Source organism: Streptomyces sp. NPDC028419 (assembly GCF_055565515.1).
This window is the reverse complement of record NZ_JBVHUE010000026.1, coordinates 1-57,671: the sequence shown is the minus strand read 5'-3', so window position 1 is coordinate 57,671 and position 57,671 is coordinate 1. Positions and strand designations below refer to the sequence as shown.

Sequence of the window (57,671 nt, the reverse complement as noted above, 5' to 3'; positions counted from 1 at the left end):
TTGCTCGCACCGTCCTGGTTGACCGCCGAGCCGCGCACCACGGCGAGCACCGGGTGCCCGTTGCGGCGCGCGTCGGAGAGCCGCTCCAGCAGCAGCACGCCCGCGCCCTCGCCCCAGCCCATGCCGTCGGCCGAGTCGGCGAACGCCTTCGAGCGGCCGTCCGCCGCCAGCCCGCGCTGGCGGGCGAACTCCACGAAGGCGACCGGGGTGGACATCACGGAGACGCCACCGGCCACGGCCAGGGAGCACTCCCGGCGGCGCAGCGAGTGCACCGCCTCGTGCAGGGCGACCAGGGAGGACGAGCAGGCCGTGTCCACGGTCACCGCGGGGCCTTCGAGGCCGAGGAAGTAGGACAGGCGCCCCGAGAGCACCGCGCCGGAACCGCCGGTGACCACGTAGCCGGCGACGTCCTCGGTCACCGCTCCGGCGCCCGGGCCGTAGTGGGAGGGCGTGCCGCCCACGAAGACGCCCGTCTGGCTGCCCTTGAGCGAGGTCGGGTCGATCCCGGCGCGCTCGATCAGCTCCCACGACGCTTCGAGGAACAACCGCTGCTGCGGGTCCATGGCGAGGGCCTCGCGGGGCGCGATCGCGAAGAAGTCCGCGTCGAACTCGGCCGCGTCGCGGACGAAGCTGCCTTCGTTCACGTACGTGGTGCCCGTCCGGCCCGATGCCCCGTCGGGGTCGTACAGCGCCTCGATGTCCCAGCCCCGGTCACGCGGGAGGGGGCCGGTGGCGTCGGCGCCCTGGGCGAGCAACTCCCAGAGCTGCTCGGGGGAGTTCGCGCCTCCGGGGAACCGGCAGCTCACCGAGACGATCGCGATGGGCTCCTGCTCGCGCCCCTCCTGCTCCTGCAGTCGCGCCCTCGTCTTCTGCAGGTCGGTGGTGACCCACTTGAGGTACTCCCGGAGCTTGTCCTCGTTCTCCGTCATGACTTACCGAACTCCTGGTTGATGAAGTCGAATAGTTCGTTGTCCGTGACCGCGTCGAGCTGGTTCTCCGCGGGCCGGCCTTGCGCTGTGTCGGGGAGTCCCGCCGTCGATCCGTCGAGCCTCGACAGGAGGACGTGCAGGCGGGAGGAGAGCGTGGACCGCAGGTCCTCGTCCTCCGAGGGGATGGAGAAGAGCGCCGCTTCGAGCTTGTCGAGCTCGGCGATCGCGGACCCGGGCGCGCCGGCCGCGGTTCCCGCGAGCTGGGCCCGCAGGTGGGCGGCGAGGGCCAGCGGCGTCGGGTGGTCGAAGACCAGCGCCGTGGGAAGCCGCAGCCCGGTGGCGTTCTGCAGCCTGTTGCGGAGTTCGACGGCGGTCAGCGAGTCGAATCCGAGCTCCTTGAACGCCCTGTCCTCGCCCACCGCGTCGGGTCCCTCGTAGCGCAGGACGGCGGCGGCGGCCGAGCGCACCAGGTCGAGCAGCGTGCGGTCGAGCTCGGGCCCGCTCATCGTCGCGAACCGGTCGGCGGGCGTGTGCGCCGTCCCGCCGTCGGGTCCGTCCAGCGCGCCGGTCGAGCCGGCCGCGTCGGACTGCTGGAGCGCCCGCTGGGCCTGCGGCAGGTCGTCGAGCAGCGGCCGCGGCCGGGCCGCGGTGAATCCGGGCGCGAAGCGCGACCAGTCCACGTCGGCCACCACGGCGCAGGTCTCGTCGTGGTCCAGGGCCTGTTGCAGCGCGGCGATCGCCAGGTCGGGGTCCATCGCGAGCACCCCGAGGCGGGCCATGTGCTCCTCCGCCCCGTTGTCGACCAACATTCCCGCTCCGCGCCACGCGCCCCACGCGACGGACGTCGCGGGCAGGCCGCGGGAGCGGCGCCGCTCGGCCAGTGCGTCGAGGTGGGCGTTGGCGGCGCCGTAGGCGCCCTGCCCGCCGGCGCCCCACACACCCGCGTTCGAGGAGAAGAGGACGAAGGCGTCCAGCTCCTCGCCTTCCAGCAGCTCGTCCAGGTTGTCGGCGCCGGTCACCTTGCCCGACGCGGCATCGGAGAGCGTCGCGAGGTCGGTCGCGTCGAGCGTCGCGCTCGGCGCCACGCCCGCGGTGTGCACCACCGACCGGACGGGGGACCCGTCGGCCCGCAGCCGCTCCAACAGCGCCGCCAGCGCGGCACGGTCCGCGACGTCGCACGCGGCGATCGTCACCCGGGCGCCCGCCTCCGTCAGCTCCCGCGAGAGCTCGTCGGCGCCCGTGGCCGCCGCGCCGTGACGACTGGTCAGGACGAGGTGTTCCGCTCCGCCCCGCGCCAGCCAGCGGGCGACCTGCCCGCCCAGCGCACCGGTTCCGCCGGTGATCAGGACCGTGCCACGCGGCTGCCACCCGCGCGCGGCCCGCACGTCACCGAGCGGTGCGTGCACGAGCCGCCGTGCGAAGAGGCCCGCCGTACGGAGTGCGAGCTGGTCCTCGGGACCCGCCGCGCCGCTCAGCACGCCGGCGAGTCGCGCCAGGACACGCGGGTCGGGGTTCTCGGGAAGGTCGATCAGGCCACCCCAACGCTGCGGGTGTTCCAGACCGACGACCCGGCCCAGCCCCCAGGTCTGGGCCTGCGCCGCGCTGATCGCGGCGCCGTCCGCACGTCCGGTGGACACCGCGTTCCGCGTCGCCAGCCACAGGGGCGCCGCCAGCTCGGTGTCGCCGAGGGCCTGCACGAGGTGCAGGGTGGCGGCCAGGCCCGACGGTACCGCCGGGTGCGCCGGGTGCGGGTCCTCGTCGAGTGCGAGCAGCGAGAGCACGCCGCTGATCCCGTCGGTCCCGCCGTGCCCGGCCAGGGTCTCCCGTACGCGCTCGGCCAGCCCGGACCGGTCGCCTTCCGCCTGGTCCCAGAGGAGCGGGACGACGGACGCGCCGCCGTCGGTCAGCGCCCGGGCGGCCGCCGCGGCCCACGGCGAATCGGCGTCCCGGGAGGGGACGACGAGCAGCCACGTGCCGGTCGCGGACGTCGCCGCCGCCGCCGGATTCTGCGGCACCTGCTTCCAGGTGACGCGGTAGCGCCAGCCGTCGAGCGTGGTGCGGGTACGACCCTGCCGGCGCCACGAGGAGAGCGCGGGGAGCAGGCTGCCGAGCGAGGACTGCTGGTCCTCGTCCTCGACCGCGAGGGTCGTGGACAACGACTGCAGGTCCCCGTTCTCGACCGCCTCCCAGAACTGGGCGTCCAGCCGGCCGGCCGCCGTGTCCGCCGGCGCGCCCGCACCGCCGGCCGCCTCCGCGGCCGGTGCCTCCAGCCAGTACCGGCGCCGCTGGAAGGCGTACGTCGGCAGGTCCACCCGGCGCGCCCCGGAACCGGCGAACGCCTGCTCCCAGTCGACGTCGGTGCCCTGGACCCAGACCTCCGCCAGGGACGTCAGGAACCGGTCCAGGCCGCCGTCGTCGCGCCGGAGCGTGCCGCAGACCACGGGAGGAGCCGTCGGGCCCTGCCCGGAGACCTCCAGCGTTTCCTGCACGCTGACGGTGAGGACGGGGTGGGAACTCACCTCGACGAAGGTGGTGTGCCCCTGCTCGGCCAGCGTCTCGATCGCGCTGCGGAACCGGACCGTCTCCCTCAGGTTCTGGTACCAGTACGCGGCGTCGAGGCCGGTGGTGTCCAGCCATTCCCCCTTCACGGTCGAGAAGAACGGCACCCGCGAGGCCTTCGGCCGTACGGCCGCCAGCACCTGGGCGAGTTCGTCCTCGATCCGCTCCACGTGGAAGGTGTGCGAGGCGTAGTCGACGGGGATCCGCCGGACCCTGACCCCGTCCGCCGCGCAGGAATCCGTCAACTCGTCCAGCGCGGACGGGTCACCGGCCACCACGACCGAGGTGGGGCCGTTGACGGTGGCGATCGAGAGCCGGCCTTCCCACCCGGCTATGCGCTCGGTCGCTTGCTCAACAGACAACTGCACCGATGCCATCCCTCCGTGCCCGGCCAAACTCCCGGCAATGGCTTGCGACCGCAATGCCACCACCCGAGCACCGTCCTGCAAGGACAGCCCGCCCGCGACGCAGGCGGCGGCGATCTCGCCCTGCGAGTGTCCCACCACGGCGGCCGGCTCCACGGCGAACGACTGCCACAGCGCGGCCAGTGAAACCATCACCGCCCACGAGACCGGCTGGACCACGTCCACCCGCTCAAGTGACGGCGCGCCAGGCGCCGCACGGACAACGGCCTCCAGGTCCCAGTCCACGAACTCGGCCAGAGCCCGGCCGCACTCGGCCATCCGCTCGGCAAAGACCGGAGCGGAATCCATCAGATCCACCGCCATGCCCGCCCACTGCGATCCCTGACCCGGGAACACGAACACCACCCGGCCACCGGACCCGGACGTCGCGCCCTCCACGAGGCCGGAAACCGACTCCCCGCGGGCGAGGGCCGCGAGGCCCGTGTCCAGTCCGTCCCCGCTGCCGACGACGACCGCGCGGTGCTCGAACACCGACCTGCTGGTGGCGAGCGACCAACCGACGTCCACCGGCGACAGCTCCGCGTCACCCCGTACGAACGATCCCAGCCGCGCCGCCTGACCCCGCAGCGCCTGCGCGCTCCGGCCCGACACGACCCACGGCACGGTCACCGGACGGGCGGGAGTCGCCGCCCCTTCGGCCTGATCGGCCTGCTCGGCCTGGTCCGCGGGCTGTTCGAGGATCACGTGCGCGTTGGTACCGCTCACGCCGAACGACGACACGCCCGCACGACGGGGACGGCCCTCGTCCCGCGCCCACTGCCGCGGCTTGCTCAGCAGCTCGACCGCGCCCGCCGACCAGTCCACCTTCGACGACGGCTCATCCGCGTAGAGGGTTTCCGGCAGTACGCCGTGGTGCATCGCCTGCACCATTTTGATCACGCCGGCCACACCCGCGGCGGCCTGTGCGTGGCCGATGTTGGACTTCAACGAGCCGAGCCACAGCGGGCGTTCGGCCGGACGGTCCTGTCCGTAGGTGGCCAGCAGCGCCTGCGCCTCGATCGGGTCGCCCAGCGTCGTACCCGTACCGTGCGCCTCCACCACGTCCACCTCCGCCGCTGAAACACCGGCGTTGGCGAGGGCCGCCCGGATCACCCGCTGCTGCGAGGGACCGTTCGGCGCGGTCAGACCGTTGCTCGCACCGTCCTGGTTCACCGCGGAACCACGCACCACGGCCAGGACGGGGTGCCCGTTGCGCCGGGCGTCCGACAGCCGCTCCAGCAGCAACATGCCCGCGCCCTCGGCCCAACCGGTGCCGTCCGCGCCGTCCGAGAAGGACTTGCAGCGGCCGTCCGGGGACAGCGCCCGCTGCCGGCTGAACTCGACGAACGTCATCGGCGTGGACATCAACGTCACGCCGCCCGCCAGGGCGAGCGTGCACTCACCGGCACGCAGCGCCTGGGCGGCCAGGTGCAGGGAGACCAGGGACGACGAGCACGCGGTGTCGACCGTGACGGCCGGGCCCTCCAGGCCGAAGGTGTACGAGAGGCGGCCGGAAGCCACGCTGCCCGCGCTGCCGTTGCCGAGGAAGCCCTCGAACCCTTCGGGCACGGTCCGCAGCCGCGAACCGTAGTCGTTGTACATCACGCCGGCGAAGACACCGGTCCGGCTGCCGCGCAGCGACTTCGGGTCGACGCCCGCGCGTTCGAACGCCTCCCACGCGATCTCCAGGAGCAGTCGCTGCTGGGGGTCGGTGGCCAGTGCCTCGCGCGGCGACATCCCGAAGAACTGCGGGTCGAACTCCGCTGCCGCGTGCAGGAAGCCGCCCTCACGGGTGTACGTCTTGCCCTGCCGCTCCGGGTCCGGGTCGTAGAGGTCCGCGTCCCATGCCCGGTCCGTCGGGAACTCCGAGATCGCGTCCACGCCGCCGTCGACCAGGGCCCACAGCGCCTCGGGAGAGTCGACACCGCCGGGGTAGCGGCAGCCCATGCCCACGATCACGATCGGGTCGTCGAGGTCGCTCGCCGAGGAAGGCACGAGGACGCCCGCCGACGCGGTCGAGAAGTGTCCCGCACCGAAGAGTTCGGTGTTCAGGTGGGTGACGAGAGCACCGGGTGAAGGGTGGTCGAAGACGAGCGTGGCGGGGAGCCGCAGCCCGGTCGCCGCATTGAGCCGGTTGCGCAGTTCCACTGCCGTCAAGGAGTCGAAGCCGAGCTCCTTGAAGGCCCGCCCGTCCTCGATCGCATCCGCCGAACCGTGCCCGAGAACGGTCGCGATCAGCCCGCGCACGAACTCCGACAGCGCCCGCGTCCTGTCCCCTTCGAGCAGCCCGGACAGCCGCTGGACCAGCTCCTTCCCGGCTCCGCCCTGCTCCGCCGCTCGCGCCCGGCGCACCGGCCCGCGGACCAGCCCGCGCAGTACGGCGGGCACGTCGGCGCCCAGCTCGCGCAGCGCCGCCTGGTCGAAGCGCACCGGCAGCAGGAGCGCCTCGTCCGCCGCGAGAGCGGCGTCGAAGAGCGCCAGACCGTCCTGCGAGTCCAACGCGACCAGGCCCGAACGCGCCACGCGCGCCAGATCCGCCCGGCCCATCTCGCCCGTCATCCCGCTGCTCTGCTGCCACAGCCCCCACGCCAGCGAGGTGGCCGGCAGGCCCTCGGCACGCCGTACGGTCGCGAGCGCGTCCAGGAACACGTTCGCCGCGGCGTATCCGCCCTGGCCCGCGCTGCCCAGCACGCCCGATGCCGAGGAGAACAGCACGAACGCCGACAGGTCGAGGTCACGCGTCAGCTCGTGCAGGTTCCACGCCGCGTCCACCTTCGGACGCAGGACCCGCTCCACGCTCTCGACGTCCAGGCCCGTGATCAGCCCGTCGTCCAGCACACCCGCGGCGTGCACGACCGCGGTCAGCGGGTGCTCGGCCGCGACGCCCGCCAGTACCCCGGCCAGCGCGTCCCGGTCGGCCACGTCGCACGCGGCCACCGACACCCGCGCGCCCAGCGCCTCCAGCTCCGCCACCGACTCCGCCGCACCGGGGGCGTCTCCCCCACTGCGACTCACCAGCAGCAGGTGCCGCACACCGTGCTCCACCACCAGGTGCCGGGCCACCACACCGCCGAGCGTCCCGGTGGCACCGGTCAGCAGCACCGTGCCGGCCGGGTCCCATTCCCGCGCCTCCCGCTGTGCGGGCGGGGTCGCCCGCAGCAGCTTCGGCACGCGCACGACACCGTCGCGCACGGCCAGCTGCGGCGCGTCGGAGGACAGCAGCCCGTCCGGCAGCCCGGTGGCTCCATCGGTGTCGACGAGCACGAACCGACCGGGGTTCTCCGTCTGCGCCGAGCGCAACAGCCCCCAGACCGGGGCCGCGCCCAGATCGGTCACCGTCTCCTCGGGGCCGGCCGCCACCGCACCGCGCGTCACCAGCACGAGGCGCGATCCGGCCTCCTCGAACCGCTCGTCCGCGAGCCAGGCCTGCGTCAGCGCCAGGGCGCGGTGCACGGCCTCGTGGGCGGCCCGGGCGGTCTCGTCGGTGCCGTCCGTCCCGCCGGTCCGTGAGACGAAGGGGACGAGTACGACGTCGGGGACGGCGGCACCGTTCTCGACGGCCGCGCTCAACTCCGCGAGATCGGCGTGGACCTCGGCCCCGGGAACTCCGAGTCCGGTCTCCGTACCCGGGGTCCCGATCACCGCCCACGGTCCGCGCCGGGCCGCCAAGGCAGCTTCGTGCGTGGTCACCTGCGGCGCCTGTGCCCAGTCGACCCGGAACAGCGCTTCGTCCGTCCCGCTACGGGCCGCGTTCGCGATCTGGTCGGGGTCCATGGGTCGCAGGACGAGGGACTCGACCGCCGCGACGGGCTGCCCGGAGCTGTCGGCGACCGTCACCGACACCGAGTCGTCGGCATCGGCGGGCGCGAGGCGCACCCGCAGGGCCGCCGCACCGCTCGTGTACAGGGACACACCGCGCCAGGCGAAGGGCAGCCTCGGCCGGTTGTCGGAGAAGATGCCGCTCAGCCGCAGACCGTGCAACGCCGCGTCCAGCAGCGCCGGGTGCAGCCCGAACTGGGCGGCGTCCTCCTGCGCGTCCTCGGGCAGCACCGCTTCGGCGAACACCTCGTCGCCGCGGCGCCAGGCCGCCCGTACGTTCTGGAACATCGGACCGTAGCCGTAGCCGTCGGCCTCGAAGTCGTCGTACATGCCGTCGGTGTCCAGCGCCACCGCGCCCTCCGGCGGCCAGACCGCCAGATCGGCCACGGGCTGCGCGGCACCGGTGGTCAGCGCACCCGTCGCATGGCACGTCCATTCCGTGTCGGTGTACGCATCGGCCGCTCGCGAGTACACGCTGAACAGACGCCGACCCTGCTCGTCCGACGCGGCGACGGTCATGCGCAGTTGGACGCCGCCCTTCTCGGGCAGCACCAGCGGGGCCTGGAGCGTGAGCTCCTCGACCACGTCGCAGCCGACCTCGTCACCCACGCGGACCGCGAGTTCCACGAAGCCCGTCCCCGGCAGCAGCACCGTGCCCGCGACCGCGTGGTCCGCCAACCACGGGTGCGTGCGCAGGGACAACCGCCCCGTGAACACCACGCCCGCGGAATCCGGCAGCTCCACCGCCGCGTCGAGCAGCGGATGTCCCGCCACCGCCAGGCCCAGACCCAGGCCCGACAGCCCGCCGTCCGCGGCGCCACCGGCGTCGAGCCAGTAGCGGCGCCGCTGGAACGCGTACGTCGGCAGCTCGACCCGCGCCGCACCCGTCCCCTCGAACACGCCGGCCCAGTCCACGTCCACGCCCTGCACCCACACCTCAGCCAGCGAGGTGTAGAAGCGGTCCAGGCCACCGTCATTGCGGCGCAGCGTGCCCGCCACCACGGCGGACTCCGCCTGGTCCTGGACGCTCATCGTCAGTACGGGGTGCGCGCTGACCTCGATGAAGGTGCCGTGACCCTGCGCGACCAAGTCCTCGATCGCGCCCTGGAAGCGGACCGTCTGGCGCAGATTGCGGTACCAATACCCGGCGTCGAGAGCCGTCGTGTCCAGCCAGTCACCCTCGACCGTGGAGAAGAACGGCACCCTCGCGGCCAGGGGCTGTACGTCCGCCAACACCTTGGCGAGCTCGTCCTCGATGCGCTCCACGTGAGAGGTGTGCGAGGCGTAATCCACCGCAACCCGGCGGGCCCGGACGCCTTCCGCTTCGCACTCGGCCTGGAGTTCGTCCAGTGCCTCGGGTTCACCGGCGACGACGACGGAGGTCGGACCGTTCAGGGCCGCGACCTCCAGCCGGCCAGCCCAACGCACCAGACGAGACTCGACCTCCGCCAGCGGCAACGCCACCGACATCATCCCGCCCAGACCAGCCAACGAACCAGCAATCGCCTGCGACCGCAGCGCCACCACACGAGCACCATCCCGCAAGGACAACCCACCAGCGACACAAGCCGCGGCGATCTCACCCTGCGAATGACCGACCACAGCAGACGGCTTCACACCGAAGGACTGCCACAGCTCCGCGAGGGAGACCATCACGGCCCAGGAGACGGGCTGGACCACATCCACCCGCTCAAGCGACGGCGCACCCTCAACCTGGCGAACCACATCGAGCAGATCCCAGCCCACGAACTCAGCCAGCGCTCGACCAGCCTCGGCCATCCGCTCCGCGAACACCGGCGAAGAACCCAGCAGATCCACCGCCATCCCGGCCCACTGCGAACCCTGCCCCGGGAACACGAACACCACCCGGCCCGCAGAACCCGAAACCACACCCTCCACCAGACCCGAAGCCGGCAGACCCTCACTCAACGCACCTACACCAGAAGCGAGTTCACCGAGGCCACCACCGATCACCACGGCACGGTTCTCGAACTCCGCCCGCCCCGCGGCCAACGACCAACCCACGTCCACCGGCGACAGACCCGCATCGCCGGACTCGACGAGCGACGCCAGGCGCGCCGCCTGACCGCGCAGCGCCTCGACGCCCCGGCCGGAGACCACCCACGGCACCGCCACCGGAGCCACCGGAGCCGCCACCGGCTCGGCGACCTCCACCGCAACCTCAGGGGCCTGCTCAAGGATCACGTGGGCGTTCGTACCGCTCACACCGAACGAGGACACACCCGCACGACGGACCTGGTCAGCCGCACCGGGCACCCACTCGCGCGCCTCGCTCAGCAACTCGACCGCACCCGCCGACCAATCCACCTTCGACGACGGCTCGCCGACGTGCAGCGACTCGGGGAGCAGGCCGTGGCGCATCGCCTGCACCATCTTGATCACGCCGCCCACGCCGGCCGCGGCCTGCGCGTGTCCGATGTTGGACTTCAACGAGCCGAGGTACAGGGGCCGTTCGGCCGGCCGGTCCTGGCCGTAGGTCGCGATCAGTGCCTGCGCCTCGATCGGGTCGCCCAGCGTCGTACCCGTACCGTGCGCCTCCACCGCGTCCACGTCCGCCGCGGAGACCCGGGCATCGGCCAGGGCCGCGCGGATCACGCGCTGCTGCGAGGGACCGTTCGGCGCGGTCAGACCGTTGCTCGCACCGTCCTGGTTCACCGCGGAACCACGCACGACGGCCAACACGGGGTGACCGTTGCGCTGTGCGTCCGACAGCCGCTCCAGCAGGAGCACACCGGCGCCCTCCGCCCAGCCCGTACCGTCCGCCCCGTCCGAGAAGGACTTGCAGCGGCCGTCCGGTGCGAGCCCGCGCTGGCGGCTGAACTCCACGAAGACCATCGAGGTGGCCAGCACGTTCACACCGCCCGCGAGGGCGAGCGTGCACTCACCGTTGCGCAGCGACTGCACCGCCAGGTGCAGCGCGACCAGCGACGACGAGCACGCCGTGTCCACCGTCACCGCGGGGCCTTCGAGGCCCAGCGTGTAGGCGACACGACCCGAGATCGCCGAGGTGGTGCTGCCGGTCAGGTAGTAGCCCTCGCTGCCTTCGCCGGACTGCTCCATGCCGAAGGCGTAGCCCTGTGCGGCGGCTCCGGTGAACACGCCCGCCCGGGATCCGCGCACGGCGGCCGGGTCGATGCCCGCCCGTTCGAAGGCCTCCCACGAGGTCTCCAGCAGCAGTCGCTGCTGCGGGTCCATGGCGAGGGCCTCGCGCGGCGAGATCCCGAAGAAGCCCGCGTCGAATTCGGCGGCGGTGTGCAGGAAGCCGCCGCTGCGGACGTACGACTTGCCCGGGCGATCGGGGTCGGCGTCGTACAGCGCGTCCAGGTCCCAGCCCCGGTCGGTCGGGAAGTCGGTGATGCCGTCGCCGCCCGCGGCCAGTAGGTCCCACAGCGCCTCGGGGGACGCGACGTCGCCCGGGAAGCGGCAGCTCATGCTGACGATGGCGATCGGGTCGTCCGCCCGCGGGGCGGACGCGTGCGGCAGGACCGCGGTGGCGTCGGCCCGGGCGCCGAGCAGTTCCTCGCGCAGGTGTCGCGCGAGCGCACCCGGCGTGGGGTGGTCGAAGACGAGCGTGGCGGGCAGCCTCAGCCCGGTCGCCGCGTTCAACCGGTTGCGCAGTTCCACCGAGGTCAGGGAGTCGAAGCCGAGCTCCTTGAAGGCGCGGCTCTCCTCCACCGCCGTGGCCGATCCGTGGCCGAGGACCACCGCGACGTGGCCGCGTACGAACTCCGAGAGTTCCACGAGCTGTTCGGCTTCGGGACGGCCGGCCAGCTGCCGGGCCAGCCCGGTGGGCGCGGCCGAGGTGCCGGTGGACGCCGTGGCCCGGGCGCGACGCTGTACGGGGCCGCGGACGAGGCCGCGCAGCAGCGCGGGTACGGGCGTGCCGGAGGTCCGCAGTGCCGCGGGGTCGAGCCCCACCGGCAGCAGGAGCGGCTCGTCGGTGGCGACGGCGGCGTCGAAGAGCGCCAGGCCCTCGTCGGACGAGAGCGCGGTCAGTCCGGAGCGTGCGATGCGGGTGCGGTCCGCCTCGCCCAGCTCTCCGGTCATCGTGCTGCTCTGCTCCCACAGGCCCCATGCCAGCGACGTGGCCGGCAGGCCCTCGGTGCGGCGGACCGCCGCGAGGGCGTCGAGGAAGACGTTCGCCGCCGCGTAGCTGCCCTGTCCGGCATTGCCGAGGACACCGGAGACGGAGGAGTAGAGGACGAAGGCCGACAGGTCCAGGTCACGCGTCAGCTCGTGGAGGTTCCACGCGGCGTCGACCTTCGGGCTCAGCACTCCGTCGATCCGCTCGGGGGTGAGCGCGTGGACCATTCCGTCGTCGAGCACGCCGGCCGTGTGGACGACCGTGGTCAGGGGGTGTTCGGCGGGGATGCCGGCGAGGAGCCCCTCCAGCGCGGATCGGTCGGCGACGTCGCAGGCCACCACGCGCGCCCGGGCGCCGAGCCCGGCGAGTTCCGCGACCAGTTCCGCCGCGCCGTCCGCGTCCGGCCCGCGGCGGCTGACGAGCAGCAGTTCCCGCACGTCGTGTCGCTCCACGAGGTGCCGGGCGACGAGCCTGCCGAGCGTTCCGGTCGCTCCGCTCACGAGGGCGGTGCCGTTGCCGGCGCCGGCCAGCGGGGCCGGTACGGTCAGCACGACCTTGCCGATGTGGCGGGCCTGGCTCACGTAGCGGAAGGCGTCAGGGGCCCGTCGGATGTCCCACGTGGCGACGGGCAGCGGTGTGATCACCCCTTGCTCGAAGAGGTCCAGGAGCTCCAGCAGGATCTCCTGGGTGCGGTCCAGGCCGGCCTCGTTGAGGTCGAACGCCTGGTAGGCGACGCCCGGGTGCGCCGCGGCGACCTCGGCGGGGTCGCGCTTGTCGGTCTTGCCCATCTCCAGGAACCGCCCGCCGCGCGGCAGCAGCCGCAGCGAGGCGTCAACGAACTCGCCGGCGAGCGCGTCGAGCACGACGTCCATGCCCCGGGCGCCGGTGGCGTCGAGGAACGCGCCCTCGAAGTCCAGCGTGCGGGAGGAGGCGATGTGCGCGTCGTCCAGCCCGGAGCCGCGCAGGGCGTGCCACTTGCCCTCGCTGGCCGTGCCGAAGACCTCGGCTCCCCAGTGCCGGGCGAGCTGTACGGCGGCCATGCCGACGCCGCCCGCGGCGTTGTGCACGAGCACGGATTCCCCGGGCCGCACTTCGGCGAGGTCGCGCAGGCCGTAGTAGGCGGTCAGGAAGACGACCGGTACGGAGGCCGCCTGCACGTACGACCAGCCGTGGGGCATCGGGGCCAGCATCCGGCGGTCGGTGACGGCGAAGGGGCCGAAGGAGCCGGCGAAGACGCCCATGACCTGGTCGCCGGGCGCCAGATCGGTCACGCCCGAACCGACTTCGGTGACGACGCCCGCGCCCTCGTTGCCCATGACCTGCTGGTCCGGAACGACGCCCAGGGCCAGCACCACGTCACGGAAGTTCATGCCGGCCGCGCGGATCTGCACCCGCACCTCGCCGGCTTCGAGCGGCTGCTCGGCCGCCGGGCTCTCCAGCAGTTCGAGGTTGGCGAAGGATCCCCGCTGGGGGATCTCCAGGCTCCACGCCGACGCGCCCGCCGGCGGGACCAGCATTCCGTCGCCGTGCGCCAGGCGTGCCACGCGCGGGACCCGCACCTCGCCGGCCCGCAGCGCCAGCTGCGGTTCGTCGTGGGTCGCCGCCCAGGCGAGTGCCGTCGCCAGCGCCTCGCGGGACTCCGGTGTGCCGTCCTCGTCCATCAGCACGAACGCGCCGGGGTTCTCGGTCTGCGCCGACCGCAGCAGTCCCCAGACGGGGGCCGCCGTCAGGTCCGTCACGTCGCCGTCGGAGCCGGCCGCCACCGCGCCCCGCGTCAGCACCACCAGACGGGCGCCGGTGAACCGCGCGTTCCCCAGCCACTCCTGGATCAGCGCCAGCGCGCGATGGCTCGCCGCGTGCGCGGCCGACGGCGTCGCCGGCCCGTCGGTCTCCGGCGGCGGCTCCGCGAGGTCCTGGACCGAGACCACGACGACGTCCGGCAGCTCGGCGCCGGCCGTCACCGCCTCGCCGAGGGCTGCCAGGTCGGGGTACGCGGCTGCGCCCGGGACCTCCACGGAGGTGCCGATCCCAGCGATGCCGGGGGCACGGGTGGCGTCGTGGGGCGCCGTGGTCCCGGTGGCCGCCGTGGTCCAGTCGATGCGGAACAGGGTGTCGTGCTCGGGCAGCTTGCCCGCGGCCGCTGCCAGCTGTTCGCGGTCCACGGGCATGCAGACCAGCGACTCCACCGTCGCGACCGGTTGCCCCGTACCGTCGGCCACCGTCACCGAGACGGTGTCCGTACCGGCCGGTGCCAGGCGGACGCGCAGCATGGACGCACCCGCCGCCCGCAGCGACACACCGCGCCACTCGAACGGCAGCCGTGCGCGTCCGTCGGCGAAGAAGCTGCCCAGCTGCACTCCGTGCAGCGCCGAGTCCAGCAGGGCCGGGTGCATGCCGAAGCGACCGGCCGCCTCCTGGTGCTCCGCGTCGAGCGCCACCTCGACGAAGACCTCGTCGCCGCGCCGCCATGCGGCGCGCACGCCCTGGAACACCGGGCCGTAGCCGTAGCCGTCGGCCTCGAAACGCTCGTACATGTCATCGACGGGCACGTCCTCGGCGCCGGCCGGCGGCCATTCCACGAGGTCGGCCGCCGGCTGCGCACCGCCGGGCGCCAGCACGCCCATGGCGTGGCAGGTCCACTCTCCGGCCGCCGACGTCTCCTCGTCACGGGAGTAGACGGTCAGCGTGCGGCGCCCCGCTTCGTCGGGCTCGCCGACCATGATCTGGAGCTGTACGACGCGGCCCTCGGCGAGGACGAGCGGCGTCTGGAGGGTCAGTTCCTCGACGGTGTCGCAGCCGACCTGGTCACCGGCCCGTACGGCCAGCTCCACGAAGCCGGTCCCCGGGAACAGCACCGTGCCCGCGACCGCGTGGTCCGCCAGCCAGGGGTGCGTCCGCAGCGACAGCTGTCCCGTCAGCAGCAGTCCGTCGGCGCCGGCCAGCTCCACGGCGGCGCCCAGCAGGGGGTGCTCCGCCGCGCCGAGTCCGAGGCCGGCCACGGAGCCGGCGCCCGCGAGGTCACCGGTGGGTTCGAGCCAGTAGCGCTGGCGTTGGAAGGCGTACGTCGGCAGGTCGACCCGGGACGCACCCGTCCCCTCGAACACCCGCGTCCAATCCACCGCCACACCGTGCGTCCACGCACGCGCCACACCAGCGACGAACGAACGCTCCTCCCCACGACCCGCACGCAGCACCGGAACGAACACACCGTCCGACACGCACTGCGCACCCATCGCACTCAACACACCATCAGGACCCAACTCCACGAACACGGAGACGCCCTGAGCCGCAAGAGCCTCCACACCGGCCGCGAAACGCACCGCTCCACGCACATGCCGCACCCAGTACTCCGGCGAACACAACTCCTCCGCCGACGCCACCGCACCCGTCACATTCGACACCACCGGAATCACCGGCGCGGCGTAGGACAGACCCGCCGCGACCTCCCGGAACTCCTCCAACATCGCGTCCATCCGCGGCGAATGGAACGCGTGCGAGACGACCAGCCGCTTCGTCTTGCGCCCCCGGCCCTTGAGGACCGCCGCCACCTCCAGCACAGCATCCTCATCACCCGACAACACCACCGCCGAGGGACCGTTCACCGCAGCGATCGACACCCGATCCGCGCAATCCACCAGCAGCTCCGAGACCTCCACCTCGGACGCCTGCACCGCCACCATCGCGCCACCCACCGGCAACGCCTGCATCAAACGACCACGCGCGGCCACCAGACGGGCCGCATCCTCCAACGACCACACACCCGCCACACACGCGGCGACCAGCTCACCAATGGAGTGGCCCCCCACGAACTCGGGGCGCACACCCCACGACTCCACCAGCCGGAACAACGCCCACTCCACGGCGAACAGACCCGCCTGGGTGAACACCGTCTCGTCCAGAGCGCCTTCAGCACCGCCCTCACCGAAGACGACCTCGCGCACCCCACCCCTCACATGACCGGACAACTCCCGGTCCAACACCCCACAGACCTCATCGAACGCCCCCGCGAAGACGGGGAACCGCTCGTACAACTCCCGCCCCATACCGACCCGCTGCGAACCCTGACCCGAGAACAACACGGCAGGACCAGCAGTCGAGACGCCGCCGTCCGCCGGGCCCTCGACGAGACCCGGGACGGCTTCACCGCGCGCCAGGCCGTTCAGCGCGGCCATCAGCTCGTCGGGCGAACCGCCCGTGACCACGGCGCGGTTCTCGAATCCCGTGCGGCCCGAAGCCAGCGACCAGCCCACGTCCACCGGCGAGAGGTCCGCGTCACCCTCGACCCGGGACGCCAACCGCGCGGCCTGCGCACGTAAGCCGTCGACCCCGCGGCCGGAGACCACCCACGGCGTCACCACGGGGCTGCTCTGCGGGGCCGGGCGCTCCGCCGGCTGCTCGGCCGGCTGCTCCGCCGGCTGCTCAAGGATGACGTGGGCGTTCGTACCGCTCACGCCGAACGAGGAGACGCCCGCACGACGCGGACGCCCCTCGACCGCCGGCCACGCCCGCGCCTCGGCGAGGACCTCGACCGCACCCGCGGACCAGTCGACCTCGGACGACGGCGCGTCCACGTACAGCGACTTGGGCAGGGTGGCGTGGTGCATCGCCTGCACCATCTTGATCACGCCCGCCACGCCCGCGGCGGCCGCGGTGTGACCGATGTTCGCCTTCAAGGAGCCGATCAGCAGCGGCCGGTCCTCGGGCCTGCCCTGCCCGTAGGTGGCGAGCAGCGCGTCGGCCTCGATCGGGTCGCCCAGCGATGTGCCCGTGCCGTGCGCCTCCACCGCGTCGACCTCGGCGGTGGTCAGTCCGGCGCTGGCCAGTGCGGCGCGGATGACGCGCTGCTGGGAGGGGCCGTTCGGCGCCGTCAGGCCGTTGCTCGCACCGTCCTGGTTGACGGCCGAGCCACGGACCACCGCGAGGACCGGGTGGCCGTTGCGGCGCGCGTCCGACAGCCGCTCCAGCAGCAGTACGCCCGACCCCTCGCCCCACGCCGTCCCGTCGGCGCCGTCCGCGAACGGCCGGCACCGGCCGGTGCGGGACAGTGCGCCCTGCCGGCTGAACTCGACGAAGATCTCCGGCGTGGACATCACCGTCACGCCGCCCGCGAGGGCGAGCGTGCACTCCCCGTTCCGCAGCGCCTGGGCCGCCAGGTGCAGGGTGACCAGGGAGGACGAGCACGCCGTGTCCACGCTGACCGCGGGCCCCGTGAGGCCCAGGGTGTAGGAGAGCCGACCCGAGACCACGCTGGCCGCGATACCGGTGGCCAGGTAGCCCTCGGACTGCTTGGGCGCCCGGCGCAACAGGGCCGCGTAGTCCTGCCCGTTGGTGCCGGCGAAGACGCCGGTACGGCTGCCCTTCAGCGACGCCGGGTCGATGCCCGCCCGCTCGATCGCCTCCCAGGACGTCTCCAGCAGGAGCCGCTGCTGCGGGTCGAGGGCCAGTGCCTCGCGGGGCGAGATCCCGAAGAACGCCGGGTCGAACTCGCCGACGTCATGCAGGAATCCACCCTCCCGGACGTACGAGGTGCCCGGCCGCGACAGCTCCGGGTCGTACAGGCCCTCGGTGTCCCAGCCCCGGTCGGTGGGGAACTCCGAGAAGGCGTCGCCACCGGATGCCAGGAGGTCCCACAGCTCCTCGGGGGAGTTCGCTCCCCCGGGGTACCGGCAGCCCATGCCGATGATCGCGATCGGCTCGTGCTCTCCCGACTGCACTTCCTGGAGGCGCTGTCGTGCCTCGTGGAGCTCGCCGGTCACTCGCTTCAGGAAATACCGAAGCTTGTCCTCGCTGCTGTTCGTCACGCCGTACCACTCCAGAGGTTCAGGAAGTCTTCACAAAGTTCAAAGGGGGGTGACCTCGATCGAGGTCAGGAGATGCCGAGCTCGTTGCTGATGAAGTCGAAGACGTCGTCGTCCGAGGCCGAGGCGAACTTCTCCGCCGCGGAGGTGTCGGTGACGGTTTCGTCCGTCGCACCGCTGCACAGTTGGAGCAGTGCCTTCAGCCGGAGCGAGATCTCGCCGCGGGCGGACTCTTCGGATTCCGGGACGAGCTCGGTCAGCTCGGAGGCGAGCCGGTCGAGGTCCCCGAGCACGATGTCGAAGCGCTTGGGGCCACCGCCGAGCTTCAGTTCGCTCAGCAGGTGGTCGGCAAGGGTTCGCGGGGTCGGATGGTCGAAGGCGATCGTGGCCGCCAGCCGCAGTCCGGTCACCCGGTTGAGGCGCTTGCGGAGTTCGACGGAGGCCAGGGAGTCGAAGCCGAGGTCCTTGAAGGCCCGATCGGCCGTGATCGCATCGGAGTTGGGGTGGCTGAGCACGTCCGCGACCTGTGCGCGTACGAGGTTGAGCACCTTGCGGTCCTGCTCGGCGGCCGTGAGACCGGCCAGTTCGGCGCGGAGCGCCCCGCTCGGATCCACATCGGAGACGGTGCCCTGGGCATCCATCGCCCGCAGGGTGTCGTGGGCTTCGGGAATCCCGGTGATCAGTGGTGCCGGCCGGCCCGTCGCGAGCCTGGGAGCGAACCGCTTCCAGTCGACGTCCGCCACGATGAGGCAGTTCTCGTCCTGCTCCAGGGCCTCGCCCAGGAGGGTCACCGCGTCATCCGGCGCCATCGGAAGGATGCCGCCGTGCTGGAGTCGCTCCTCGCCCACGCCCGCGGCCAGACCGCCGTCGGACCATGCGCCCCAGGCGATGGAGGTGCCGGGGAGTCCGAGCCCGCGACGCTGTTCCACCAACGCGTCCAAGAACGCGTTCGCCGCCGCGTAATTACCCTGACCAGCGCCACCCACCGCCCCCGCCATCGACGAGAACATCACGAACAACGACAGGTCCACACCCCGCGTCAACTCGTCCAGATGCCGCGCAGCATCCGCCTTCGACCGCAAGACGAACGCCAACCGCTCCGGCGTCAACGACTCGATCACACCATCATCAAGAACACCCGCCGTATGCACCACACCCGACAACGGCGGCAACTCACCAGCCGCCGACCGCTCACCCAACGAGGCGAGCAACCCGGCCACCTCACCATGATCACCCACATCACACGCAACCACCGAGACCCCCACACCCAAATCCGTCAGCTCGCCACCAAGAACATCAACTCCCGGCGCCGAAGGCCCACGACGCGACACGAGCACCACATGCTCCACCCCACGCGCCGCCAACCAACGAGCCACATGCCCGCCCAACGCACCCGTACCACCCGTAACCAGAACCGTCCCACCCCCCGACCAACCACCCGAGGCCCCCGACACCCGCCCCGCACGCACCACACGCCGCACACGAACCCCAGAAGCCCGCACCGCGACCTGATCCTCCCCATCCACCCCGGACAACACCCCACACAAACGCTCCACCACACGCGCGTCCACAACCTCCGGCAGATCCACCAGACCACCCCACAACTCCGGGTGCTCCAACGCCACCACCCGCCCCAAACCCCACACCTGCGCCTGCACCGGAGCCGAAACCAGCTCACCCGCCCCCACCGCACCACGCGTCACACACCACAAACGCCCCTCGACCCCAGCACCCACCAACGCCTGCACCAAAGCCAACGAACCCGCCAGACCACCACCCACCACACCCGACGACGAACCATCCAACGCCAGCAGCGACAACACACCGGTGAGCTGGCCATCGCAGGAACGCACGGCCTCGTCGAGCGACCGGGCCATCTCCGCCCGGTCGACGCAGTCCGCATCCCACTGCATCGTCGTCACCAGGGCGCCGCGCCGGGTCAGTTCCTCCGTCACGGGCGCCACCAGCTCGGCAGCCTCGGCCCCGGTCGTGGGCACCACCAGCAGCCAGTTCCCCGAGAGTCGCGACGGCAACTCCTTCGACACCGGCTGCCAATCGACCCGGTACTGCCAGCCGTCCAGCCGGGATCGCTCGCGTCGCTGCTGTCGCCACGACGACAGCGCGGGCAGCACGGCGCTCAAGGGCTCCTCGGTGGACACGTCCAGCGCAGATGCCAACGCCTTCAGATCCCCACCCTCGACCGCCTCCCAGAAGGCCGCCTCCGCCCGGTCGACAACCGCCTCAGCGGCCGCCGGGGCGTCGAGCCAGTACCGGCGCCGCTGGAACGCGTACGTCGGCAGCTCGACCCGCGCCGCACCCGTCCCCTCGAACACCCGCGACCAGTCGACCTCGACGCCCTGCACCCATACCTCGGCGAGCGAGGCGTAGAAGCGGTCCAGGCCGCCGTCATTGCGGCGCAGCGTGCCCGCCACGACTGCGGATTCGGCCTGGTCCTGGACGCTCATGGTCAGTACGGGGTGTGCGCTGACCTCGATGAAGGTGCCGTGACCTTGTGCGACCAAGTCCTCGATCGCGCCCTGGAAGCGGACCGTCTGGCGCAGGTTGCGGTACCAATACCCGGCATCGAGAGCCGTCGTGTCCAGCCAGTCGCCTTCGACCGTGGAGAAGAACGGCACCCGCGCGGCCAGGGGCTGCACGTCCGCCAACACCTTGGCGAGCTCGTCCTCGATGCGCTCCACGTGCGAGGTGTGCGAGGCGTAGTCCACCGCCACGCGGCGGGCCCGAACACCCTCCGCCTCGCACTCGGCCTGGAGTTCGTCCAGTGCCTCGGGTTCACCGGCGACGACGACCGAGGTCGGACCGTTCAGGGCCGCGACCTCCAGCCGGCCAGCCCAACGCACCAGACGAGACTCGACCTCCGCCAGCGGCAACGCCACCGACATCATCCCGCCGAACCCAGCCAGGCTTCCCGCGATGGCCTGCGACCGCAGCGCCACCACACGAGCACCATCCTGCAAAGACAACCCACCAGCGACACAAGCCGCGGCGATCTCACCCTGCGAATGACCCACCACAGCAGACGGCTTCACACCGAACGACTGCCACAACTCGGCCAGCGAGACCATCACCGCCCACGAAACGGGCTGGACCACATCCACCCGCTCAAGCGACGGCGCACCCTCAACCTGGCGAACCACATCGAGCAGATCCCAGTCCACGAACTCCGCCAACGCCCGACCACACTCGGCCATCCGCTCCGCGAACACCGGCGAAGAACCCAGCAGATCCACCGCCATCCCGGCCCACTGCGAACCCTGACCCGGGAAGACGAACACCACCCGGCCCGCAGAACCCGAAACCACACCCTCCACCAGGCCAGTAGCCGGCAGGCCACGAGTCAACGCACCTAGATCGAAGGTGAGTTCAGCGATAGAACGACCGATCACCACGGCGCGTTCCTCGAACGCGCTCCGTCCGGATGCCAACGACGAGCCCACGTCCACCGACGACAGGCCCGCACCGCTGGACTCGACGAACGACACGAGCCGCCCGGCCTGGTCCCGCAGCGCCTCGACGCTCCGGCCCGACAGCACCCACGGCACCGCGACCGGAGCCACCGGAGCCGCCACCGGCTCGGCGACCTCCACCGCAACCTCAGGAGCCTGCTCAAGGATCACGTGCGCGTTCGTACCGCTCACACCGAACGAGGACACACCCGCACGACGGACCTGGTCAGCCGCACCGGGCACCCACTCACGGGATTCCGTCAGCAGCTCGACCGCACCCTCCGACCAGTCCACCTTCGACGACCGCTCATCCGCATGCAGGGTCTGCGGCAGCACCCCGTTGCGCATCGCCTGCACCATCTTGATCACACCGGCCACACCCGCGGCAGCCTGCGTATGACCGATGTTCGACTTCAACGAACCGAGATACAGCGGCCGTTCGGCCGGGCGGTTCTGCCCGTACGTCGCCAACAGCGCCTGCGCCTCGATCGGGTCGCCCAGCGTCGTACCCGTGCCGTGCGCCTCCACCACGTCCACATCGGCCGCGGACACACCCGCACTCGCCAACGCGGCCCGGATGACCCGCTGCTGCGAGGGGCCGTTCGGCGCGGTCAGACCGTTGCTCGCACCGTCCTGGTTCACCGCGGAACCACGGATCACGGCCAGCACCGGGTGCCCGTTGCGCCGGGCGTCCGACAGCCGCTCCAGCAGCAGCATGCCCGCGCCCTCGGCCCAGGCGGCACCGTCGGCCGCGTCCGAGAAGGACTTGCAGCGCCCGTCCGTGGCCAGCCCGCGCTGCCGGCTGAACTCCACGAAGACCGACGGCGTGGACATCACGGTCACGCCGCCCGCGAGGGCGAGCGTGCACTCACCGTTGCGCAGCGACTGCACCGCCAGGTGCAGCGCGACCAGCGACGACGAGCACGCCGTGTCCACCGTCACCGCGGGACCTTCGAGGCCCAGCGTGTACGCGACACGACCGGAGGCGACGCTGCCGGCGCTGCCCGCGCCGAGGGTGCCCTCGAACCCTTCGGGGGCGACCCGGATCCGCGATCCGTAGTCGTTGTACATCACGCCGGCGAAGACGCCCGCCCGGCTGCCGCGCACGGAGGCCGGGGCGATCCCCGCCCGCTCGAAGGCCTCCCACGAGGTCTCCAGGAGCAGCCGCTGCTGCGGGTCCATGGCGAGGGCCTCGCGCGGCGAGATCCCGAAGAACCCCGGGTCGAACTCCGCCGCGGAGTGCAGGAAGCCGCCCTCGCGGACGTAGCTCGTCCCCTGGTGGTCCGGGTCGGGGTCGTACAGGTTCTCCAGGTCCCAGCCGCGGTCCATCGGGAACGGCGTGATCGCGTCCGTGCGCGCCATGACCAGGTCCCACAGCTCGTCGGGCGTCGCGACGTCACCGGGGAACCGGCAGCTCATCGCGACGACGGCGATCGGGGCGTCGTCCGCGGCGACGCTTGAGGGAGCAACGGCATTGGCGTATGCGAGCGTTGCTGCTCCGTCGGCCAACTGCGCCAGTTCGCCGAGCAGATGGCGGACCAGAACGGCCGACGTGGGGTGGTCGAAGACCAGGGTGGCCGGGAGTCGCAGCCCGGTCGCCGCGTTCAGTCGGTTCCGGAGTTCGACGGCCATCAGCGAGTCGAATCCGAGCTCCTTGAACGGGCGGTCCTGCGCCACCGCGTCCGACGGGCCCCGTCCCAGCACGGTCGAGACGTGCCCGTGTACGAGTTCTGCGAGCACGCGCAGTCGCTCGTCCTCCGGGAGCCCCGACAACCGCTGGGCCAGACCGGTGGCGGCCTCGCCGGCCTCCGCGGCCCGGCGTCGGCGCACCGGTCCCCGGGCCAGATCGCGCAGCACCGGAGGCACGGGAGCGTCCGAAGCGCGCAACGCGGCCACGTCGAACCGCACGGGCAGCAGGAGCGGCTCGTCGGTCGCCACCGCGGCGTCGAAGAGCGCGAGTCCGTCCTCCGAGGACAGGGCGACCAGGCCGGAACGTGCGATGCGGGCGAGGTCCGTCTCGGCGAGCCGGCCCGTCATGGCGCTGCGCTGTCCCCAGAAGCCCCAGGCCAGCGACGTGGCCGGCAGCCCTTCGGCATGCCGTACGGCCGCCAGTGCGTCCAAGTAGGCGTTCGCGGCGGCGTAGTTGGCCTGACCCGCGGTTCCCAGCACACCTGACGCCGAGGAGAACAGGACGAACGCCGACAGTCCCAGGTCGCGCGTCAGCTCGTGCAGGTTCCACGCCGCGTCGGCCTTCGGCTCCAGTACGCGGTCGACCCGCTCGGGAGTCAGCGCGGGGAACAGGCCGTCATCGAGCACACCTGCCGCGTGCACGACGGCGGTCAGCGGATGCTCGGACGGGATCCGGTCCAGCAGGTCGGCCAGGGCGACTCGGTCCGCCACGTCACACGCGGCCACGGAGACGTCCGCCCCCAGCCCGGACAGTTCGGCCACCAGGTCGGCCGCGCCCGGAGCGGCGTCGCCGCGGCGGCTGACGAGCAGCAGGTGCCGGACACCGTGCTCCGCGACGAGGTGTCGGGCGACCAGACCGCCGAGGGTTCCGGTGGCGCCGGTGAGAAGGACCGTTCCGTCCGACGCACCCCACCGCGGGGCTTCGCCTTCGAGGACTTCCCGCGCGGGCAGGAAGGCCGGCACGAGTCGGGGCGCGTACGACTCCCCGCGGCGCACGGCGACCTGCGCCTCGTCAGCGGCGAGCACCCGCTCCAGGACGTCGCCGAGGAGCCCCTCCCCGTCCGTTTCCGTGTCCGCGTCCGCGTCCACGAGCACGAACCGGCCCGGGTTCTCCGTCTGCGCCACGCGCAGCAGGCCCCACACCGCGGCGGTCGCAGGGTCGGGTGCGATGTCGTCGGGCCCGGTGGTGACCGCGCCACGCATGACCAGGACCAACCGGGAGGCCGCGAACCGCTCGTCCGCGAGCCACGCCTGCGTCAGCGCGAGCGCGTGGTGCAGGGCGGCGCGGGCCGAACCGGCCGGAGCGTCGGGGTCGGCAGCCGGGGCGCCGAGCCGGGCCACGACGGTGTCGGGCACGGCAGCGCCCGCTCCCACCGCCTCGGCCAGCAGGGCGAAGTCTCCGTACGACGCACTCGTCCCGGACGCGGCGGCACCGATGAAGGCCCATCCCGCGCGGCTCGCGGCCCCGGCGCCGGCCGGAACCCCCTGCTGCGCCGGGGTCCACTGGACGCGGTACAACGCGTCGCGCTGCGCGCTCTGCGCGGCCGCGAGCTGCTGGGGGTCGACGGACCGGGTGAGCAGCGAGTCGACCGATGCCACCGGGTGGCCGGCGCCGTCGGCCACCGCGACGGTCACGGCGCCCGTGTCCGCGCCGGCGCCCGCGGGCGCCAGACGGACGCGGAGGGCGGACGCGCCGGCCGCGTACAGCGACACGCCGCGCCACTCGAACGGCAGCCGTGCCAGGCCGTCGGGGAAGAATCCGCCCAGTCGCAGACCGTGCAACGCCGCGTCCAGTAGGGCCGGATGCAGCCGGAACCGACCGGCGTCCCCTTGTGCCTCCTCCGGGAGCGCGACCTCGGCGAACACCTCGGCACCGCGCCGCCACGCCGCCCGTACGCCCTGGAACACCGGGCCGTATCCGTGCCCGGCCTCGGACAGGTCGTCGTACAGCGTCGCCGTGTCCACCGGGACGGCACCGGCCGGGGGCCAGGTCGCCAGATCCACCGACGGCTGCGAACCGCCTGCCGCGAGGACACCGGTGGCGTGGCAGGTCCACGTCTCCTCGAAGGACGCCGAATCGCCGCGCGAGTACACGCTCACCGCACGCCGCCCGGTCCCGTCCGGCTCGGCGACGGTCACCCGCAGGTGCAGGCCACCGCTCTCCGGGAGGGTGAGCGGGGCTTCGAGGGTCAGCTCCTCCACGACCCCGCAACCGACCTCGTCGCCCGCCCTTACGGCGAGCTCCAGGAAGCCCGTCCCCGGCAGCAGCACGGTGGAACCGACCGCGTGATCGGCCAGCCACGGGTGCGTGCGCAGCGAGAGCCGACCGGTGAAGACGGCACCCTCGGAATGGGGAAGGTCCATCGCCGCTCCGAGCATGGGGTGCTCCGTCGACAGCAGGCCGACCGATCCCATGTCACCGCGGGCTCCGGCCGGGGCGTCGAGCCAATACCGGCGCCGCTGGAACGCGTACGTCGGCAGCTCGACCCGCGACGCACCCGTCCCCTCGAACACACCGGCCCAATCCACGTCCACGCCCTGCACCCACACCTCGGCGAGCGAGGCGTAGAACCGCTCCAGACCGCCCTCACCACGGCGCAACGTGCCCGCCACCACGGCGGACTCCGCCTGGTCCTGCACGCTCATCGTCAGTACGGGGTGCGCACTGACCTCGATGAACGCCTCGAAGCCCTGCTCACCCAACGCCTCCACGGCCGACTGGAAACGGACCGTCTGACGCAGATTCCGGTACCAATACCCGGCATCGAGAACCGTCGTGTCCAGCCAATCCCCCTCCACCGTGGAGAAGAACGGCACCCGCGCAGCCACGGGCTGCACGTCCGCCAACACCTTGGCCAACTCGTCCTCGATGCGCTCCACGTGAGAGGTGTGCGAGGCGTAATCCACCGCAACCCGGCGGGCCCGAACACCCCCCGCCTCACACTCCGCCAGAAGCTCGTCCAACGCCTCCGGCTCACCAGCCACCACGACAGAGGTCGGACCATTCAGCGCCGCGACCTCAAGCCGACCCGCCCAACGCACCAGACGAGACTCGACCTCCGCCAGCGGCAACGCCACCGACATCATCCCGCCCAGACCAGCCAACGAACCAGCAATGGCCTGCGACCGCAGCGCCACCACACGAGCACCATCCCGCAAGGACAACCCACCCGCGACACAAGCCGCGGCGATCTCGCCCTGCGAGTGACCGACCACGGCGGAAGGCTTCACACCGAAGGACTGCCACAGCTCCGCGAGGGAGACCATCACGGCCCAGGAGACGGGCTGGACCACATCCACCCGCTCAAGCGACGGCACGCCCTCGACCTGGCGAACCACATCAAGCAGATCCCAGTCCACGAACTCAGCCAACGCCCGACCACACTCGGCCATCCGCTCCGCGAACACCGGCGAGGAATCCAACAGATCCACCGCCATCCCGGCCCACTGCGAACCCTGACCCGGGAACACGAACACCACCCGGTCACGGCCCGCGGCGACGGAGCCCTCGACCAGACCGGCGCTCGGCAGGCCACCGGCCAGCGCGCCCAGGCCCTCGATCAGGCCCTCGCGGCCGGGGGCCACCACGACAGCGCGGTCTTCCAGCGCGGCCCGGCCCGATATCAGCGTCCGTCCCACATCGACCGGCGACAGCCCGGCGTCACCCTCGACGCACGACAGCAGACGCGCCGCCTGCCCCCGCAACGCGTCGATCCCGCGCCCGGAAACCACCCACGGCACCGCCACCGGCACGACCAGCTCCACCGGCTCGGCCGGCTCCACCGCAGCCGCGGGCTCCGGAGCCTGCTCAAGGATGACGTGGGCGTTCGTACCGCTCACGCCGAAGGACGACACGCCCGCACGACGCGGACGCTCCTCGTCCCGCGACCACTCGCGCGCCTCCGTCAGCAGCTCGACCGCACCCGCCGACCAGTCCACCTTCGACGACGGCTCACCCACGTGCAGGGTCTGCGGCAGCACCCCGTTCTGCATCGCCTGCACCATCTTGATCACGCCGCCCACACCTGCGGCGGCCTGCGAGTGACCGATGTTCGACTTCAACGAGCCCAGCCACAGCGGCCGTTCGGCCGAGCGGTCCCGGCCGTAGGTGGCCAGCAGCGCCTGCGCCTCGATCGGGTCGCCCAGCGTCGTACCCGTACCGTGCGCCTCCACCACGTCCACATCAGCGGCGGACACACCGGCGTTGGCGAGGGCCGCGCGGATCACGCGCTGCTGCGAGGGACCGTTCGGCGCGGTCAGACCGTTGCTCGCACCGTCCTGGTTCACCGCGGAGCCGCGGATGACGGCCAGCACCGGGTGCCCGTTGCGCCGGGCGTCCGACAGCCGCTCCAGCAGCAACATGCCGACGCCCTCGCCCCAACCGGTGCCGTCCGCACCGTCGGAGAAGGACTTGCAGCGGCCGTCGACGGCCAGCCCGCGCTGCCGGCTGAACTCCACGAAGACCGACGGCGTGGACAGCACCGTCACGCCACCCGCGAGGGCGAGCGTGCACTCACCGCTGCGCAGGGCCTGCACGGCCAGGTGCAGGGCGACCAGCGACGACGAGCACGCCGTGTCCACCGTCACCGCGGGGCCTTCGAGGCCCAGCGTGTACGCGACCCGGCCCGAAGCGATGCTGCCGGCGCTGCCGTTGATGAGGTAGCCCTCGAACTCGTCGGCGGTGCCGCCGTAGATGCGCGCCGCGCCGTAGTCGTCGTACATCACGCCCGCGAACACGCCCGCTCGGCTCCCGCGCACCGACGCCGGGTCGATCCCGGCCCGTTCGAGGACCTCCCAGGAGGTTTCGAGCAGCAGTCGCTGCTGCGGGTCGATGGTCATGGCTTCGCGGGGGCTGATGCCGAAGAACGCCGGGTCGAACTGGTCCGCGTCGCGGAGGAAGCCGCCCTCACGGGTGTAGGACGTGCCCTTGTGCTCGGGGTCCGGGTCGTACAGGCCGTCGAGGTCCCAGCCGCGGTTGTCCGGGAATCCGGTCACGGCGTCGCCGCCGGCGGCCACGAGGTCCCAGAGGTCTCCGGGCGACTCCACGCCGCCCGGGTAGCGGCAGCTCATCGCGGTGATCGCGATGGGTTCGGTGCTCTCCTCCTCCATCTGCTGCAGTCGCTGCCGGGCCTGGTGCAGATCCCCTGTGACGCGCTTCAGATAGGTCCGAAGCTTTTCCTCGTTCGACATCCCCGTCGTCCCTCTCAGTGTTTCAAGATTTGATGCCGCGCCGGAAGTTGACCCGAGCGGCCCAGCAACGCCGGAGCTCACATCTGTTCGTCGATGAAGCTGAACAGGTCGTCGTCGCTCGCCGAGTCGAGTTGATCGGCCACGGACGTGGCGGAAGGCTCCGACGTCACCGCGGTGGCGTGGCTTCCACCACCCGTCGTGCCGGCGCCGCACCGCGCCAGCAGGTCCTGCAATCGGGACTGGATGCGTCCTCGGAACGGATCGTCTTCGGTCAGCGCCGTCAGTACGGATTCCAGCTCGTCCAGTTCTCGGAGTCCGAGTTCGGCCGGCGTCATCGCGTCGGGCGGGCTGAGCTCTGCCGTCAAGTGGGCGGCCAGGGCTCCCGGGGTCGGGTAGTCGAAGATCAGGGTCGCGGGCAACCGCAGCCCGGTGGCTCCGTTCAGCAGGTTGCGCAGTTCGACCGCCGTCAGCGAATCGAAGCCGAGGTCCTTGAAGTGCCGTCCCGCCTCGACCCCGGCCGGTGTGGCGTGGCCGAGGGCCGTGGCCGCGTGGGTCCGTACCAGGTCGGTGAGGACCCGTCGGCGCTCGTCCTCACCGAGCTCGGCGAGCCGCTGCCGCAAGCCGTCCGCGCCTCCCGCCGCCGCCCCGGCGCCCGTCCTCGGAACCGCACCGAAAGCTGAACCGGCACCGGACGCGGCGCGGCCGTCGCCGTTCGCCGCCGACCCGGACACGGCGGGCTGGCGCACCAGCCCCCGCAGGACCGCGGGAACCAGCTGCCCCTGGGCGGCGCCTGCGCGCAGTGCGGCCATGTCCAGTCGCATCGGCAGGACCACCGGGTCGCTCGCCCCCGTGACCGCGTCGAACAGCGCCAGCCCCCGTTCGGAGTCGAGCGCGCCGATGCCCATGCGGGCCAGGCGCTGGACGGCGCCCTCGCCGAGCCGCTCCGTCATGCCGCTCCGTTCGGCCCACAGGCCCCAGGCGAGTGCCTGGGCCGGCTGGTCGAGCGTGTGGCGGTGGTGGGCCAGGGCGTCGAGGAACACGTTGGCCGCGGCGTAGACGCCCTGGCCGGCCGTGCCCAGCGTGCCCGCCGCGCCGGAGAACAGGACGAACGCGGAGAGGTCCGTGCCCTGTGTCAGCTCGTGCAGGTGGAGGGCCGCGTCGACCTTGGGCCGCAGCACCCGCTCGATCTGCTCCGGGGCGATGGTCGTGATGACCCCGTCGTCCAGCACGCCGGCCGCGTGCACGACCGCCGTGAGCGGATGCCCGGCGGGAATCGCGGCGAGCACGTCCGCGAGCGCCTCGCGGTCGGCGACGTCGCAGGCGGCGAACGTCACCTCCGCGCCCCGGGCGGTCAGGTCCGCCCGGAGTTCGGCGGCGCCGTCGGCCGCGAGGCCGCGCCGGCTGAGCAACAGGAGCTGCCGTACGCCGTGTTCGGACACCAGGTGCCGCGCGAACATCGCGCCGAGCGCACCGGTGGCTCCGGTGATCAGGACGGTGCCCTGCGGATCGAGGGCGAGGCCCCCGTTCCCGGCGCCCGGCGCCGCCGGGGTCGGGGTCATCCGGGCCACTCGCGGGAGCAGCACTTCGCCGTCACGCACCGCGAACTGCGGCTCGTCGGTCGTCAGCGCGGCCGGCAGGGCCAGGTAGGACGCTTCGGCGTCGTCGACGTCGACGAGGACGAAACGGCCGGGATTCTCCGCCTGTGCCGACCGGACCAGACCCCACAGGGGGGCGTTCGTCAGGTCGGGACGCTCTCCCGGGCGCGCCACGACGGCGTGCCGGGTGAGGAAGACCAGTCGGGTCTGCGAGAAGCGGTCGTCCGCCAGCAGCCCCCGCAGGGCCGTCAGGGCATCCACCACGGCCGTACGCACGTCCGTTGCCGTCCGCTCGACGTCCGATGCGGTGCCGCGTCCGGTGCCGTGACCTGAGCCGTGCCCGCTGACGCAGGCGAGCAGCACCATGTCCGGCACGGTCGCCGTACCCGCCTCGACCGCCTCGACCAGCGAGGCGAGATCGGCGTGGGCCTGGAGACCCGCGTACGGGCCCCCCTCTTCGCCGAGCTGGACGCACAGCTTGAACTCGTCGGGGCCGACCAGGGCGACCGCCCCGCTCGCCCCGGTCCCGTTCGGCGTGGCCGGGGTCCGTCGGGACGGCGCCCACTCCACGCGGAACAGTTCCTCGCTACGACGGCCGGCATCGAGCCGACCCGGCTCGACCGGTCGCAGGACCAGCGAATCGATTCCCGCCACGGGCTGACCCGTGTGGTCGGCCACCGTCACCGAGACGGCGTCACCGCCCGCCGGGGCCAGTGCCACACGTACCCTCGACGCTCCGACGGCGCGCACCGAGACTCCGCGCCACGCGAACGGCAGTCGTACGGTGGTCCGTTCGGGGTAGAAGTCGCCGAGCCGGAGCCCGTGCAGGGCCGCGTCCAGCAACGCCGGGTGCAGCGCCGTCGCGGCGGCCTCGGCCTGCTGCTCGTCGGGCAGCGCGGCGTCGACGAAGACCTCGTCGCCGCGTCGCCATGCCGCCCGTACGCCCCGGAACACCGGGCCGTAGTCGTAGCCGGTGTCGGCGAAGTCCTCGTAGAGGTCCTCCGTCGGGACGGCCACCGCACCCTCCGGAGGCCATACGGTCAGGTCGTGCGCGGGAGGCGTGTGCCCCTCGGCCATGACGAGCACACCGGTCGCGTGACGCGTCCACTCCTCGCCGAATGCGGAGTCGTCCGGCCGCGAGTGAATGGTCACGTCGCGTCGGCCGGAGTCGTCCGGACCGCCGACCTCGACCCGCAGCCGGATGCCACCCGTCTCCGGAAGGATCAGCGGCGTCTGGAGGGTCAGCTCTTCGACGGTGTCGCACCCGACCCGGTCACCGGCGGCTACGGCCAGCTCCACGAAGCCGGTTCCCGGCAGCAGCACGGCGTCCGCGACGGCGTGGTCCGCCAGCCAGGGATGCGTGCGCAGCGACAGCCGACCCGCGAACACGACCGCGCCCGAGTCGGGCAGCTCGACGGCCACACCCAGCAAGGGGTGCGCGGCCGGCTCCATTCCGAGGACCGATACCGAATCGGAGGTGCCGGCTCCCGTCTCCAGCCAGTAGCGCTGGCGTTGGAAGGCGTACGTCGGCAGGTCGACCCGGGACGCACCCGTCCCCTCGAACACCCGCGTCCAATCCACCGCGACACCGTGCGTCCACGCACGCGCCACACCAGCGACGAACGAACGCTCCTCCCCACGACCCGCACGCAGCACCGGAACGAACACACCGTCCGACACGCACTGCGCACCCATCGCACTCAACACACCATCAGGACCCAACTCCACGAACACGGAGACGTCCTGAGCCGCAAGAGCCTCGACACCGTCCGCGAAACGCACCGCTCCGCGCACATGCCGCACCCAGTACTCCGGCGAACACAACTCCTCCGCCGACGCCACCGCACCCGTCACATTCGACACCACCGGAATCACCGGCGCGGCGTAGGACAGACCCGCCGCGACCTCGCGGAACTCCTCCAACATCGCGTCCATCCGCGGCGAATGGAACGCGTGCGACACCACCAACCGCTTCGTCTTGCGCCCCCGGCCCTTGAGGACCGCCGCCACCTCCAGCACCGCATCCTCATCACCCGACAACACCACCGCCGAGGGACCGTTCACCGCAGCGATCGACACCCGATCCGCGCAATCCACCAGCAGCTCCGAGACCTCCACCTCGGACGCCTGCACCGCCACCATCGCGCCACCCACCGGCAACGCCTGCATCAAACGACCCCGCGCAGCCACCAGACGAGCCGCATCCTCCAACGACCACACACCGGCCACGCAGGCGGCGACCAGCTCACCAATGGAGTGACCGCCCACGAACTCGGGCCGCACACCCCACGACTGCACCAGCTGGAACAACGCCCACTCCACGGCGAACAAGCCCGCCTGGGTGAACACCGTCTCGTCCAGGGCACCTTCAGCACCGCCCTCACCGAAGACGACCTCGCGCACCCCACCCCTCACATGACCGGACAACTCCCGGTCCAACACCCCACACACCTCATCGAACGCCCCCGCGAACACCGGGAAACGCCCGTACAACTCCCGCCCCATACCGACCCGCTGCGAACCCTGACCCGAGAACAACACGGCCAGTTGGCCTTCACCAACGACGCCTCCCGGACCCTCGACGAGACCGGGTGCCGACTCGCCCCGTGCCAGGGCGCTCAGGGCGTCCGTCAGCTCGTCGGACGAAGCGGCCGTGACCACGGCGCGGTTCTCGAACTCCGCCCGGCCCGAAGCCAGCGACCAGCCCACGTCCACCGGCGACAGGTCCGCGTCACCCTCGACCCGGGACACCAACCGCGCCGCCTGCGCGCGCAGCCCGTCGACCCCGCGGCCGGAGACCACCCACGGCGTCACCGCCGGAGCCACGGGCTCCGACTCCTCGGCCGCCTCCTGCTCCTGCGGTGCCTGCTCAAGGATGACGTGGGCGTTCGTACCGCTCACGCCGAATGACGACACGCCCGCACGACGCGGACGCTCCTCGTCCCGCGACCACTCGCGCGCCTCCGTCAGCAGCTCGACCGCGCCCGCCGACCAGTCCACCTTCGACGACGGCTCGCCCACGTGCAGCGTGCGCGGCAGCACCTCGTTCCGCATGGAGACGAGCATCTTCATCACGCCGACGACGCCCGCGGCGGCCTGCGTGTGCCCGATGTTGGACTTCATCGAGCCGAGCCACAGCGGCCGATCGGCCGGACGGTCCTGGCCGTAGGTGGCCAGCAGCGCCTCGGCCTCGATCGGGTCGCCCAGCGACGTGCCCGTGCCGTGTGCCTCCACGACGTCCACATCGGCCGTCGACAGGCCGGCGCTGGCCAGCGCGGCCCGGATCACCCGCTGCTGGGACAGCCCGTTGGGCGCGGTGAGGCCGTTGCTCGCGCCGTCCTGGTTGACCGCCGAGCCGCGCAGCAGTCCGAGCACCGGGTGCCCGTTGCGCCGCGCGTCCGACAGCCGCTCCAGGAGGAGCAGGCCGGCGCCCTCGGCCCACGAGGTGCCGTCGGCCGCGTCGGAGAACGCCTTCGAGCGTCCGTCCGCCGCCAGCCCGCGCTGTCGGCTGAACTCGATGAACATGCCGGGCGCGGGCATGATCGTCACGCCGCCCGCGAGGGCCAGCGTGCACTCGCCCGAGCGCAGCGCCTGCGCCGCCAGGTGCATGGCCACCAGGGACGAGGAGCAGGCCGTGTCCACGGTCACCGCGGGGCCCTGGAGCCCCAGGGTGTAGGAGATGCGGCCCGAGATGACGCTGGACGACTTGCCCGTGAGGAGGTATCCCTCCACCGATTCCGGGGCTTCGTGCAGTCGTGCGCCGTAGTCCTGGTAGGTCATGCCGGCGAAGACGCCGGTCATGCTGCCCTTCAGGCGTGCGGGGTCGATCCCTGCCCGCTCGAAGGTCTCCCAGGCCGTTTCCAGCAGCAAGCGCTGCTGGGGGTCCATGGCGAGGGCCTCGCGCGGCGAGATCCCGAAGAACGCCGGGTCGAATTCGGTGGCTTCGTGGAGGAAGCCGCCCTCCCGTGCGTAGCTGCGGCCCGGCCGGTCCGGATCGGGGTCGTAGAGGTTCTCCAGGTCCCAGCCGCGGTCGGTCGGGAAGCCGGAGACGACGTCCCGTCCTTCGTCGAGGAGCTGCCAGAGCTGTTCCGGTGTGTGTACGTTCCCGGGCAGGCGGCACCCCATCGCGACGATCGCGATCGGGTCGTCCTCGTCGGCCGTGGTGACCCGCGGTGCGGCGAGGGGCGCCGCGAGCGGCTCGGCGGCCGCGTCCTCGTGCGTGCCCACGAGTTCCGCGCGCAGGTGACGGGCCATGAGCGTGACCGTGGGGTGGTCGAAGACCGCCCCGGTGGCCAGCCGCAGCCCGGTGGCCGCGTTCAGGCGGTTGCGCAGTTCCATGACCCGCATGGAGTCGAAGCCGAGTTCCTTGAAAGCGCGTCCCGTCGCGATCGCGTCGACGCCGGAGTGACCGAGCACCGCCGCCGCGTGCGTGCGCACCAACTCGGCGAGCGTCCGCTCCTGTTCGCCGGGGGCGAGCCCGGCGAGTCGGCGGCCCAGGTCCTTTTCGGGCAGGTCGGGGTCCGCGGTGGCGTCGCCCGCCGTCGAGCCGGCGGCCCTGCGGGCCACCTCGGGGATCTCGTCGAAGAGCCGGTTGCGCCGGGTCGCGGAGAACTGCGTGACGAAGCGCTCCCAGTCGACGTCGGCGAAGGCGAGGAACGGCGTGTCGTGCCCGGCCGCGTCGGCGAGGGCCGCCACGGCGCTCTCCGGTGCCATCGCGACCAGTCCGCGCCGGCTCATCCGCTCGTCGGTCTCGGCGTCGGCCATGCCGCCGCCGCTCCACGTGCCCCAGGCGAGGGACAGCGCGGGCAGCCCGTCGACGTGCCGGTCGTGGGCGAGCGCGTCGAGGGTGGCGTTGGCCGCCGCGTAGGCGGCCTGGCCGCCGTTGCCCCAGACGCCGATGACGGAGGAGAAGAGGACGAAGGCGTCGAGGTCCAGGGACCGCGTCAGTGCGTCCAGGTGCCGTGCGCCGTCCACCTTCGAGCGCAGTACGTACGCCAGGTGTTCCGGGGTCAGCGTCTCGATCACGCCGTCGGCGAGGACGCCCGCGGTGTGCACGACACCGGTCAGGGGCGGCAGTTCACCGGTCTTCGACCGCTCACCCAGCGAGGCGAGCAGCTCGGCCACCGCATCGCGGTCGGCCACGTCACACGCGACCACCGAGACCCCGACACCGGAATCCGTCAGCTCGGCCCCGAGGACGTCGGCCCCCGGCGCCAGCGGCCCGCGCCGCGAGGCGAGCACCACGTGCTCCGCCCCGTGAGCGGCGAGCCAGCGGGCGACGTGCCCGCCCAGCGCGCCCGTACCTCCCGTGACCAGGACCGTTCCCCGCGGCGACCAACCGTCCGCCGCCCCGGAGGGACGCGCGGCACGCACCACACGGCGCACCCGGACCCCGGAGGCCCGCACCGCGACCTGGTCCTCGCCGTCCGCCGCGGCCAGCACGCCGCACAGGCGTTCCACCACGCGGGCGTCCAGGACCTGCGGCAGATCGACCAGACCGCCCCACGACTGCGGGTGCTCCAGCGCCACGACCCGGCCCAGACCCCACACCTGCGCCTGGGACGCACCGGCGAGCCGCTCCGTGCGCGTCACGGCGACCGCTCCGCGCGTCGCGCACCACAGCCGGGCCTCGACGCCGGCATCGGCGAGGGCCTGTACGAGGGCCAGGGTCCCGGCCATCGCGGCCGACACTCCCTCGTGGGTCGGGTGCGGCGACTCGTCCAACGCCAGGAAGGACAACACGCCGGCGACCGGCTCCGCGGCGCCCTCCACGAGCTCGGACAGCGACCGGGTCAGACCGGCCCGGTCCGTGTCCGCGGGCACCGCGAGCCGCAGGGTGCGTACGCCCCGCGCCGCGAGCCCGCCCGTTACGGCCGTCACCCACGCGTCGTCGGCGAGGTCGGCCGGCACCACGAGGAGCCAGATCCCGGTCAGCACCGGGTTCGCTACGGAATGCGATCCGCTGGACAGCGGCTTCCAGGCGACGTCGTACCGTCGGCCGTCGAGCTCCGACTGCTGACGCCGGCCCTTGCGCCAGGCGGAGAGTGCGGGCAGGACGGCGCTGAAGGGCTGCTCGCCGGACACGTCGAGCGTGCTGAGGAGCGAGGACAGGTCTTCGCTCTCCACGGCTTCCCAGAACCGCGCGTCCACCTCGTCGACCGGCCGGGCGACGGCCGCCTCCGCACGACGTGCGGCTGCTGCCGGGGCCTGCAGCCAGTAGCGGCCCCGCTGGAACGCGTACGTCGGCAGGTCCACCCGGGACGCACCCGTCCCCTCGAAGGCCCGCGCCCAGTCCACGTCCACGCCGTGGACCCAGACCTCGGCGAGCGAGGTGAGGAAGCGTTCGGGGCCACCCTCGTCACGGCGCAACGAACCGACCACACAGGTCTGTTCGGCGCCACGGGACTCCGCCGTGTCCTGGACCCCGACGGCCAGCACGGGGTGCGGCGACACCTCGACGAAGACGGTGTTCCCGTCCTCGACGAGAGCGCCCACCGTCTCTTCGAAGCGCACGGTCCGGCGCAGGTTGCGGTACCAGTACCCGGCATCCGCTTCCGCGGTGTCCATCACCCCGCCGGTCACGGTGGAGTGGAACGGCACGCGCGAGGACACGGGAGAGATCTCGCCCAGCACCTGGGCGAGCTCGTCCTCGATCAGTTCCACGTACGAGGAGTGGGAGGCGTAGTCCACGGCGATGCGCCGGGCGCGAACGCCGTCCGCCTCACAGGTGGCGAGCAGTTCGTCCAGTGCGTCGGGCTCGCCGGCCACGACGACCGAGGTCGGCCCGTTGACCGTGGCGATCGACAGCCGCCCGCCCCACCCGGCTATGCGCTCGGCCGCCTGCTCCGCGGTCAGCGCCACGGACATCATCCCGCCGTGTCCGGCCAGGCTCCCGGCGATGACCTGCGACCGCAGCGCCACCACCCGGGCGCCGTCCCGCAGGGACAGTCCGCCCGCGACGCAGGCCGCGGCGATCTCGCCCTGCGAGTGTCCGACCACCGCGGTCGGCTCCACACCGTACGAACGCCAGAGCGCCGCCAGTGACACCATCACCGCCCACAGCACCGGCTGGACCACGTCCACGCGCTCCGGATCCGGCGCGCCGGGGGCCTGACGGACCACGTCCTCCAGGTCCCAGTCCACGAACTCGGCCAGGGCCAGGCCGCACTCCGCCATCGAGTCGGCGAACACCGTTGAGGCGTCGAGCAGTTCCACCGCCATGCCCGCCCACTGCGAACCCTGGCCGGGGAACACGAACACCACTCGGCGGCCGGATGCGGCCGTCACGCCGTCCACCGGTCCGACCACCACGCCGGACGACTCCTCGCCGCGGGCCAACTGGCCCAGGCGTGCGCAGAGTTCCTCGCGGTCGCGGCCGGTCACCACGGCGCGGTTCTCGAACCGCGCCCGTCCGGAGACGAGCGAGAGGCCCGCGTCCGCCGGGGACAGGTCGGTGTCGTTCACCATGTGTGACAGCAACCGCGCCGCCTGTCCGCGCACGGCCTCGGCGCCGCGTCCGGAGAGGACCCACGGCACCGCGGTCGGTACCACGGCCGCCGTGGCGGCCGGCTCGGGCTCGGCTTCCGGGGCCCGCTCCAGGATGAGGTGGGCGTTGGTGCCGCTGATGCCGAAGGACGACACGCCCGCCCGGGCCGGGCGGCCTTCGGCCACCGGCCAGTCGCGGGCCTCCGTCAGGAGTTCCACCGCGCCGGTCGACCAGTCCACCTTCGTCGACGGCTCACCCGCGTGCAGGGTGCGGGGCAGGACTCCGTGGCGCAGGGCCTGCACCATCTTGATCACGCCGGCCACACCAGCGGCGGCTTGCGCGTGGCCGATGTTGGACTTCAACGAGCCGAGCCACAGGGGGCGTTCGGCCGGACGGTCCTGTCCGTAGGTGGCCAGCAGTGCCTGCGCCTCGATCGGGTCGCCCAGCGTCGTACCGGTGCCGTGCGCCTCCACCACGTCCACCTCCGCCGCGGACACACCGGCGTTCGCGAGGGCCGCGCGGATCACCCGCTGCTGCGAGGGACCGTTCGGCGCGGTCAGACCGTTGCTCGCACCGTCCTGGTTCACCGCGGAGCCGCGGATCACGGCCAGCACCGGGTGTCCGTTGCGCCGGGCGTCCGACAGCCGCTCCAGCAGCAACATGCCCGCGCCCTCGGCCCACGACGTGCCGTCGGCCGCGTCGGAGAAGGCCTTCGAGCGCCCGTCCGTCGCCAGCCCGCGCTGCCGGCTGAACTCCACGAACATCCCGGGCGTGGCCATCACCGTCACGCCACCGGCCAGAGCCAGCGAGCACTCGCCCGAGCGCAGGGCCTGGGTGGCTTGGTGCAGCGCCACGAGGGAGGACGAGCAGGCCGTGTCCACGGTCACCGCCGGGCCTTCGAGGCCGAGGAAGTAGGCGAGCCGTCCGGAGATCACGCTCGCTGCCTTGCCGGTCAGCAGGTAGCCGTCGAGTCCGTCCGTCGTCGCCTCGTGCAGCAGGGCGCCGTAGTCCTGGGACATCGCTCCGGCGAAGACGCCGGCCTGGCTTCCGCGTACGGAGGCGGGGTCGATGCCCGCCCGCTCGAAGGCCTCCCAGGCCGTCTCCAGCAGCAAGCGCTGCTGGGGGTCCATGGCGAGGGCCTCGCGCGGCGAGATCCCGAAGAACCCCGGGTCGAATTCGGCGGCGTCGTGGAGGAAGCCGCCCTCCTGTACGTACGACGTCCCGGAGCGGCTCGGGTCCGCGTCGTAGAGCGCGTCGAGGTCCCAGCCCCGGTCGACGGGGAAGGCGGAGATGCCGTCCCGGCCTTCCGAGACCAGGTCCCACAGCTCCTCGGGGGACGTCACGCCTCCCGGCAGCCGACAGCCCATGCCGACGATGGCGATCGGCTCGGCCGACAGGTCCGGCGCGATCGCGGCGTCCTGCGTGGACGGCGAATCCGTCAGCTCACCGTCCAGGTGGCGCACCAGTGCACTGGGCGTCGGGTAGTCGAAGATCAGCGAGGCGGGCAGGCGCAATCCGGTCGTCTCGATCAGCCGGTCCCGCAGCTCCACCGCGGTGAGGGAGTCGAAGCCCAGGTCCTTGAAGGTGCGCGTCACATCGACCGCGTCGGCCGATCGGTACTCCAGGACCGTCGCGACCTGCGTCCGTACGATCTCTTCGAACGACTGGCGTCGCTCGGGCTGTCGCGGGGACGGCGACTCGCCGACCCCGGACTCGGTCTCGGTCTCGGACGCTGCCTCGTCGTACGGCCGCTCGACTCCACCGAGCCAGTAGCGCTGGCGTTGGAAGGCGTACGTCGGCAGGTCGACCCGGGACGCACCCGTCCCCTCGAACACCCGCGTCCAATCCACCGCGACACCGTGCGTCCACGCACGCGCCACACCGGCGACGAACGAACGCTCCTCCCCACGACCCGCACGCAGCACCGGAACGAACACACCGTCCGACACGCACTGCGCACCCATCGCACTCAACACACCATCAGGACCCAACTCCACGAACACGGAGACGCCCTGAGCCGCAAGAGCCTCGACACCATCCGCGAAACGCACCGCTCCGCGCACGTGCCGCACCCAGTACTCCGGCGAACACAACTCCTCCGCCGACGCCACCGCACCCGTCACATTCGACACCACCGGAATCACCGGCGCACCGTAGGACAGACCCGCCGCGACCTCCCGGAACTCCTCCAACATCGCGTCCATCCGCGGCGAATGGAACGCGTGCGACACCACCAACCGCTTCGTCTTGCGCCCCCGGTCCTTGAGGACCGCCGCCACCTCCAGCACGGCATCCTCATCACCCGACAACACCACCGCCGAGGGACCGTTCACCGCAGCGATCGACACCCGATCCGCGCAATCCACCAGCAGCTCCGAGACCTCCACCTCGGACGCCTGCACCGCCACCATCGCGCCACCCACCGGCAACGCCTGCATCAGACGACCACGCGCGGCCACCAGACGGGCCGCGTCCTCCAGCGACCACACACCCGCCACACACGCGGCGACCAGCTCACCGATGGAGTGGCCCCCCACGAACTCCGGCCGCACACCCCACGACTCCACCAGCCGGAAGAGCGCCCACTCAACAGCGAACAAGCCCGCCTGGGTGAACACCGTCTCGTCCAGGGCCCCTTCAGCACCGCCCTCACCGAAGACGACCTCGCGCACCCCACCCCTCACATGACCGGACAACTCCCGGTCCAACACCGCACAGACCTCGTCGAACGCCCCCGCGAAGACGGGGAAACGCTCGTACAACTCCCGCCCCATACCGACCCGCTGCGAACCCTGACCCGAGAACAACACGGCCAGCCGACCGCCACCCGCGACACCGCCCGGACCGACCACCACACCCGGGACCGACTCACCGCGTGCGAGACCGCTCAGCGCATCCGTCAAGTCCTCGCGGGAAGCGCCCGTGACGACGGCGCGGTTCTCGAACTCCGCCCGCCCCGAAGCCAAGGACCAGCCCACATCCACCGGCGACAGATCAGGGTCCGCTTCAAACCGTGACAACAATCGCGCAGCCTGTCCGCGCAATCCGTCAACTCCACGCCCGGAAATCGCCCACGGCACCACTGAGGGAGCCGCAATCGCCGGCGTCACCGAAGGCTCGATATCGATCTCCGGAGCCTGTTCGAGAATCACGTGCGCATTCGTTCCGCCCATACCGAATGAGGAAACACCGGCCAGAAGTGGGGTGCTCTCGTCGGGCCAGGGTTCCAGTTCTTTCTGCACGCGCAGACGAAGCGAATCGAGGGGAATACCGGTGGGCGCTTCGGTGAAATTGAGGCTCGCGGGTATGAGCCTGTTCTTGATCGAGAGAACGGTCTTGATCAGTCCGGCAATACCGGCCGCGCCTTCGAGGTGGCCGAGATTGGTCTTCACCGACCCGACCCGGAGGGCATCGCGCTCCGCGCGACCCGTGCCCATTGCCGCTCCCAGCGCGGACGCCTCGATCTGGTCGCCCAGCCGGGTTCCGGTGCCGTGGAGCTCGACGTACTGAATTTCGGCGGGGTTCACTTCGGCCCGGCGGCACGCCAGGGAAATGACTTCTTCCTGCGCTTCACGGCTCGGGGCGGTAAGACCTTCTCCGCCGCCGTCGTTGTTCACGGCGCTGCCGCGAATGACGCTGAGGACCCGGTCGCCGTCGGCGAGGGCGCGCGACAGCTTCTTGAGGACGACGAGACCGCCGCCTTCGCCCCGCACGTATCCGTTGGCCCGCGCGTCGAAAGTCCGGCATTCCGCGTCGGGAGAGAGGCCGCCGAAATGCTCGGAGCGCGCGAAGCTCTCCGGGGCGAGGATGAGGTTCACGCCGCCGGCCAGGGCCACGGAGCACTCACCCGTGCGCAGGGCCTGCGCCGCCTGGTGCACGGCCACCAGTGAGGAGGACTGCCCGCAGTCCACGGTCATGCTGGGTCCGCGCAGGCCCAGTACGTAGGAGACCCGGTTGGCGATGACGCTCCGGGCCAGTCCGGTCATGGCGTGCTGGCCGAGTGCCGAGGCTCCGCGGCGGTGCGCCAGCATCGCGTAGTCGTCCCACATCGAGCCGACGAAGACGCCCGCGGGCTCGCCCTTCAGCGCGACGGGCGAGATTCCGGAGTCCTCCAGGGCCTCCCACGCCAGTTCCAGCACGAGGCGCTGCTGCGGATCCATCGCGGCGGCCTCGCGCGGAGAAATCCCGAAGAGGCCGGGGTCGAATTCGTCAACACGGCTCAGGAAAGCGCCGCGGAGACCCTGTTCGCCTTCTCCGGAACCACCGCGACGGTTCAGTTCCGAGTCGGCGCGCCCGTCGGGCACACCGGAAACCGAAGCGTTCCCCTCGCTGAGGAGCTGCCATAAAGCCGCCGGGTTGGACGCACCCGAGAAACGACAGGACAATCCAATAATGGCGATGTAATCATCCTGGAACTTAGGCACGCTCGACAACACCGGAAAACCCCCTGCTCGACACATGAACTGGACATTCGCGCCCATCGCATCTTCTCCACCAGAGAAGATCCCGGCGCCTCAGTATCCGTCAGCAACCCCGTTAAGGCCTCGCCACTCTAACCCTGGCTCGCGACCCAACGTCAAGATCGTTTTGCCTTCCGGACGCGGCGTCACACCGGCCTCCACTTTAAAAGAGCGGCACCTGACTCGGCCGCACGGCGACGACCTACCAACACCCCACGGCTCGTGCTACGTTACGAATGGATCAAGGAGATCCCCGGGGGTACGCGCGGCTTTGCGTCACTGGCGATGTACGGCTGAACGTAAGCCGACCATATCGCCATCCGCTTAGCTGACCTGCGTAGATGTACTGCAAATGGGCACTTGTCGCACGAGAGTCCATCAGGTCGGCAAACCCCCTCGGCTTTGGACCACGTCCGCCGTCGCGGTCGCACGTGCACGACGGGTCCGAACGAGCCGATCAGGAAATGGCATGAGCAGGTCCGCACGGGCGCGAGCCCGCTCGCGGCCTGCCGCCCGGGCCAAGGCGGCCCCATCCAGAGCGAGGGAGTGTGTCCGGCAACGTGAACCAGCCGACCGACCATCAAGTGGCCATCGTGGGCGCGGGGGTGATGGGTTCCGGCATCGCCACTCTGATGCTGGGGCACGGGATCCCCGTCGTCCTGGTCGACGTCGACGAGGCGACCCTCGACGACGCGCGTGGCAGGATTCTTCAGCAACTCCGGCACGCCCAGCTCATGGGGGCGGTACCGGCAGGCCAGGAGGCCGGACGGCTGGTCACCACCGTCTCCCTGGCCGAGGTGGCAGACTCGACGGCAGTCATCGAGGCGATCACCGAATCACCCGCGGCGAAGGCGAAGGTGATCGCCGAGGTCTCGGCGGCCGTCCGACCCGGTACGCCGCTGATCTCCAACACCTCGGGCATCCCGATCGGCGAGCTGGCCAACTGGGCGGCACGACCGGCCGAGCTGCTCGGCACCCACTTCATGAACCCGTCGTACCTGATCAAGATGGTCGAGGTCAGCCGCGGCCCGCAGACGAGTGACGAGACGGTCGAGGCCGTCGTCGCCCTCCTGTCCACCGTGTCGCGCCGGGCGGTCATCGTCCAGGACGCCCCGGGCTTCGTTACCAGCCGGCTGCTCCACCCGATGATCAACACCGCGGTGCGGATCGTCAGCCAGGGCACCGCCACGGTCGAGGCGGTCGACGAGCTCATGGAGGGGTGCCTCGGGCACCCGACCGGTCCGCTGCGCACCGCGGACCTGATCGGGCTGGACAACCTGACGGACTCCCTCGCCGAACTCTACGAACGTACCGGCGACGAGGCGTGCAAACCCTGTGACCTGCTGCTGGCCAAGGTGGGCCGCGGCGAACTCGGCCGCAAGACGGGCCACGGCTTCTACTCCTACGGAAAGGCATGAGCATGACGATCGACCAGGCAATTGACGGAGCTGCGGTAAGCCCCGAAGCCATCCAGGAGGCGCTGCTCGGCTTCCTCGAGGGGCGGACCAAGTCCTCCCTGTCCCCGACCCAGGACCTCTTCGCCTCCGGGCTGCTGTCCTCCATGTTCGCCATGGAGCTGGTGGTCCATCTCGAACAGAGCTACCGGATCGCCATCGTCGGCGCGGACCTCAAGCTGGACAACTTCCGTACGGTGCAGGGCATGACGGACCTGGTGCTCCGGCTCCAGGGGGGCTCCACCGCGGGCAGCGATGTCTGAGCGACTGACCGAAGCGTTCGACTTCTTCGACGGGCTCGTCGACGGCCAGGCCGACGGATGGGACCTGGCCGGTCGGATACCGGTCGAGCTGCTGCGCACGGCCGGTGCCCGAGGACTGCTGTGCGCGGAGGTCTCCCCCGCGCACGGCGGTCTCGGCCTGAGCAGCCGTGACAGCGGCGAGCTGACGGCGCACGTGGGCAGCCGGTGCAGCTCCCTGCGGAGCGTGATGACCTCGCAGGGGATGGCGGCCTGGACCATCCAGCGGCTCGCGAACGCGGATCAGTCCGCGGCCCTGCTGCCGCGGCTGGTCGGTGGCCAGCTGGCGGCGGTGGGGTTCAGCGAGCCGGGTGCCGGCTCCGACCTCTCCACGATGAGCACGCAGATCAAGCTCGACGGCGACTCGGTCGTCCTCGACGGTCGCAAGATGTGGGTCACCGGCGCCCTTTACGCCGACCTGCTGGTCGTCTTCGGCCAGTGCGAGGGCGGTGCGGCGGCCGTCGTGGTCCCCGCCTCGACCCCGGGTGTCCGCGTGGAGCCGGTCGCCGACCCGATGGGGTGCCGTGCCGCCGGGCACGCGAACATCCAATTCGACTCGGTGCGACTGCCGGCGTCGAGCGTGCTCGGGAGCCCCGGCCTGCCGCTGCCGCTGCTGGTCACCACGGCGCTCGCGTACGGGCGGATCTCGGTGGCCTGGGGCTGCGTCGGCATCCTGCGGGCTTGCCGCAATGCCGCGGCGCTGCACGCCAAGTCCCGTACGCAGTTCGGCAAACCGCTCAGCGAGCACCAGCTCGTGGCGCGTCACCTCGCCGAGCTGTTCATCGCCGAGCAGGTGGCGACGCAGGCGTGCGCGCACGCGAGTTCGTGTTGGGACGCCGGTTCTCCCGACATGGTCGTCGCCACGGTCCTCGCCAAGCACGTCAGCGCCAGCAACGCCGCCACCGGAGCGGCCACCGCGGTGCAGGTGTTGGCCTCGGCGGCGGCGCAGGACGGCCATGTGGTGGCCCGCGCGTACCGGGACGCGAAGTTGATGGAAATCATCGAAGGCACCAGCGAAATATGTCAGTTGATTCTGGCGCAGCATGCCGTCGCGACGGCGCAGTGAGCACCCGGGGAGGGCCCGTGTCTGAACAGCCGACCATGGTGAAGTGCCTGGTCTGGGACCTGGACAACACGCTTTGGCAGGGCACCCTGCTGGAGGACGACGAGGTCCGGGTGCCCGACGCGGTGCGGGAGTTGATCGCCACTCTCGACTCCCGCGGGATCCTGCAGGCGGTCGCCAGCAAGAACGACCACGACCTGGCCTGGGCGAAGTTGGAGGCGTTGGGGCTCGCCGAGTTCTTCGTCGTGCCCCGGATCGGGTGGGGGCCGAAGTCGGACTCCGTGCGGCTGATCGCCGAGCGGCTCAAGTTCGCCGAGTCCACCATCGCGTTCGTCGACGATCAGCCGGCCGAGCGTGCCGAGGTGGCCTTCCACCTGCCGCAGGTCCGCTGCTACGACGCCGCGGAAGTGCTGTCGTTCGCGGAGCTGGCGGAGTTCAGTCCCGAGAACGTCACCGTCGACTCCCAGCGGCGCCGCCAGATGTACCGGGCCGGCTTCGAGCGGGAGGCGGAACAGGCCGCGTTCAAGGGACCGGACGAGGAGTTCCTGCGGTCGCTGGAGCTGGTGATGCGCATCGAGCGGGCCACCGGTGAGCAGTTGACCCGCGTCGAGGAACTCACGCTGCGCACGAGCCAGATGAACGCGACCGGGGTGCACTACTCGGACGCGGCGCTGCGCGAGCTGCTGGCGGATCCGGGGCACGAGGTCCTGGTGACCACCATGACCGACCGCTTCGGGCCGCACGGCGCCGTCGGCGTGATGCTGCTGGCGACGCACCCGGGGGTCTGGCACCTCAAGCTGCTGGCCACGTCCTGCCGGGTCGTCTCGTTCGGTGCGGGTGCGGCGCTGCTGAACTGGCTGATCGACCAGGCCGCGCGGGCGGGTGCGCACCTGGTCGCGGACTTCCGTCCCACGGACCGCAACCGCATGATGGAGATCGCCTACCGGTTCGCCGGTTTCACGCGGTCCTCCGAGGAGCCGTGCGACTGTCTGGCCGCTCTGCCGGCGGCGGGCGACGAGGGGCTCCAGCAGCTGCACCTGGTCTCCGGGCCGCGTGCGGCCCACCCCACCATCGAGATCAGCGCGCCGGATCTGGCCGCGCACCACGCAGTGGCCACGGCGGCACCGGCGCGCTGATTCATCAGCTCGTCTTCTTGCGCGCCAAGGTAATTCCGTCGGCCACCGGAAGAAGGGAAATGTCGACCCGTTCGTCGTCCCGCAGGAAAAGGTTCAGTTCGCGTACCGCGACCGAATCGGGATCCTGGGCGGACGGGTCGATCACCCTTCCGAAGAAGAGGGTGTTGTCGATGACAATGAGCCCGCCGGGGCGGACCAATTCGATAGCCGCATCGTAATAGCTGCGGTAATTCGCCTTGTCCGCATCGATGAAAACGAAATCGAAGGTACCCGCCGCGCCCGCGGTGGTCAGCTCGGCCATGGTGTCGGTCGCGTTGCCGATGCGGACGTCGATGCGGTCGCTGACGCCCGCCTTGTCCCAGTATCCCTGGGCGATGCCGGGCCATTTGTCGCTGATGTCGCAGGTGATCAGCTGACCGTCCGACGGGAGCGCGCGCGCCATGCACAGCGTGCTGTAGCCGGTGAACGTCCCGATCTCCAGTACGTTCCGGGCCCCGACCAGGCCGACGAGGAGGGCCAGGAATTGACCCTCCTCCGCCATTACCTGCATCGCCTGCCCCATGGGCAGCTGGCCGGTGAGCTCCCGGAGATCGCGCAGGATTTCGTCATCACGTAATGAGACATCGCGGACGTAGGACAGCAATTCCACAGAAGAAGCCAATTGATTTGCCATGGGCTTAAAGTAATACTGGACCGCACGACAGTGCAAGCCCGGAAAGAAATACCGGGAAATCTCCGCCGCGCGGTCGTCCCGCCGATGGCGCTCCAACGGGGCGCGGGTGGGGTGTCAGTGTGCTCACGTATCCTTCCGGGCACCGCACACCGACTCGAAGGACCAAGAGAATTGTCCGGTCTGACTGCCTTTCCGCTGCCCTTCCACACGTTCCGTTCCTTGCCGTTCGCGACGCCCCGCACGCTGCGCGAGCTCCAGATGATGGAGTTCAGCTCGCACATCCGGGCGAAGTCGGGGTGGTTCGACAAGATGCACGACGGCGACGTCGTCGCCAGGTGGACGCAGGAAGCGATCGCCCAGGGCCTCACGGAGGCGCAGGTGCGGTACGTGATCGCCGAACTCGCGCACTACCGCGCGTTGCGCGACGAGCGGACCGGCGTCGAGGTGTCCGGGGTCGACGGCGTGTGGCAGTCGGACTCGCTGATCGACGACGCGCTGCGAGCGCGGCTGCGGGCGGCGGTCCGGGTCCTGGAAGAGGTCCCCGAGGCCGAGCGGGACTGGCATCCGGGCTCCGACGGCCAGGTGCTGGACCTGGTCCATCCCTCGCTGTTCTGCCTGGTGAGGGGGGTCAGCGGCGGGCCGGAGCAGGCGTGGGAGGACCCGACGGACCGTCATTCGAAGTACGAGTTCTCCGAGAAGTACCAGTGGTTGCCCACGGAGGTCGACGTCAGCGCCGAGGGCGAGGTGGCCTTCCGCTCCTACGTCAACAACGTCCACCCCGAAGAGCACCGCGAACTGGACGCCGTCCTCCCGGAGTTGTTCGCACGCATGCGGCCGCTGCTGGAGAACGTGCTCACCGACCTGCGCCACCCCCGGCCGCCGCGGATCGAGGCCGATCCCTACGGGTGGTACGACGACTCGAAGCCGCAGTGCCCGAACAGGTCCTCCTTCGCCGATGACGAGGCAGGGGCCGCGGCCTACGCGGAAGCCCGCGACGCCTGGGAGGAGGCCTCGGACGACTGGTGGGACAACCGGCGCCCGGCCATCCCGGACGCCCCCGCCTACACCGCGCCCGAACCGCCGGACGCGGACGCCCGGGTCGATCTGCGCGGCCGCCGCCTCCAGCTCATCGTCAAGCTCGCGACCGTGCACCTGACCCCGGAGAAGCCCGAGTACCCGGGCGGCTCCTGGCACGTCGAGGGGATGCTCAACGAGCGGATCGTCTCGACCGGCATCTACTACTGGGACAGCGAGAACATCACCGAGAGCCGGTTGGGCTTCCGGGCGGCCCTGGACGACCCGGACTACGAACAGAGCGACGACGGCGGCGTGCGCGAGGTCTACGGCCTGGAGAACGAGGACGCCCTGAGCCAGGATCTGGGGTCGGCGGCGACGCCGGCGGGCCGCTGCCTGGCCTTCCCCAACGTCCTGCAGCACCGCGTCAGCCCGTTCGGCCTCGTGGACCCCGACCGCCCGGGACACCGCAAGATCCTCGCGTTCTTCCTGGTCGACCCGTCGCGGAGGATCGCCTCGACGGCCGACGTGCCGCCGCAGCAGCCGTGGTCCGCCACCTCGACCATGACGCTGGAGGAGGCCAAGGGTCACCGCGAACAGCTCATGCAGGAGCGCAAGTTCTTCGTCGACGAGCACAACGAGCAGATCTACGAGCGCGAGTTCTCCCTCTGCGAGCACTGAACCGGCGCGGCAGCGGGTGGCCGCGTACGCCCTCCCTGCGACGGGAGGGCGTACGCGGCGGCCGGGTCAGAAGAGGTTGCCGTAGTAGGTCAGGATGTTGGGCAGCGAGCGCAGCGTCTTGTCGTGTTGCGGGTGGTTCTTGAGGATGAAGCCGATGCGGGCCCCGAGGTCCGCCTTGCGCGCGGGTTTGAAGCCTGCCTTCTTCAGGAGTTCGCAGAGGATCGTGATGTTCGTCAGGTCCTGGTGGCCCACGGCCTTGGGACACAGCGTCGCGACGACCCCGGCCCGCCACTCCGCGGGGAAGTCCTCCTGCCGGGCGTCGCCCGCGTCGACGCCCTTGAGCCACGAACTGCCCACGATGGCCGCCGAGTGGACGTTCTGCCCGATGGACAGAGTTCCGCCGGGAACGCTGATCGTGCCCATCGAGCTGAGGGTCGGCATCAGGGAGGCCACCCATCCGGCGTGGCAGTACGGGACGCCCCAGACGATGGAGCCGAACGCCCCGCTCTTCGAGATCGCCTTGATCGCCCCGAGCGGCGTGCCCAGGTCGCCGCCGTAGGAGTGCGCCCAGTTGCTGACCCCGTCGGCGCTCAGGGCGGTGTAGCCGCCCGCCTGCTCGTCGGCCACCACGCCGACGATCTGCTGGGCCGTCGCGTCGACGTCGGCCGGCTTCTGCAGCCAGGCCTTCAGCGGGTGGTCGGGGCTGGTGGCGTAGAGCCGGCCGCCCGTCCCCACGCGGAACTGCTGCCGGCTCTGCTGGACCGTGCCGAGGACCGCGACGTTCTTGTACAGCAGCGTGCCGTTGCCGTCCGAGAAGTGCTTGACGTTGAACTCTTCCGGGGACTCGACGGGCTCGACGTGAGTGCTCACGTGGTTCCTTTCGTCCGAATACAACGGAAACCAGGGCGAAGCAGGTGAATTGACGACATGTTCGCCACAGCCGACGTCACCGTACAGCGCCCCGGTCGACCGTCGACACGGATCGCGCAAATCCCTTTCTGTGGACGGGAGCAGGGGGTTCTCCTGGGTCTACAGGGGCACATGTCCCCTGCTGGGAGCGCCTCTTGTGGCTACGGACCGGGTCAGCGGACGACGTCGAAGACGTTCTTCTGCAGACCGTTGGCGTACGCCTCGTGCTCGACGAGCTTCAGCTTCTGGGTGTCCTTGTCGGTGGAGCTGAACAGCCGCTTGCCCGCGCCGAGCAGGAGGGGGAAGACGAGCAGGTGGTAGCGGTCGATCAGCCCGGCGTCGGACAGGGCCCGGTTCAGGGTGGCGCTGCCGTGGACGATGATCGGGCCGCCCTCGGTCTCCTTCAGGGCGGCGACCTCGTCGAGCGAGCGCAGGATCGTGGTCTCGCCCCAGTTCGACACCAGGTCGCCCTCGGCGAGGCTGGTGGAGACGACGTACTTCGGCATCGCCTTGTAGTCGGCGAAGTCCGCCATGTCGGGCCACACCGGGCTGAAGGCCTCGTAGCTGGTGCGGCCCAGCAGTATGGCGGTGGCTTCCTGCTGCTCCCGCCCCTTGATCTCGAAGGCCTCGGGGAGGAACTCGATGTCCTTGAAGGTCCACCCGGAGTTCCGGTAGCCGGGCTCGCCGCCCGGGGCCTCCACGACGCCGTCGAGGGAGATGAAAGCGGTGCTGATCAGGGTGCGCATCGTGGTTCCTCGGTATCTCGTGTGCGGTGTCGTGCCGTTGTGGTCGGCGCGCGGGCGGACCGTTCGTACGGTCGCCGCGCCCCCACTACTCTGTACGACTCCTGATCATGGCGGAACTCATCGGTCGGAGTCGGGGCGCTGGGTGCGCATGCGGCCGTAGGCGTACACGCACCCGGCGAGCGCGAGGTCGGACAGCAGCATGAAGCCGATCGAGTACGAGCCCTTCGCGCTGTAGATCCCGCCCATGACCAGGGGCGGGACGAAGCCACCGAGCCCGCCCACGGCGCCGACGATGCCGGTGACGCTGCCCACCTGTGCCTGCGGGGTGACCTGCGAGACGAGGGCGAAGACGCTGCCTCCGGCCGCGCCCAGTCCGGCGGCCATCGCGAGCAGCGCGATGGTGGCGACCGGGGCGATCGGCGGGTCGAAGGCCTGGACGACGGCGAAGAGGGCCACGACGGCCAGCGCGACGGCCGTGACGACCGCCGGGTGGAAACGGTCCGAGAGACGACCGCCGAGGGGCCGGAAGACCACGGTGACCAGGGCGAACCCGGCCGCCCTGGCACCGGCGTCGGTCGGCGGGAGCGCGTACCAGGTCTTCAGGTAGGTCGGCAGGTAGACGCCGAAGGCGACGACCCCGCCGAAGCCGATGGCATAGAGCGCGGACAGCTCCCAGGTGATCCGCAGCCCGCCCGCCCGGCGCAACCGGGTGGCGAGCGAGACCGTGCTGGCGGCCCGGTCGGGCCGGTCCGTGATCAGGACCGCCGCCAGCGCCGCGTAGCCGGCGAGCGCGGCGGCCACGACGTAGAAGGGCAGGTTCTCCCCGTGGGCGGCCATGCGGGGGGTGAAGTAGCCGGAGAGGGCGACGCCGCCGGTGCCCATGCCGAAGACGCCGAGCGCGAAGCCCCGACGGCCGGGCGGGAACCAGGAGTTGACCAGGGGGACGCCGATCGCGAACGTCGTGCCGCCCAGGCCGAGCAGCAGGGCCACGGCGAGGAGCGGCACGTAGTCGTCCTTGACCAGGACCAGGAGGAGCACCGGCACGACGGTGAGCGCGGACACCAGCGGGAACATCAGCTTCGCGCCGTAGCGGTCGGTGAGCGCGCCCACGGGGATGCGCCCGAGGGAACCGACCAGGACCGGGATCGCGACCAGCAAGGACTGCTGCAAGGAGCTCAGGCCGAGGCGGTCCTTGTACCCGGTGGCCAGCGGGGCGATCAGGTCCCACGCCCAGAAGGTGAGCGTGAAACCGAGCGTCGCCATGATCAGGTTGCGGTACGGGGCGACGGAGGTCTGCTGGTCGGTGTCCACGCCCCAGTCAAGACGCGGGGTGCGCCCGCCGGCGCGCCGGGTTGGGCCGTACGGGTTCCGGGCCCGCCCCCGTCGGGCGGGCCCGGAGCCGATCAGACCTCCAGGAAGACGGCGCGCAGGGTGTGGGCCGCGTCCATGGTCACGTTGACCTGGCTGCTCGGGGCGTACTGACGGCCGTCGTAGATCCAGGCCGCCAGTCGGTAGCCGGTGGCGGGGGTGGCGGTGACGCCGACGACGGTGCCGGGCTTGTACGGGCCGTAGACGGCGGGTCGGATCGTGCCGCCCTCGCTGTTCTCCAGGGTGAGGGCGTAGCGGGTCTTGGGCGTCGTGAGGGACCGGTAGCCCGCCACGATGGGAGTCGTGAGCCGGGCGAGCGCCGCGTTGTTGTCGTTCCGGTCGCCGAGCGGCTGGCCGTCGACGGAGAGGCCGGGGTTCGAGTAGACGTTCTCCGTGTGGCACGCCTTGCGGCAGGAGGTGGCGTACGCCATGAGCGAGGTGTGCTGCTCGTCGGGCGAGATCCAGCCGGTGCCGTAGGGAGTGTTCAGGTCGTTGACCCAGCTCCCGTCCGGGACCTGCTGGTCGAGGGTGCGGCGGTCGTGGAAGAGGCCGAGGTTGTGGCCGATCTCGTGGCCGAGGTTGTACCAGCCGGTGAGCGAGTCGAAGTCGACGACGGAGAAGGCCAGGCTGTCGTTGAAGTTGCCGCGCACGGGCAGGCTGCCCTGGCCGGAGGAGCGGCCGGGGACGCTGTTGACCACGGTGACGAGGTCGACGCCGTAGCGGCGGCGCACCTCCGCCGCGGTGGCGCCGAGCTCCTGGTCCCGGGGGTTGCTCAGCTTCCGCCACATCAGGCCGGACTCGTTCTCGCCCCGGTAGTCGGTGTTGTAGGTGCCGATGATGTCGATGCTCGCCGCGACGCCGCTGTCGGCGAGGGCCTCGTTCATCTTGCGCTCGGCCCAGTTGATGGTGTTGATCACCTGCTGCTCGCCGCCCGCCCGGTCGATCGCGAGCTGGGTGAAGCCTGCGGCGACGTCGATGACGACGGGGTCCGCGGCGCCGGCCGCGGCGCGGCCGGAGAGGGAGGTGCGCGGGGCGTTCCGGGCGGCCGGGTCGACCGCCAGCGCGTCGGGGGCGCGCCGCGGCCGCTGGTTCGGGTCCTCCTCGGTGATCCGGGCGTGGACGGGGTGACCGGGGCGGGTCTCCAGGCGGTAGACGCGGTCCCCCAGGTCGGCGACGACCTTGGCGACGGGCGCGGCGGACCGCTGGCCCTCGGGGGTGCACACGCCGCGCAGGGAGACGATCACGCTGGACCGCGGGTTGCCCGCGACGTGTCCGGACCAGGTGCGCGAACCCTGGTCGTCGTCGGTGCCGTCCTCGACGGCGGTGACGTGCACGTCGCCGAAGAAGGAGAAGCTCCAGCTGCGGGGCGCGCCGAAGGGTGCGGGGGTGCACAGGGCCCGGAAGTCCGCGAGGTCGAGGGGGACGGTGCGCGAGCGGAGCACCTCCGGCCCGTCACCGTCGGCGGGGGCGCGTACGGCGGTGGGGGGTGCGGCGTTCACGGCGGTGGCCGAGGCGGCCGTGAGGGGCAGGGCGGCCACGGCGGCCACGCACAGCGCGAGGAGACGGGTGCGGCGCGAGGGGCGGGGTGAGGTCATGGCGCACACGAAGCCACAACGGGTATCGCACAAGTGGGCGACATGCCCGGCGCAGGGGGGTCGATCACCCGGGCGACACGAGAGGTCCACCCGGATGCCGGGCGGGGCCGCCGAACACCCGCTGCCCGCCGAATCGTTCCTTCACGCCACGTCCGAGAAGGAGGTAAATCGACCGAAAGTAGCCTTGTCCTGAGCGGGAAGCCGGCCGTTGACGCCGGGGCCGCTGATCAACTGGCCGCGCCCTTCTGATACTTCTTCGAGCCATGAAGAAGATCACCCGCCGGCAGGCCCTGAGCATGTCGGCCGGCGCAGCCACCGCCATCGGGCTGACGAGCGCCTGCTCGTCCACGTCGTCCACCAAGCCGGCCGCCGTCCCGGCCGGCGGCGCGGCCGCTTCCGGCGCCCCGGGCGCCTCGGGCGCCGCCAAAGCCATCACGCCCGTCGACGAGGTGTTCGAGGGCCGCCGCATACAGATATCGCTCGACACCTCGGGCCAGCACACCGGTGGGCACCACCTGCCGGCCATGCCGAGCGTGCGCATCGACGGCGTCGAGCTGCACCTGATGCCCAATGCCGACGGGAGTTGGATCACGGTGGTCAACCACTACGAGACGTTCCCCGACCCCATCACGGCGGCCCGCGCCGCCGTCCGCGACCTCCAGGGCGCGATCCTCGTCCCGCTCGGCGCCAACGGAGATCCGGCATGACCGTCCGCAAGAACCAGGCCAAGCTCACCGCCGACGAGAAGCGCGCCTTCACCAACGCGCTGCTCGAACTCAAGCGCAAGGGCGTCTACGACCGCTTCGTCAGTGCCCACAACGCCTTCCTGATGGGCGACAGCGACTTCGGCGCCCGGGTCGGCCACCGCTCCCCCTCCTTCCTGCCCTGGCACCGCCGCTTCCTGCTCGACTTCGAGGCGGAGCTACAGAAGGTGGACCCGAAGGTCTCGATCCCCTACTGGGACTGGACCGTCGACCGCACCCCCGGCTCCTCGCTGTGGGCCGCCGACTTCCTCGGGGGCACCGTCCGGGCCCGCGACGGCCAGGTGCTCGACGGCCCCTTCGCGTACTCGGGGGGCAAGTGGGCCGTCACCGTGGGCGTGGACCGGCGCACCTACCTGCGGCGCGTGCTCGGCGGTAGCAAGCAGCTGCCGACCAAGGACGAGGTCAATGCCGTGCTGAACATGCCGGAGTACGACACGGCCCCCTGGAACAGCACGTCGGGCGGCTTCCGCAACAACCTGGAGGGCTGGCGCGGCACCAACCTGCACAACCGGGTCCACATGTGGGTGGGCGGCCACATGGCCAGCGCGGCGTCCCCCAACGACCCCGTGTTCTGGCTGCACCACGCCTTCATCGACATGCTGTGGGCCGAGTGGCAGGGCCGGCACCCGAAGTCCGCCTATCAGCCCGCCACCCGGACGCCGGACGTGGTCGACCTGCACGGCACCATGCGGCCGTGGAACAACGTGACGCCGGCCGACATGCTGGACCACCGCAAGTTCTACACCTTCGACACCGAGAAGCCGGCGCCCGGGCGCCCCTGAGGCCCGGCGGGGTGCGAAGGGGACGGCCCGGCTAGGCGACGCGCGCGGACGGGCGGGCGACGGGGTGCAGGGCGGCGTACTCCAGCGGTGCGGACGGATCGATGGACACGTCGAGCTGCGCCGGATCGGATCCGGCCCGCACCAGCAGGTCGCCGACGGCCGCGATCATCGCCCCGTTGTCGGTGCACAGGGTCAGCGGCGGCACCCGGAGTTCGACGCCGGCGGCCGCGCAGCGCTCCTCGGCCAGGGCCCGCACCCGCGAGTTCGCCGCGACGCCGCCCACCACGACGAGGGTCCGTACCTCGTACGCGCGGCAGGCGGCCAGCGCCTTGCGGGTCAACACGTCCGCGACGGCCTCCTGGAGCGAGGCGGCGCCGTCGGCGAGCGGGATCTCCTCGCCCCGCAGCCGGTGCTGCTCCGCCCAGCGGGCGGCCGCGGTCTTCAAGCCGGAGAAGGAGAACGCGTACGGGTCGTCCCCCGGCCGCGTCAGCGGGCGCGGGAAGGCCACCGCGCAGCCGTTGCCCCCGCGGGCCGCCCGGTCGACGGCGGGGCCGCCGGGGTACGGCAGCCCGAAGACCCGGGCCACCTTGTCGAAGCACTCCCCCGCCGCGTCGTCCACGGTGTCGCCGAGGTGCAGGATCGGGTCGCGCACGAGGTCGCGCACGAGCAGCAGCGAGGTGTGACCGCCGGAGACGATCAGCACCATGCACGGGTTCGGCAGCGGCCCGTGCTCCAGGGTGTCGGCCGCGACGTGCCCGGCGAGGTGGTGCACTCCGTACAGCGGGACCCCGGCCGCGTACGCGAGGGTCTTCGCCCCCGAGAGCCCCACCTGGAGGGCGCCGGAGAGCCCCGGGCCGGTCGTGACGGCGACGGCGTCGATGTCGCCCAGCCGCAGCCCGGCCTGGTCGAGGGCCTGCTGGACGACCGGGTTGAACGACTGGAGGTGCGCCCGGGCGGCGATCTCGGGCACGACCCCGCCGAAGCGGGCGTGCTCGTCCATGCTCGACGCCACGACGTGCGCGAGCAGCCGGCCGCCGGAGACGATCCCGGCTCCGGTCTCGTCGCACGACGACTCGATGCCCAGCACCACCGGAGCGCCCACGGCGACCTCTTTCGCACATCTATCGTTCTTGCAAGTGATGTGCAACAAGATACCCGGGGCGGAACGGCCCCCGCGCACGGGCGGGGGCCCTCACCTCGGCGCTACGGGGTCACTGCCCCATCTCGTAGGACCCGGACAGCGCCTCCACCCGCTCCCAGACCCGGGCCGCGCGGGCCTCGTCGACGACGGGGCGGCGTACGGCGCCCAGCGCCCAGGCCTGCTGCGCCTCGGTGGCGGAGTCCTTGCCGTGCAGTTCGACGGCGTGCCCGGAGAAGTCGCGCACCAGGACGGAGAACAGCTCGTCGAGGACGGAGGCGTCCAGGTCCGTCAGGGCGGCCTGCTCCAGGATCAGCTGGCCGTACACCACCAGCGCGAACAGCTGGCCGACGGAGAGCAGGAAGTCGAGGTCACGGCTCTGCGCCTCGTCGGGGGCGACGGTGGAGACGAAGGCGCACAGGGCGTCCGCCTGCTCGCGGAAGCGGGCGACGTTCGGCACGTCGGCGTAGCCCTCGAAGGCGGCGCGCCAGTCGTGGAAGCGCACGGAGCCCAGGCCCCGGGCGGGACCCTGCCGGAAGAGGAAGTCGTCGTCGGCCGCGTCGAGGCGGGTCGCCGTGGCGGGGTACTCGACCGGCTCCAGCAGGTGGTTGCGCATGAACTTGAGGATCAGCGCGAGGTTGACGTGGACGGTGCCCTCCAGCTTGGGCAGGCTCCGGATCTCGACGGCCGCCTCGGCGAAGTAGGTGTCCTTCTCGAAGCCCTTGGCGGCGATGACGTCCCACATCAGGTCGATGACCTTCTCGCCCTCCGTGGTCACCTTCATCTTCGTCATCGGGTTGAAGAGCAGGTACCGGCGGTCCTCGGGCCCGGCCGAGCGGAAGTAGTCGACGGCGCGGTCGCTGAAGAGCTTCATCCCGACGAGGCGGACGTACGCGTCGGCCAACTCGCGGCGCACGTGCGGGAAGGCGGTGACGGGACGGCCGTAGAGGATGCGGTTCTGCGCGTGGGTGACGGCCTCGTACATGGCGTGTTCGCAGATGCCGATCGAGGCGGTGCAGAGGTTGAACTTGCCGACGTTGACCGTGTTGAGGGCCGCGTCGAAGGCCGCGCGGCCGGTGTGCAGGACGTCGTCCGCGGACACCGGGTAGCGCGCCAGGCGGAACTCGCTGACGTACTTGGAGGAGTCGACGACGTTCTGCACCAACTCGTACGCCGCGTGGCGGCTGTCGGCCGCGAAGAAGACGTACCCGTCCGAGCCCTCGACGTCGGTGCGCCGGCCGAAGACGGAGACGAGCCCGGCCGCGTTGCCGTTGCCGATGTAGTACTTGGAACCGCTCGCCAGGAAGCCGCCGTCGCCGTCGGGTTCCAGCAGCATGTCGGTGGAGTAGATGTCGGCGCCGTGGGTCCGCTCGGACAGCCCGAACGCGAAGACCTCGCCCTGCGCGAGGAGTTCGGCGGCGCGGTCACGGGCGGCGGCGTTGTCGCTCTGCCAGACGGGCCCGAGGCCGAGGATGGTGACCTGCCACGCGTACCAGTAGTCGAGGCCGTAGAAGCCGAGGATCTCGTTGAGGGCGGCGATCCGGGCGGTGTCCCACCGCTGGTCCTGCTTGCTGGCGGCGGCGGCCGGGGTGAGGAAGGTGGCGAACAGCCCTTCCTTCGCCGCGAAGGCGAGGAAGTCGCCCAGCCAGGCGCGGGACCGGTAGTCCTCGATCAGCCGGCGCTTGCCGCGCTCCTCGAACCAGTCGACGGTGGCGCGCAGCAGCCTGCGGGTCTCGGGGTCGAAGTGCGCCGGGTCGTAGGTGCGCGGGTTGAACAGCAGGGAGTCGGCCATGGAGTTCACCTTCGGGAGGGGAGGAGAGGGGCGAGGGGGGCGTTTCAGGAGGAGCGCGGAGCGGCGCCGAGCCGGTGGAGCGTGGCGAGGACGTCGTCGAGCCAGGCGAGCGTCATGCGCTCGTAGGCGATGCCGCCGCGCAGCACGACGTGCTGGAGCTCATGCCCGGTGTCGAGCGGCGCGGGGGCCTCGGGGCCGGTGAAATCGCGCAGCTCCCCCGCGAGGTAGCGCGCGAGCCGGTCGCTGTGGACCTGGTGGTGGCGTTCGACCTCGCGGACCAGCGCGGCCGGGTCGTCGAAGGCCGCGCCCCGGATCTTCACGGCGAGGTCGTGGCGCAGGCTCTCCGGCTCGATCGGCTGGTGCAGCCACTGGGACAGGGCGGCGCGACCGGCGGCGGCGACGGAGTACTCCTTCTTGTCCGGGCGGCCCTGTTGCGGCACCTCCCGGGAGGTCAGCAGCCCGTCGCCTTCCATGCGCCCCACGACGCGGTAGATCTGCTGGTGGGTGGCGGTCCAGAAGTAGCCGATGGACCGGTCGAACCTCCGGGCCAGGTCATAGCCGGAGCCCGGCATCTCCAGCAGGGAGACGAGAATCGCGTGGTCGAGCGCCATGCCCCGATCTTGCTGTGCAACTCGTTGCATAGACAAGTGGCGGGGGGGGGGGGGGGGGGGGGGGGGGGGAGGGGGGGGGGGGGGGGGGGGGGGGGAGGGAGGGGGGGGGGGAAGGAGGGGGGGGGTGTGGGGGGAGAGTAGCCCG

General features: G+C 71.7%; 18 protein-coding genes and 1 pseudogene (1 of these 19 running past the window's edge). 7 read left to right on the top strand and 12 right to left on the bottom strand.

The window, feature by feature from the left end:
- From ACZ4UB_RS27370 to ACZ4UB_RS27355, 4 genes and pseudogenes are all read right to left on the bottom strand, one after another.
- Positions 1-929, bottom strand: the 5' portion of a protein-coding gene (locus ACZ4UB_RS27370; RefSeq protein WP_468074059.1) for a type I polyketide synthase. 4,858 nt of this gene lie to the left of the window's left edge; the window shows 929 of its 5,787 coding nt (coding positions 1-929); it begins with the start codon at positions 927-929; the stop codon falls past the left edge of the window.
- A complete protein-coding gene (locus ACZ4UB_RS27365; RefSeq protein ID WP_468074057.1) occupies positions 926-17,617 on the bottom strand; it encodes a type I polyketide synthase in 16,692 nt (5,563 codons plus the stop codon). Before ACZ4UB_RS27365 ends, ACZ4UB_RS27370 begins: the two co-directional genes overlap by 4 nt.
- A gap of 65 nt (positions 17,618-17,682) precedes the next feature.
- Entirely contained in the window at positions 17,683-27,960 is a 10,278-nt protein-coding gene (locus tag ACZ4UB_RS27360) for a type I polyketide synthase (RefSeq protein WP_468074055.1), read from the bottom strand.
- Between the two features lie 77 nt (positions 27,961-28,037).
- Positions 28,038-41,447 (bottom strand): annotated as a pseudogene (locus tag ACZ4UB_RS27355) (type I polyketide synthase); the annotation flags it as partial.
- Positions 41,448-42,109: 662 nt separating this feature from the next.
- Between ACZ4UB_RS27355 and ACZ4UB_RS27350 the strand changes: the two are divergent.
- Genes ACZ4UB_RS27350 through ACZ4UB_RS27335 form a run of 4 tightly spaced genes read left to right on the top strand, consistent with a single transcriptional unit; the run spans position 42,110 to position 45,453 of the window.
- Complete coding sequence (locus ACZ4UB_RS27350; RefSeq protein WP_468074172.1) at positions 42,110-42,919, top strand: 3-hydroxyacyl-CoA dehydrogenase family protein; 810 nt, start codon at positions 42,110-42,112, stop codon at positions 42,917-42,919.
- Between the two features lie 2 nt (positions 42,920-42,921).
- On the top strand, positions 42,922-43,218 hold the full coding sequence (locus ACZ4UB_RS27345) for an acyl carrier protein (protein WP_354384452.1): 297 nt from the start codon (positions 42,922-42,924) through the stop codon (positions 43,216-43,218).
- Positions 43,211-44,320: an acyl-CoA dehydrogenase family protein gene (locus ACZ4UB_RS27340; RefSeq protein ID WP_468074053.1), complete on the top strand. Its 1,110-nt coding sequence runs from the start codon at positions 43,211-43,213 to the stop codon at positions 44,318-44,320. The genes ACZ4UB_RS27345 and ACZ4UB_RS27340 overlap by 8 nt, the downstream gene beginning before the upstream one ends.
- Positions 44,321-44,355: 35 nt before the next feature.
- A complete protein-coding gene (locus ACZ4UB_RS27335) occupies positions 44,356-45,453 on the top strand; it encodes an HAD-IIIC family phosphatase (protein WP_468074170.1) in 1,098 nt (365 codons plus the stop codon).
- A gap of 4 nt (positions 45,454-45,457) precedes the next feature.
- Here ACZ4UB_RS27335 and ACZ4UB_RS27330 read toward each other — a convergent pair whose 3' ends face one another.
- Positions 45,458-46,126, bottom strand: coding sequence for an O-methyltransferase (locus ACZ4UB_RS27330; RefSeq protein ID WP_468074051.1), 669 nt, complete (start codon positions 46,124-46,126; stop codon positions 45,458-45,460).
- Between the two features lie 171 nt (positions 46,127-46,297).
- On the opposite strand from ACZ4UB_RS27330, the gene ACZ4UB_RS27325 reads away from it, so the two are divergent.
- A complete protein-coding gene (locus ACZ4UB_RS27325; protein ID WP_468074049.1) occupies positions 46,298-47,821 on the top strand; it encodes a DUF4246 domain-containing protein in 1,524 nt (507 codons plus the stop codon).
- A 66-nt stretch (positions 47,822-47,887) separates the two neighbouring features.
- Here ACZ4UB_RS27325 and ACZ4UB_RS27320 read toward each other — a convergent pair whose 3' ends face one another.
- From ACZ4UB_RS27320 to ACZ4UB_RS27305, 4 genes are all read right to left on the bottom strand, one after another.
- Positions 47,888-48,691, bottom strand: coding sequence for a hypothetical protein (locus ACZ4UB_RS27320; protein WP_468074047.1), 804 nt, complete (start codon positions 48,689-48,691; stop codon positions 47,888-47,890).
- Between the two features lie 212 nt (positions 48,692-48,903).
- On the bottom strand, positions 48,904-49,476 hold the full coding sequence (locus tag ACZ4UB_RS27315; RefSeq protein WP_468074045.1) for a dihydrofolate reductase family protein: 573 nt from the start codon (positions 49,474-49,476) through the stop codon (positions 48,904-48,906).
- Between the two features lie 117 nt (positions 49,477-49,593).
- Positions 49,594-50,739: an MFS transporter gene (locus tag ACZ4UB_RS27310; RefSeq protein WP_468074168.1), complete on the bottom strand. Its 1,146-nt coding sequence runs from the start codon at positions 50,737-50,739 to the stop codon at positions 49,594-49,596.
- 140 nt (positions 50,740-50,879) lie between these two features.
- Entirely contained in the window at positions 50,880-52,439 is a 1,560-nt protein-coding gene (locus ACZ4UB_RS27305; RefSeq protein WP_468074043.1) for an InlB B-repeat-containing protein, read from the bottom strand.
- A gap of 263 nt (positions 52,440-52,702) precedes the next feature.
- On the opposite strand from ACZ4UB_RS27305, the gene melC1 reads away from it, so the two are divergent.
- A complete protein-coding gene (gene melC1, locus ACZ4UB_RS27300) occupies positions 52,703-53,146 on the top strand; it encodes an apotyrosinase chaperone MelC1 (protein WP_468074041.1) in 444 nt (147 codons plus the stop codon).
- Positions 53,143-53,985 (top strand): tyrosinase MelC2, encoded by an 843-nt coding sequence (gene melC2, locus ACZ4UB_RS27295; protein WP_468074038.1) that lies wholly within the window; start codon positions 53,143-53,145, stop codon positions 53,983-53,985. The genes melC1 and melC2 overlap by 4 nt, the downstream gene beginning before the upstream one ends.
- Before the next feature lie 31 nt (positions 53,986-54,016).
- Here the strand turns inward: melC2 and tsaD are convergent, their stop codons facing one another.
- The 3 genes from tsaD to ACZ4UB_RS27280 all read right to left on the bottom strand — a co-directional run bounded on the left by tsaD (position 54,017) and on the right by ACZ4UB_RS27280 (position 57,526).
- Positions 54,017-55,075, bottom strand: coding sequence for a tRNA (adenosine(37)-N6)-threonylcarbamoyltransferase complex transferase subunit TsaD (tsaD, locus tag ACZ4UB_RS27290; RefSeq protein WP_468074166.1), 1,059 nt, complete (start codon positions 55,073-55,075; stop codon positions 54,017-54,019).
- A 121-nt stretch (positions 55,076-55,196) separates the two neighbouring features.
- Complete coding sequence (locus tag ACZ4UB_RS27285) at positions 55,197-56,915, bottom strand: acyl-CoA dehydrogenase family protein (RefSeq protein WP_468074036.1); 1,719 nt, start codon at positions 56,913-56,915, stop codon at positions 55,197-55,199.
- A 44-nt stretch (positions 56,916-56,959) separates the two neighbouring features.
- On the bottom strand, positions 56,960-57,526 hold the full coding sequence (locus ACZ4UB_RS27280) for a PadR family transcriptional regulator (RefSeq protein ID WP_468074034.1): 567 nt from the start codon (positions 57,524-57,526) through the stop codon (positions 56,960-56,962).
- Positions 57,527-57,671: the final 145 nt, after the last annotated feature.

Bases quoted from the DNA above. Each gene is read 5' to 3' on its own strand.
- ACZ4UB_RS27310 (WP_468074168.1), bottom strand. From the start codon at position 50,739: ATGGCGACGCTCGGTTTCACGCTCACCTTCTGGGCGTGGGACCTGATC.
- melC2 (WP_468074038.1), top strand. From the start codon at position 53,143: ATGACCGTCCGCAAGAACCAGGCCAAGCTCACCGCCGACGAGAAGCGC.
- ACZ4UB_RS27350 (WP_468074172.1), top strand. From the start codon at position 42,110: ATGGGTTCCGGCATCGCCACTCTGATGCTGGGGCACGGGATCCCCGTC.
- ACZ4UB_RS27315 (WP_468074045.1), bottom strand. From the start codon at position 49,476: ATGCGCACCCTGATCAGCACCGCTTTCATCTCCCTCGACGGCGTCGTG.
- ACZ4UB_RS27340 (WP_468074053.1), top strand. From the start codon at position 43,211: ATGTCTGAGCGACTGACCGAAGCGTTCGACTTCTTCGACGGGCTCGTC.
- ACZ4UB_RS27330 (WP_468074051.1), bottom strand. From the start codon at position 46,126: ATGGCAAATCAATTGGCTTCTTCTGTGGAATTGCTGTCCTACGTCCGC.
- ACZ4UB_RS27280 (WP_468074034.1), bottom strand. From the start codon at position 57,526: ATGGCGCTCGACCACGCGATTCTCGTCTCCCTGCTGGAGATGCCGGGC.
- ACZ4UB_RS27335 (WP_468074170.1), top strand. From the start codon at position 44,356: ATGGTGAAGTGCCTGGTCTGGGACCTGGACAACACGCTTTGGCAGGGC.
- melC1 (WP_468074041.1), top strand. From the start codon at position 52,703: ATGAAGAAGATCACCCGCCGGCAGGCCCTGAGCATGTCGGCCGGCGCA.
- ACZ4UB_RS27305 (WP_468074043.1), bottom strand. From the start codon at position 52,439: ATGACCTCACCCCGCCCCTCGCGCCGCACCCGTCTCCTCGCGCTGTGC.
- ACZ4UB_RS27360 (WP_468074055.1), bottom strand. From the start codon at position 27,960: ATGTCGAACGAGGAAAAGCTTCGGACCTATCTGAAGCGCGTCACAGGG.
- ACZ4UB_RS27285 (WP_468074036.1), bottom strand. From the start codon at position 56,915: ATGGCCGACTCCCTGCTGTTCAACCCGCGCACCTACGACCCGGCGCAC.
- ACZ4UB_RS27345 (WP_354384452.1), top strand. From the start codon at position 42,922: ATGACGATCGACCAGGCAATTGACGGAGCTGCGGTAAGCCCCGAAGCC.